Source organism: Pseudomonas sp. 313, assembly GCF_000316965.1.
GTDB lineage: Bacteria > Pseudomonadota > Gammaproteobacteria > Pseudomonadales > Pseudomonadaceae > Chryseomonas > Chryseomonas benzopyrenica.
The window spans coordinates 1-53,568 of sequence record NZ_ANBZ01000045.1 but is presented as its reverse complement, the minus strand read 5'-3'; the positions used below and the strand labels follow the sequence as shown (position 1 = coordinate 53,568).

Annotated in this window: 45 protein-coding genes and 2 pseudogenes; 26 read left to right on the top strand and 21 right to left on the bottom strand. The window is 65.8% G+C overall.

Annotation, left to right across the window (positions count from 1 at the left end; translation table 11 throughout):
* Positions 1-1,201: transglycosylase domain-containing protein (locus tag C722_RS0110130; protein WP_017640394.1), on the bottom strand; the 1,201-nt coding region annotated here is incomplete at its 3' end.
* 153 nt (positions 1,202-1,354) lie between these two features.
* Here C722_RS0110130 and C722_RS0110125 point away from each other — a divergent pair.
* The gene (locus C722_RS0110125; RefSeq protein WP_017640393.1) at positions 1,355-2,902 is read left to right on the top strand and encodes a bifunctional aminoglycoside phosphotransferase/ATP-binding protein; all 1,548 of its coding nucleotides are present in this window, start codon (positions 1,355-1,357) and stop codon (positions 2,900-2,902) included.
* A gap of 130 nt (positions 2,903-3,032) precedes the next feature.
* Positions 3,033-3,845: a cyclic nucleotide-binding domain-containing protein gene (locus C722_RS0110120; protein ID WP_017640392.1), complete on the top strand. Its 813-nt coding sequence runs from the start codon at positions 3,033-3,035 to the stop codon at positions 3,843-3,845.
* A 179-nt stretch (positions 3,846-4,024) separates the two neighbouring features.
* On the opposite strand, the gene deoA is transcribed toward C722_RS0110120, so the two are convergent.
* The 5 genes from deoA to C722_RS0110095 all read right to left on the bottom strand — a co-directional run bounded on the left by deoA (position 4,025) and on the right by C722_RS0110095 (position 9,078).
* Positions 4,025-5,335 (bottom strand): thymidine phosphorylase, encoded by a 1,311-nt coding sequence (gene deoA, locus C722_RS0110115; protein ID WP_017640391.1) that lies wholly within the window; start codon positions 5,333-5,335, stop codon positions 4,025-4,027.
* Between the two features lie 11 nt (positions 5,336-5,346).
* Entirely contained in the window at positions 5,347-5,760 is a 414-nt protein-coding gene (locus tag C722_RS0110110; protein ID WP_017640390.1) for a cytidine deaminase, read from the bottom strand.
* Positions 5,761-5,829: 69 nt separating this feature from the next.
* Entirely contained in the window at positions 5,830-7,092 is a 1,263-nt protein-coding gene (locus tag C722_RS0110105) for a NupC/NupG family nucleoside CNT transporter (protein WP_017640389.1), read from the bottom strand.
* A gap of 103 nt (positions 7,093-7,195) precedes the next feature.
* On the bottom strand, positions 7,196-7,906 hold the full coding sequence (gene sfsA / locus C722_RS0110100; protein WP_017640388.1) for a DNA/RNA nuclease SfsA: 711 nt from the start codon (positions 7,904-7,906) through the stop codon (positions 7,196-7,198).
* On the bottom strand, positions 7,903-9,078 hold the full coding sequence (locus C722_RS0110095) for a pyridoxal phosphate-dependent aminotransferase (protein WP_017640387.1): 1,176 nt from the start codon (positions 9,076-9,078) through the stop codon (positions 7,903-7,905). Before C722_RS0110095 ends, sfsA begins: the two co-directional genes overlap by 4 nt.
* Positions 9,079-9,369: 291 nt before the next feature.
* Between C722_RS0110095 and dksA the strand changes: the two genes are divergently transcribed.
* Both dksA and gluQRS read left to right on the top strand, forming a co-directional pair.
* Positions 9,370-9,813, top strand: a complete 444-nt coding sequence (dksA, locus tag C722_RS0110090; protein ID WP_017640386.1) for an RNA polymerase-binding protein DksA — start codon at positions 9,370-9,372, stop codon at positions 9,811-9,813.
* Between the two features lie 68 nt (positions 9,814-9,881).
* Complete coding sequence (gene gluQRS / locus C722_RS0110085; RefSeq protein ID WP_017640385.1) at positions 9,882-10,772, top strand: tRNA glutamyl-Q(34) synthetase GluQRS; 891 nt, start codon at positions 9,882-9,884, stop codon at positions 10,770-10,772.
* Here gluQRS and C722_RS0110080 read toward each other — a convergent pair.
* Positions 10,769-11,185, bottom strand: coding sequence for a VOC family protein (locus C722_RS0110080; RefSeq protein ID WP_017640384.1), 417 nt, complete (start codon positions 11,183-11,185; stop codon positions 10,769-10,771). The two genes, gluQRS and C722_RS0110080, sit on opposite strands and share 4 nt — an antisense overlap.
* Before the next feature lie 104 nt (positions 11,186-11,289).
* On the opposite strand from C722_RS0110080, the gene C722_RS26020 reads away from it, so the two are divergent.
* From C722_RS26020 to acs, 9 genes are all read left to right on the top strand, one after another.
* Positions 11,290-11,466 (top strand): hypothetical protein, encoded by a 177-nt coding sequence (locus tag C722_RS26020; protein ID WP_007159707.1) that lies wholly within the window; start codon positions 11,290-11,292, stop codon positions 11,464-11,466.
* Positions 11,450-14,398, top strand: coding sequence for a sensor histidine kinase (locus tag C722_RS0110070; protein WP_017640383.1), 2,949 nt, complete (start codon positions 11,450-11,452; stop codon positions 14,396-14,398). Before C722_RS26020 ends, C722_RS0110070 begins: the two co-directional genes overlap by 17 nt.
* A 115-nt stretch (positions 14,399-14,513) precedes the next feature.
* Positions 14,514-15,929: a sigma-54 dependent transcriptional regulator gene (locus C722_RS0110065; protein ID WP_017640382.1), complete on the top strand. Its 1,416-nt coding sequence runs from the start codon at positions 14,514-14,516 to the stop codon at positions 15,927-15,929.
* Positions 15,930-16,627: 698 nt separating this feature from the next.
* Positions 16,628-18,019 (top strand): polynucleotide adenylyltransferase PcnB, encoded by a 1,392-nt coding sequence (locus C722_RS0110060; protein ID WP_017640381.1) that lies wholly within the window; start codon positions 16,628-16,630, stop codon positions 18,017-18,019.
* Positions 18,016-18,519, top strand: a complete 504-nt coding sequence (folK, locus tag C722_RS0110055) for a 2-amino-4-hydroxy-6-hydroxymethyldihydropteridine diphosphokinase (protein WP_037063604.1) — start codon at positions 18,016-18,018, stop codon at positions 18,517-18,519. Before C722_RS0110060 ends, folK begins: the two co-directional genes overlap by 4 nt.
* A gap of 129 nt (positions 18,520-18,648) precedes the next feature.
* The gene (panB, locus tag C722_RS0110050; protein WP_017640379.1) at positions 18,649-19,449 is read left to right on the top strand and encodes a 3-methyl-2-oxobutanoate hydroxymethyltransferase; all 801 of its coding nucleotides are present in this window, start codon (positions 18,649-18,651) and stop codon (positions 19,447-19,449) included.
* On the top strand, positions 19,446-20,303 hold the full coding sequence (panC, locus tag C722_RS0110045) for a pantoate--beta-alanine ligase (RefSeq protein ID WP_017640378.1): 858 nt from the start codon (positions 19,446-19,448) through the stop codon (positions 20,301-20,303). Before panB ends, panC begins: the two co-directional genes overlap by 4 nt.
* A gap of 181 nt (positions 20,304-20,484) precedes the next feature.
* Positions 20,485-22,149, top strand: a complete 1,665-nt coding sequence (gene pgi / locus C722_RS0110040) for a glucose-6-phosphate isomerase (protein WP_017640377.1) — start codon at positions 20,485-20,487, stop codon at positions 22,147-22,149.
* A 125-nt stretch (positions 22,150-22,274) separates the two neighbouring features.
* Positions 22,275-24,218 carry an acetate--CoA ligase gene (gene acs / locus C722_RS0110035; RefSeq protein WP_017640376.1) on the top strand — a complete coding sequence of 648 codons (1,944 nt, stop codon included), beginning with the start codon at positions 22,275-22,277 and terminating at the stop codon, positions 24,216-24,218.
* 53 nt (positions 24,219-24,271) lie between these two features.
* Here acs and C722_RS0110030 read toward each other — a convergent pair whose 3' ends face one another.
* Together C722_RS0110030 and C722_RS0110025 are read right to left on the bottom strand one after the other, a co-directional pair.
* A complete protein-coding gene (locus C722_RS0110030) occupies positions 24,272-24,724 on the bottom strand; it encodes a PA2169 family four-helix-bundle protein (RefSeq protein ID WP_007159716.1) in 453 nt (150 codons plus the stop codon).
* 73 nt (positions 24,725-24,797) lie between these two features.
* Positions 24,798-25,157, bottom strand: a complete 360-nt coding sequence (locus C722_RS0110025; RefSeq protein WP_017640375.1) for a BON domain-containing protein — start codon at positions 25,155-25,157, stop codon at positions 24,798-24,800.
* A 366-nt stretch (positions 25,158-25,523) separates the two neighbouring features.
* On the opposite strand from C722_RS0110025, the gene C722_RS0110020 reads away from it, so the two are divergent.
* The 3 genes from C722_RS0110020 (at position 25,524) to C722_RS0110010 (ending at position 30,763) form a co-directional block, all read left to right on the top strand.
* Positions 25,524-29,030, top strand: coding sequence for an EAL domain-containing protein (locus C722_RS0110020; protein ID WP_017640374.1), 3,507 nt, complete (start codon positions 25,524-25,526; stop codon positions 29,028-29,030).
* Positions 29,031-29,118: 88 nt separating this feature from the next.
* On the top strand, positions 29,119-29,310 hold the full coding sequence (locus C722_RS0110015; RefSeq protein ID WP_017640373.1) for a hypothetical protein: 192 nt from the start codon (positions 29,119-29,121) through the stop codon (positions 29,308-29,310).
* 193 nt (positions 29,311-29,503) lie between these two features.
* Complete coding sequence (locus tag C722_RS0110010; protein ID WP_017640372.1) at positions 29,504-30,763, top strand: sodium:proton antiporter; 1,260 nt, start codon at positions 29,504-29,506, stop codon at positions 30,761-30,763.
* 55 nt (positions 30,764-30,818) lie between these two features.
* Here C722_RS0110010 and speD read toward each other — a convergent pair whose 3' ends face one another.
* Positions 30,819-31,613 (bottom strand): adenosylmethionine decarboxylase, encoded by a 795-nt coding sequence (gene speD / locus C722_RS0110005; RefSeq protein ID WP_026083764.1) that lies wholly within the window; start codon positions 31,611-31,613, stop codon positions 30,819-30,821.
* Between the two features lie 265 nt (positions 31,614-31,878).
* The gene (locus C722_RS0110000) at positions 31,879-32,301 is read right to left on the bottom strand and encodes an OsmC family protein (protein WP_017640370.1); all 423 of its coding nucleotides are present in this window, start codon (positions 32,299-32,301) and stop codon (positions 31,879-31,881) included.
* A 209-nt stretch (positions 32,302-32,510) separates the two neighbouring features.
* On the opposite strand from C722_RS0110000, the gene crp reads away from it, so the two are divergent.
* The gene (gene crp / locus C722_RS0109995) at positions 32,511-33,155 is read left to right on the top strand and encodes a cAMP-activated global transcriptional regulator CRP (RefSeq protein WP_017640369.1); all 645 of its coding nucleotides are present in this window, start codon (positions 32,511-32,513) and stop codon (positions 33,153-33,155) included.
* Positions 33,156-33,215: 60 nt separating this feature from the next.
* Here the strand turns inward: crp and C722_RS24810 are convergent, their stop codons facing one another.
* From C722_RS24810 to rpe, 7 genes and pseudogenes are all read right to left on the bottom strand, one after another.
* Positions 33,216-34,997 carry a BCCT family transporter gene (locus tag C722_RS24810; protein WP_017640368.1) on the bottom strand — a complete coding sequence of 594 codons (1,782 nt, stop codon included), beginning with the start codon at positions 34,995-34,997 and terminating at the stop codon, positions 33,216-33,218.
* A 271-nt stretch (positions 34,998-35,268) separates the two neighbouring features.
* Positions 35,269-36,096 carry an indole-3-glycerol phosphate synthase TrpC gene (trpC, locus tag C722_RS0109985; protein ID WP_017640367.1) on the bottom strand — a complete coding sequence of 276 codons (828 nt, stop codon included), beginning with the start codon at positions 36,094-36,096 and terminating at the stop codon, positions 35,269-35,271.
* Complete coding sequence (trpD, locus tag C722_RS0109980) at positions 36,093-37,142, bottom strand: anthranilate phosphoribosyltransferase (protein WP_017640366.1); 1,050 nt, start codon at positions 37,140-37,142, stop codon at positions 36,093-36,095. The genes trpC and trpD overlap by 4 nt, the downstream gene beginning before the upstream one ends.
* A complete protein-coding gene (locus C722_RS0109975) occupies positions 37,143-37,736 on the bottom strand; it encodes an aminodeoxychorismate/anthranilate synthase component II (RefSeq protein WP_017640365.1) in 594 nt (197 codons plus the stop codon).
* A 10-nt stretch (positions 37,737-37,746) separates the two neighbouring features.
* The gene (gene trpE, locus C722_RS0109970; protein WP_017640364.1) at positions 37,747-39,225 is read right to left on the bottom strand and encodes an anthranilate synthase component I; all 1,479 of its coding nucleotides are present in this window, start codon (positions 39,223-39,225) and stop codon (positions 37,747-37,749) included.
* A gap of 72 nt (positions 39,226-39,297) precedes the next feature.
* Positions 39,298-40,148: pseudogene (locus tag C722_RS0109965) on the bottom strand (phosphoglycolate phosphatase).
* Complete coding sequence (rpe, locus tag C722_RS0109960) at positions 40,145-40,822, bottom strand: ribulose-phosphate 3-epimerase (RefSeq protein WP_026083763.1); 678 nt, start codon at positions 40,820-40,822, stop codon at positions 40,145-40,147. Before rpe ends, C722_RS0109965 begins: the two are co-directional and overlap by 4 nt.
* A gap of 138 nt (positions 40,823-40,960) precedes the next feature.
* Between rpe and C722_RS0109955 the strand changes: the two genes are divergently transcribed.
* Entirely contained in the window at positions 40,961-41,971 is a 1,011-nt protein-coding gene (locus C722_RS0109955; protein WP_026083762.1) for a DUF3530 family protein, read from the top strand.
* Here the strand turns inward: C722_RS0109955 and C722_RS0109950 are convergent.
* Genes C722_RS0109950 through C722_RS0109940 form a run of 3 tightly spaced genes read right to left on the bottom strand, consistent with a single transcriptional unit; the run spans position 41,946 to position 44,391 of the window.
* Positions 41,946-42,710: a DnaJ domain-containing protein gene (locus C722_RS0109950; RefSeq protein WP_017640360.1), complete on the bottom strand. Its 765-nt coding sequence runs from the start codon at positions 42,708-42,710 to the stop codon at positions 41,946-41,948. The two genes, C722_RS0109955 and C722_RS0109950, sit on opposite strands and share 26 nt — an antisense overlap.
* A complete protein-coding gene (gene murU / locus C722_RS0109945; RefSeq protein WP_017640359.1) occupies positions 42,707-43,372 on the bottom strand; it encodes an N-acetylmuramate alpha-1-phosphate uridylyltransferase MurU in 666 nt (221 codons plus the stop codon). Before murU ends, C722_RS0109950 begins: the two co-directional genes overlap by 4 nt.
* Complete coding sequence (locus C722_RS0109940) at positions 43,369-44,391, bottom strand: aminoglycoside phosphotransferase family protein (RefSeq protein ID WP_017640358.1); 1,023 nt, start codon at positions 44,389-44,391, stop codon at positions 43,369-43,371. Before C722_RS0109940 ends, murU begins: the two co-directional genes overlap by 4 nt.
* Before the next feature lie 119 nt (positions 44,392-44,510).
* Here C722_RS0109940 and C722_RS0109935 point away from each other — a divergent pair, with 119 nt between their 5' ends.
* From C722_RS0109935 to C722_RS0109900, 8 genes and pseudogenes are all read left to right on the top strand, one after another.
* Entirely contained in the window at positions 44,511-47,315 is a 2,805-nt protein-coding gene (locus tag C722_RS0109935) for an LPS-assembly protein LptD (RefSeq protein WP_017640357.1), read from the top strand.
* Positions 47,296-48,591: a peptidylprolyl isomerase gene (locus C722_RS0109930; protein ID WP_017640356.1), complete on the top strand. Its 1,296-nt coding sequence runs from the start codon at positions 47,296-47,298 to the stop codon at positions 48,589-48,591. Before C722_RS0109935 ends, C722_RS0109930 begins: the two co-directional genes overlap by 20 nt.
* 50 nt (positions 48,592-48,641) lie before the next feature.
* Positions 48,642-49,637, top strand: a complete 996-nt coding sequence (gene pdxA / locus C722_RS0109925; protein WP_017640355.1) for a 4-hydroxythreonine-4-phosphate dehydrogenase PdxA — start codon at positions 48,642-48,644, stop codon at positions 49,635-49,637.
* 292 nt (positions 49,638-49,929) lie between these two features.
* Positions 49,930-50,721, top strand: a complete 792-nt coding sequence (gene rsmA, locus C722_RS0109920) for a 16S rRNA (adenine(1518)-N(6)/adenine(1519)-N(6))-dimethyltransferase RsmA (RefSeq protein ID WP_017640354.1) — start codon at positions 49,930-49,932, stop codon at positions 50,719-50,721.
* A gap of 34 nt (positions 50,722-50,755) precedes the next feature.
* Positions 50,756-51,142, top strand: coding sequence for a Co2+/Mg2+ efflux protein ApaG (gene apaG, locus C722_RS0109915; RefSeq protein WP_017640353.1), 387 nt, complete (start codon positions 50,756-50,758; stop codon positions 51,140-51,142).
* An 8-nt stretch (positions 51,143-51,150) separates the two neighbouring features.
* Positions 51,151-51,972, top strand: a complete 822-nt coding sequence (locus C722_RS0109910; RefSeq protein WP_017640352.1) for a symmetrical bis(5'-nucleosyl)-tetraphosphatase — start codon at positions 51,151-51,153, stop codon at positions 51,970-51,972.
* Complete coding sequence (gene glpE, locus C722_RS0109905) at positions 51,969-52,298, top strand: thiosulfate sulfurtransferase GlpE (protein WP_017640351.1); 330 nt, start codon at positions 51,969-51,971, stop codon at positions 52,296-52,298. Before C722_RS0109910 ends, glpE begins: the two co-directional genes overlap by 4 nt.
* 365 nt (positions 52,299-52,663) lie before the next feature.
* A pseudogene (locus C722_RS0109900) lies at positions 52,664-53,568 on the top strand (PrkA family serine protein kinase); the annotation flags it as partial.

Genomic DNA, 53,568 nt, shown 5'->3' with positions numbered 1-53,568 from the left:
GGATCGGATCGAAGCTGGTGAAGATGCGCAGCCCTTCCTCGGTGAGGTCTTCGTCGCGGTAGTCCTGCTTGAGCTGGCGCTTGACCAGGTCGACGAAGGCCGGGAAAGAGCTGTTGGTCAGGCTGCCGGCCTTGGTGATACCCAGCGGGCGGGCCTTGGCGGCCTCGGCCTCGGTGGCGCTGACGACGCCCTGCTCGGCCATGAGGTCGAGTACCAGGTTGCGGCGGGTCATGGCGCGCTCGGGGTAGCGGCGCGGGTTGTAGTAGGACGGGCCCTTCACCAGGCCGACCAGCAGGGCGACCTGATGCAGTTTCAGTTCGCTGAAGGGCTGACCGAAGAAGTACTGGGCCGCCAGGCCGAAACCGTGGATGGCCCGCGAGCCGTCCTGACCGAGGAACACCTCGTTGAGATAGGCCTCGAGGATCTCCTGCTTGCTGTAGTGCAGTTCCAGGAGCAGCGCCATCAGGGCTTCGGTGCCCTTGCGGGTGATGCTGCGCTCGTTGGTGAGGTAGAAGTTCTTGACCAGCTGCTGGGTCAGGGTACTGCCGCCCTGGCGCACCTGGCCGCTGGTGGCATTGACCCAGACCGCCCGGGCGATGGATTTGGGCGAGACGCCATGGTGATGCCAGAACTCGCGGTCCTCGACAGCCACCAGGCCATCGACCAGATGCGGTGGCGCCTGGTCGAGCTTGATGAGGATGCGATCCTCGTTGTGCGCCGGATAGATGCCACCGATCATCAGCGGTTCGAGACGAGCCACGGCGAGATTGCTGCCATCCAGGGCGCTGATGCCGGAGACGGTGCCGCCGGCGAAACGCACGCGGATCGCCCGGGCCGGCTCGACGCCTTCGTAGAACTGGAAGCCGCGGGTATTCAGCTCGACCGTGGAGGCACCCACGGAGACGCTGCCGGGGCCATCCACGGTCTTTTCGCGGCGATAGCCGAGGGCATCGAGTTCGGTGAGGAAGTCGTCACGGCTGAGCTTGACGCCGTTGAACAACTCCAGCGGCCGGGCATAGACCTTGGCCGGAATGGTCCAGCGCTTGCCGGAGAATTTTTCCTGGACCACGGCATCCAGATAGATGCATACGCCAGCCAGGGCTACCAGCGCGACCAGACCAAGCTTGACTGCCCAGCCGGACAGGCGGCGCCAGTCAAAGGTCTTGCGCTTGCGGGAACGAGAGGATCGGGGTCGCTTCATGGCGGCGCATTATACGCACTTGCCCGGTGGCCGACAGCGGCGCGCCAGCGCTTCGTCAGCTGGGGTTCAAGGACGCCCCTTCCCGGTGTCGCGGCTTGCGCAGGCAGCCCTGGCAGCGATAATGCCGCCATCCATTCCCTACAAGGACCGCCCGTGAGCCAGCTCCTGATTTCCGCCCTGCAGAACCCGGCGCTCTATCCCCATCCCACCTCGGCGTTCCGGGTCATCGAAACCCATATTTCCTGGGTCGTGCTGACCGGCGAGGTCGCCTACAAGATCAAGAAGCCGGTGAATTTCGGCTTCCTCGACTTCACTGACCTAGAGGCCCGCGGCCACTTCTGCCGCGAGGAGCTGCGACTCAATCAGCGTCTGACCCGCGACCTCTATCAGGACGTGGTGGCCATCACCGGCAGCGAAGGCGCCCCCGAACTGGGCGGCAGCGGTCCGGTCATCGAATACGCCCTGCGCATGCGCGAATTCCCGCAGAGCCAGTTGCTCAGCGAGGTGCAGCAGCGCGGCGAACTGACCCAGGCGCACATCGACGCCCTGGCCGCTCAGATCGCCCGCTTCCACCTGTCGGCGCCCCAGGTGGCGACCACGCATCCGCTGTGCACCCCGGACGCCGCCATGGCGCCGGTACGGCAGAATTTCGAGCAGATCCGCGCCATGCTCAACGAGGCGGCCGATCTCGACCAGCTCGACCAGCTCGAAGCCTGGGCCGAAGCCAGCTACGCGCGCCTGCTGCCGCTGTTCGAGGCCCGCTGCCGGGACGGCTTCATCCGCGAATGCCACGGCGACATCCACCTGGCCAACGCCACCCTGCTCGATGGCGAGGTGGTGCTGTTCGACTGCATCGAGTTCAACGAGCCCTTCCGCCTGACCGACACCATGGGCGATGCCGGCTTCCTGGCCATGGACCTGGAAGACCGCGGACTCAAGACGCTGAGCAACAGATTCGTCAACGCCTACTTCGAGGCGACCGGCGACTACAGCGGCCTCGCCCTGCTCGACTTCTATAAGGCCTACCGCGCCATGGTGCGCGCCAAGATCGCCCTCTTCCGCCTGGGCCAGGCCGAGGAGCCGGCACTGCGTGCCGAGATCCTGGCCAGCTATCGCAGCTACACCGCGCTGGCCGAGGGCTACACCCAGGTGCCCCAGCCCTTCGCGGCGGTGATGCACGGCGTCTCGGGCATCGGCAAGAGCACCGTGGCCCTGGCCCTGGTGGAGGCGCTTGGCGCCATTCGCCTGAGATCCGATGTCGAGCGCCAGCGTCTCTATGCCGACAGCGACAAGGCCACCCGCTACAGCGCGGCGGCCGGCGAAGCCACCTATGCGCGGCTGCACGAGATCGGCGCCCAGGTACTGGCGGCCGGCTATCCGCTGGTGCTCGACGCCACCTACCTCAAGCAGGGCCAGCGCGCCGCGGCCCAGGCACTCGCCGAGGCCCAGGCCGCGCCCCTGCTGATCATCGACTGCCAGGCGGACGATGAACTCATCGCCCGCTGGCTGCAGGAGCGCCAGGCCGAGGGGACCGATCCTTCCGAAGCCACCCTCGCGGTGGTGGCGGCCCAGCGCCAGGCCCAGGATCCGCTCGAACCAGCCGAGCAGGATCGCGCGCTGGTGGTGGAGCTGGGACGCGCCGGGCAACTGGAGGCCTTGCCGGCTCGCCTGCTGCGCCGACTGGGTCGCGCCCAGGCCTGACCACGACCTCCTGGGGGGCAGAACAAGCGTTCCGTCACAGCCCGTGGAGTTGTGGATTTACGGTCGCCGACGAGCGGCTTATCGTGCGACCCACGTCACAACCTCTGCGTAACAAGAAGGAATTGGCACCATGTACCTCATCGGCGATCAGCCTCCCTATGTCGATCAATTGCGTCAGGCGCTGCAGGCCATTCCGGCGCAATTGGTCAGTGGTGTGGCGCCGAGTCGGCAGCCGCTGCAGCTGACTCCCGCTGCCCTGCTGCAGGACTGGATGCGCAACGACGAGGTCTATCTGATCCAGCGTGGCCCGTTGCGGGTGGTCCTGGATCAGCGGGCGCTGTTCCAGCTCGGCGAAGGCGACCTGATCGGCCTCGGGCGCACCCTGGATCTGCCGATCCTCAATTACGAGAGCGAGGCCGACGTCCTGGTGCTGCCCTATGACCGCGAGACCTTTCTCACGGCGGCGACCGCCACCCCGGTTCAGCGCGATGCCCTGCTGAGGTACCTGCTGGGCCAGCAATCGCTGCTGGCCCAGGCGCTGATCCGCCTCAAGCCGCCGGTCACCCAGCCGGCCACTGGCTTCCGGCGCTATGCCGCCGGCGAGGTCATCATCCGCCAGGGCGATTCGGCCGAACATGTCTTCGTCATCACCGAAGGACATGCCGAGGCCTGGGTGGACGGCTGCAAGGTCGGCGAGGTCTGCCAGGACGAGATCGTCGGTGCCCTGGCGGTCTTCACCCATACGCCGCGCACCGCCAGCGTGATCGCCAAGACGGTCTGCACCGTGCTGGTGATTCCCCAGGATCAGTTCGTCTCGCTGATGGAGACCACCCCGCGCATTGCCCACAGCCTGATCGAGAACATGGCGCGCCATATCGACACGCTGAACAAAGAAGTGACCCGCCTGCGCAGCGTCTCGGAGCGACCAATCGCCAGTAATTAAGAAATATTCTCGAATACGCTTGACGATGGAATGAGAATTGTTATTATTCAACTCAGCCGGTCGCGAGATCGGTCGATAACAGAAAGTCCAGCAGTGGTCTTTCGGGTTATCTCCTCATCAGGCTAATCACGGTTTTGGACCCGGCTCTGCCGGGTCTTTTTTTTGCCTGAAATCTGGCGCTAGCGCCGATCCAGCAAGGCCGGCACCGGATCAGCCGGTCGCTCTTCCCCCAGGACATAGGCCGCCTGCAACTGCCGGGCAGCTCGCGCTGCACTGTCAGCGTCACGGGCATGAATCAGGCTCAGGGGCCGATTCTCGTCCACCCGCTCACCTGGCAGCGCCAGGCCGGCCAGGCCCACCGCGGGATCCACTTCATCTTCCGGACGTTGCCGCCCGCCACCCAGCTCGACGACCAGCAAGCCAAGGGCGCGGGTATCGACCTGCTGCACCCAGCCCGGGCGTGCCGGATGGACGGCGCGTACCTCTTGAGCCCGGGGCAGATGCTGCCAGGGCCGCTCGGTCAAGTCGGACGGGCCGCCCAGGGCCAGGTTCATCGCGGCGAAACGCGCCAGGGCGGCGCCGCTCTGCCAGGCCTCCAGCACCAGGCGCTCGGCGGTGGCGGCATCCCTTGCCAGTCCGGCCAGTTGCAGCGTCTCCTCGGCCAGCGCCTGAATCACCTGCCAGAGTCGTTCGCTGCGCACCTCGCCGGCCAGCAGGGCGATGGCCTCCTCCACTTCCAAGGCATTGCCGGCGCTGCGCGCCAGGGGCTGACTCATGTCAGTGATCAGGGAGCGGGTACGCACCCCCGCGGCCTCGGCGACCTCGACCAGGCTATCGGCCAGACGCAGGGCCGCTTCCCTCCCGGCCATGAAGGCGCCGCCGCCGGTCTTGACGTCCATGACCAGCACGTCCAGGCCGGCGGCCAGTTTCTTGGCCAGGATGGAGGCGGTGATCAGGTCCACCGATTCCACCGTGGCGGTGACGTCGCGGATGGCATAGAGGCGGCGATCGGCCGGGGCCAGATCGGCGTCCGGGCCGACGATGGCGCAACCCACCTCGGCCACCACCTGACGAAAGCGCGCGAGGCCAGGGCGGATGCGATAGCCGGGGATGCTCTCCAGCTTGTCCAGGGTGCCGCCGGTATGGCCCAGGCCGCGCCCGGAGATCATCGGCACATGGCAGCCACAGGCGGCGAGCAGCGGCGCTAGCACCAGGCTGGTGAGATCGCCCACGCCGCCGGTGGAATGCTTGTCCACCACCGGCCCCGGCAGGTCCCAGTGCAGCACCTGGCCGCTGTCGCGCATGGCCAGGGTCAGGGCGGTGCGCTCGGCAGCGGTCATGCCGCGCAACAGGGTAGCCATGGCGAAGGCGGCGATCTGGCCTTCGCTGAGGCTGTCATCGGCGATGCCGCCGACCAGACGCCGGATATCCGTAGCGGACAGCTCCAGGCCATCGCGCTTCTGGCGGATCACTTCCTGGGCGAGCCACATGGGCGGACTCCTTAGAAGTCGTCGAAGGCGCCGGGCAGCAGCTCGGCCAGGGTCCAGATCCGGGTGCGGCCGGGCTCACTGCCGCTGCAGACGATGGTCGCGTCGGGCGCCATCAATTCCAGCAGCACCTGGCGGCAGGCGCCGCAGGGGCTGATCAGGGGCACACCCGGTGCATGGATGGCCATGGCCGTGAAGCTGCGCGGCGGCAGGCCCTGGCTGACGGCAGCGAACAGGGCGCTGCGCTCGGCGCAGTTGGTCAGGCCATAGGAGATGTTTTCCACGTTGCAGCCATGGACGACCGCACCTTCGGCGGTCAGCAGGGCGGCGCCCACGGGGAAGTCGGAATGCGGGCAATAGGCGCGCTGGGAGGCGGTGACGGCTTCGGCCAGCAGGTGTTCGAGGGTTGCAGCAGGGACAGCGGACATCGGGAGTACCTCGGAAAACGAAAGGAGCGAGCTGAGTCTAGCCCGGTCGTGCGACCGGGCCAGCGGGGCTTAGAGACTGACGAAGAAGCCGGCCAGGGCCGCGCTCATCAGGTTGGCCAGGGTGCCACCGAGCATGGCGCGCAGGCCCAACTGGGCCAGTTCGTGACGCCGCTGGGGGGCGATGCCGCCCAGGCCGCCGAGCTGGATGGCGATGGAGGACAGGTTGGCGAAGCCACAGAGGGCGAAGGTGACGATGACCTGGGTGTGCGCCGACAGGGGTTGCACCCCCGCTGCCGCCGCCTTGAGCGGATCCAGGTAGGTCGAGAGGTCGGCATAGGCGACGAATTCGTTGAGCACCAGCTTCTGGCCGATGAAGCCGCCGGCCTGCACCGCCTCGCTCCAGGGCACGCCGATCAGGAAGGCGACCGGCGCCAGCAGATAGCCGAGTACCAGCTGCATGCTCAGCTGCGGCAGGCCGAACCAGGCGCCGCACCAGCCGAGGATGCCGTTGAGCAAGGCGATCAGGGCGATGAAGGCCAGCAGCATGGCACCGACCGCCAGGGCCACGCGCAAACCGACCTGAGCGCCTTCGGCGGCTGCATCTATGACATTGGCCGGGCGCTCCTCGCCCTCCCCCAGGGTCTTCATGGCCTGGTCGCGAGGCTGCTCGGTCTCCGGCTCCATCAGCTTGGCCATCAGCAGTCCACCCGGCGCGGCCATGAAGCTGGCGGCGATCAGGTACTTGAGCTCCACGCCCATGCCGGCGTAGCCCAGCAGCACCGAGCCGGCCACCGCGGCGAAACCGCCGACCATGATGGCGAACAGCTCCGAGCGGGTGAGCTCGGCGATGAAGGGCCGCACCACCAGCGGCATTTCCGACTGGCCGAGGAACAGGGTGGCGGTAACGGTGGTGGACTCCACCCGGCTGGTACCGAGCAGGGCATGCAGCGCTCCACCCACCAGGCGGATGATCCAGCCCATGATGCCCAGGTAGTAGAGCACCGCGATCAGGCTGCCGAAGAAGACGATCAGGGGCAGCACCCGCACGGCGAAGACGAAGCCGCCGTTACCGAAGTACTCGAACATCCTGGGTCCGGCGAGGCCGCCGAAGAGGAACTCGATGCCCTTGTCGGCATAGAGCTGCAGCGACGAGACGGCGCCGGAGACGCTGCCAAGCACCTGCTGGCCCCAGGGAATGTAGAGGACGAACAGGCCGAGCCCCGCCTGCAACAGAAAGGCCGCGAGCACGGTACGCACGCGAATGGCGCGCCGTTGGCGGGAGAAGAGGATGGCGATGGCCACCAGCAACAGCATGCCCAACACAGAGATCATCAAGAGACTCCTAACAGGATCGCCTGGTAGCGGCGATCGATGGGCGACAAGTGCAAGCAAGGCGCCTGCCAGAAGCTGTCCGACCGATCAGCTTTTGGCTGACCTAATGGTCAGCCAGGCGCAGGGGTCGGTCCAGTTGCAGACCCGCGGGCGAAAGCCGTGCTCCATAAGCCAGCACCTGCACGCCCTGCCGGCGTGCCTCGCCCAGGGCCAGGGCATAGGCGGCATCGATTTCAGCCGCCGGGCGTACCGCCTCGATGCCGTCGAGCAGCACGCAATAGAGCAGCACCGCCCGCTCGCCGGCCGCAGCCAGTGCCGCCAGCTCACGCAGATGGCGGGTACCGCGGGTGGTCACCGCATCGGGAAAGGCGGCGATAGCGGTATCGGCGAAGCCCAGGGTGACGCTCTTCACCTCCAGGTACAGCGGCCCCGCGGGATACTCCAGGCGGAAATCGGCGCGGCTGTTTTCCAGACCGTAGGCTACCTCCCGGCGCAGGGCGGTGAAGCCGGCCAGTTCGGGAATGCCGCCGGCCAGCAAGGCCTCCTCCACCAGGCGATTGGCCCGGGCAGTATTGATGCAGGCCAGTCGCCCATGATCCGTCTCGACCAGTTCCCAGGTGCCGGGCAGCTTGCGCTTGGGGCCGCTGGCGCGACTGAACCAGACGCGGGCGCCCGGCGGCTGGCAATGGAGCATGGAACCGGTATTGGGGCAATGCAGGGTCAATACCTCGCCGCTGGCGGTCTCGATGTCGGCGAGAAAGCGCTTGTAGCGGCGCAGCAGGCGACCCTCTTCCAGGGGCGGCTCGAATCTCACCGGGTACTCCAGCGCTGCAGGCCCTGGGCGATGCGGGCAACGGCCTCTTCCAGGCGCGGCAGCGATTGGGTGTAGGCGAAGCGCACATGGGTGTCGGCGCGATGGCGACCGAAGTCCAGGCCCGGGGTGATGGCCACGTGCTCGGTCTCCAGCAGGAACTGGCAGAAGGCATAGGCATCGCCGCCGAAGGCGGAGATGTCGGCATAGAGATAGAAGGCGCCCTGGGGCTCGACGGCGATCCTGAAGCCCAGGGCACGCAACGCCGGCAGCAGGTAGTCGCGGCGGCGGGCGAATTCGGCGCGACGCGCTTCGAAGATGGCCATGGCTTCAGGGGTGAAACAGGCCAGGGCGGCTTGCTGGGCCACGGTGGAGGCGCTGATGTAGAGATTCTGCGCCAGCTTTTCCAGCTCCGGCACCGCGGCGCGCGGCGCCACTAGCCAGCCGAGGCGCCAGCCGGTCATGCCGAAGTACTTGGAGAAGCTGTTGAGCACGAAGGCTGCGTCGTCCACTTCCAGCACGCTGGGCGCGTCCAGGCCGTAGGTCAGGCCGTGGTAGATCTCATCCACCACCAGATGGCCGCCACGCGCCTTGAGCGCGGCCGACAGCCCGGCGAGTTCGTCGCGATCGAGCAGGGTGCCGGTCGGATTGGCCGGCGAGGCCACCAGGGCGCCGACGCTGTCGGCTTGCCAGTGCCGCTCGACCAGCTCGGGGGTGAGCTGATAGCGGGTGTCGGCGCCGACCGGAATCAGCTGGGCCGCGCCTTCCACCAGGCGCAGGAAGTGACGATTGCAAGGATAGCCGGGATCGGCCAGCAGCCAGTGACGTCCGGGATCGACCAGCAGGGCGCTGGCCAGCAGCAGCGCGCCCGAGCCGCCAGGGGTGATCAGCACCCGCTCCGGATCCAGGTCGACGCCATAACGCTCGCCATAGAAGGCGGCGATGGCCTGGCGCAATTCCGGCAGGCCGCGGGCCGCGGTGTAGCGGGTCTGACCGGCCGCCAGGGCCGCCTGGCCCGCGGCGACCACCGGGGCGGCCGTGGTGAAATCGGGCTCGCCGATCTCCAGGTGGATGACGTCGTGTCCGGCGGCCTGGAGCTGGTTGGCGCGCTCCAGCAAGGCCATCACATGGAAGGGCTCGATGGCCTGGCTGCGCGCGCTGTAGGAATTGGACATGGAAGGGGTCCGAACTTGTGGCGAAGGCGGGATTCTAACCAAGGCTTCGCAGACCGGCATCCGCCGCGTCGGCAAGGAGCGGGAGGCCGGTAGTAGCGCCCCCTGGAAGCTTCTGGTAAGTTCGCCGGCTTGCATCCGCAGGGCGACTGGCCAGTCGAGAACATATTCAGCCTGGCGTCGGCATTGCGCGGGACGCCATCGGCAGCCACAGCCCCCAGGCGTTCCAACATGGAGAGGCCTGGAAACGCATCCAGCCTGTGGACAGGATCAGCGAAAGTGAGAGGGTCAATCATGCCCAGCGAAGCAAATCAGCAGAACAATCATCTGGCCCGTGGCTACGAACCCTACCAGCCCAGCAAGGGCGAGGAATACATGAGTGAGCGCATGCGCGCCCACTTCACCGGCATTCTGAACAAGTGGAAGCAGGAACTGCGCGAAGAAGTCGATCGCACCGTGCACCACATGAAGGAAGAAGCGGCCAACTTCGCCGACCCGGCCGATCGCGCCACCCAGGAAGAGGAATTCAGCCTGGAACTGCGTGCCCGCGACCGCGAGCGCAAGCTGATCAAGAAGATCGACGAGACGCTGCAGCTGATCGAAGACAACGAATACGGCTGGTGCGACTCCTGCGGCGTGGAAATCGGCATCCGTCGCCTGGAAGCCCGCCCGACCGCCAGTCTGTGCATCGACTGCAAGACGCTGGCCGAGATCCGCGAGAAGCAGACCGGGACCTGAGTCCCGCTGCCTCACCGACGAGGGCGCTACGGCGCCCTTTGTTCTTTCCGGCATTCACAGGATGAGCTATGTCCAGGCGCCCCTATGTCGGTCGTTTCGCCCCCACGCCCAGCGGCTATCTGCACTTCGGTTCGCTGGTCGCCGCCCTCGCCTCCTACCTGGATGCCCGCGCCGCGAGCGGACGCTGGCTGGTACGCATGGAAGACCTGGACCCGCCGCGCGAGGTCCCGGGTGCCCAGGCGGCGATTCTCACCACCCTGGAAGCCTACGGCTTCGAATGGGACGGTCCGGTGCTGCGCCAGAGCGAACGTCTGGACGCCTACCGGGCGGTCATCGCGCAGTGGCTGGCCAGCGGCCTGGCCTATGCCTGCGATTGTTCGCGCAAGCAGCTCGAAGGCAGTGGCGGCCTCTACCCCGGGCATTGCCGCAATCGCGGCCTGCCGGCGACGGACGCCGCTATCCGCATCCGTGTGCCTGAGCTGGACTACCGCTTCGTCGATCGCGTCCAGGGCGAATTCCGCCAGCACCTGGGTCGCGCGGTGGGCGACTTCGTCATCCAGCGCCGCGACGGCCTGATCGCCTATCAGCTGGCCGTGGTGATGGACGATGCCCTGCAGGGCATGACCGACGTGGTGCGCGGCGCCGACCTGCTGGACTCCACGCCGCGCCAGCTCTACCTGCAGGAATTGCTCGGCCATCCGGCACCGCGCTATCTGCACGTCCCGCTGCTGATCCAGCCCGATGGCCACAAGCTGGGCAAAAGTTACCGCTCGCCGCCGCTGCCGCCCGAGCAGGCCGGGGCCCTGCTGGTACGCGCCCTGCGCACCCTGGGCCAGCCGACCCGTGCGGAGCTGGCCGAGGAAGCCCCGGCCAAGGTGCTGGCCTGGGGCGTCGCCCACTGGGATGCCGCGCTGATTCCGCGGGTTCCGCACCTGGCCGAAGCCCAGCTGCCCGCCTAGTAGTTGGGCCAAAGTCCAGGCGTGGCCAGCTCCAGTAGATGTCCGTCCGGATCGCGGAAGTACAGGCTGATCGCGCCACGAGGCCACTGGGTGCGCGCTTCGATGGCTACCCCAGCCGCCGCCAGGTGCGCGATCCAGGGCTCCAGTTCGTCCGCTCCGATCGCCAGGGCCAGGTGCTGACAGCCCTGGGCGCCATGGGGCGGAATGCAGCCGCCCGGCAGCCGGACCGGTTGCTCGGTAGTGCCCCGCTGGAACAGCAACAGCACGCTGGCGCCCACCGCATAGGCGGCCAGGCGTTCATCGGCGAACATCGGGGCCAGTCCCAGCACCTCCTCGTAGAAGCGCCGGGCGCTGGGCAGATCGGCGGCATAGAGCGCGGTTTCCAGCACGGCGGCGAGGCGAGGCCTGGTCATCGTCGATCTCCAGTGGATAAAGAGGCCTTCACGGTAGAACCGTGGCGCTCCGGGGTATAGCGCTTTTGCTTTACCATGTCGCCATCGCCGTTCGGGAACCGCGCATGTACATCTACCGGTTGGTCCTGCTCCTCGTGGTAGGCATCTATCTGTTCTCCCCCGCCATCATGGATTGGTGGATCGCTCCCAGCGGCGCCTGGTATCGCCCCTACCTGCTGTGGCTCATCCTCATCGTGGTGACCTTCATCCTGCAGAGCCAGCGCGATGCCGACGAGCTTTAGTCTGTCCCAACTGGTCCTGATCAGCGCCGGCTACCTGCTGATCTTCTTCGGTGTCGCCTGGATGACCGAGAAGGGCTGGGTGCCGCGCCGGCTGGTGCGCCATCCGCTGATCTACACCCTGTCGCTGGGCGTCTATGCCAGCGCCTGGGCCTTCTACGGCACCGTGGGCCTGGCCTACGACTACGGCTACGGCTTTCTCGCCTACTACCTGGGGCTGTGCGGCGCCTTTCTGCTGGCGCCGGTATTGCTCTATCCCATCCTGCGGCTGACCCGCGCCTATCAGTTGGCGTCCCTGGCCGATCTCTTCGCCTTCCGCTTCCGCAGCACCTGGGCCGGCGCCCTGACCAGCCTGGGTATGCTGATCGCCGTGCTGCCGCTCCTGGCGCTGCAGATCCAGGCGGTGGCCACCAGCACCGGCATCCTGGTGCAGGCCCGCGCCCAGGACGCCCCGGCGCTGGGCTTCTGCCTGCTGATCACCCTGTTCGCCATGCTCTTCGGCGCACGCCAGATCAACTCCAAGGAGCGCCACGAAGGCCTGGTGGTGGCCATCGCCTTCGAATCCCTGGTCAAGCTCCTGGCCCTGGGCATCGTCGGTGGCGTCACCCTCTATACCGTGTTCGGTGGGCCCAACGGCCTGGAGACCTGGCTGCAGCAGAACCAGAGCGCCCTCTCCACCCTGCACACCCCGCTGCAGGAAGGCCCCTGGCGGATCCTGCTGCTGGTGTTCTTCGCCGCGGCCATCGTCACCCCGCACATGTACCACATGGCCTTCACCGAAAATCTCAGTCCCCAGGCGCTGGTCAGCGCCAGCTGGGGGCTGCCGCTGTTCCTGCTGCTGATCAGCCTGGCGGTGCCGCCGATTCTCTGGGGTGGCCTGGCGCTGGGTTCGCCGACGCCGCCGGAGTACTTCACCCTCGGCGTGGGTCTGGCGCTGGACAATCCGCTGCTGGCGCTGGTGGCCTTCGTCGGCGGGCTGTCGGCGGCCAGCGGCCTGATCATCGTGGTGACCATGGCGCTGTCGGGCATGCTGCTCAACCACATCGTGCTGCCGCTCTACCAGCCACCCACCGACGGCAACATCTATCGCTGGCTGCGCATGACCCGGCGCATGCTGATCGCCGCCATCATCCTTGGCAGCTATGGCTTTTATCGTCTGCTGCAGGGCCATGGCGACCTCTCCAGCCTGGGCATCGTCTCCTTTGTCGCCACCGTGCAGTTCCTGCCCGGCGCGCTCTCGGTACTCTACTGGCAGACGGCCAATCGCAAGGGCTTCATCGCCGGCCTGCTGTGCGGCCTGGGCCTGTGGTTCCTGAGCATGCTCATGCCGCTGGTGGCCGACATCAATCCGCTGCACATCGGCGTCTTCAGCTATCGCATCAGCGCCAGCAACTGGCACCTCGCCGCCGTGGCCTCGCTGACCGTCAACGTGCTGGTGTTCGCCCTGGTCTCGCTGTTCACCGAAGCCAGCGAAGAAGAGAAGAGCGCCGCCGAGGCCTGCGCGGTGGACAACGTCCGCCGCCCGCAACGCCGCGAACTGGCGGCCGGCTCGCCCCAGGACTTCGCCGCCCAGCTGGCCAAGCCGCTCGGTGCCAAGACCGCGCAGAAGGAAGTCGAGCGCGCCCTGGCCGATCTGCTGCTGCCCTACGACGAGCGCCGCCCCTATGCCCTGCGCCGCCTGCGCGATCGCATCGAGGCCAACCTGTCCGGCCTGATGGGCCCGCGGGTCGCCCAGGACATCGTCGAGACCTTTCTGCCGTTCAAGGCGGAAAGCGAGGCCTATGCCACCGAAGACATCCACTTCATCGAGAACCGCCTGGAAGACTACCAGTCGCGCCTGACCGGTCTCGCCGCCGAGCTGGACGCCCTGCGCCGCTATCACCGCCAGACCCTGCAGGAACTGCCCATGGGCGTCTGCTCCCTGGCCCGGGACCGCGAAATTCTCATGTGGAACCGCGCCATGGAAGACCTCACCGGCATCGACGGCGCCCGGGTGGTGGGCTCGCGCCTGAGCGCCCTGCCCGATCCCTGGCAGAACCTGTTCGAACGCTTTCTCGCCGAGCCGGCGCAGCAGCACCTCTACAAACAGCGACTGCCCCAGGAACACGAGCAGCGCTGGCTCAACCTGCACAAGGCGACCATCGACGAACCCCTGGCGGTGGGCAGCAACGGCACCGTGCTGGTGGTGGAAGACATCAGCGAGACCCAGTTGCTGGAAGACCGCCTGATCCACTCCGAGCGCCTGGCCTCCATCGGCCGCCTGGCCGCCGGCGTGGCCCACGAGATCGGCAACCCGGTCACCGGCATCGCCTGCCTGGCGCAGAATCTGCGCGAGGAACGCGAAGCGGACGAAGAGATCGACGAGATCAGCAGCCAGATCATCGAGCAGACCCGCCGCATCACCCGCATCGTCCAGTCGCTGATGAGCTTCGCCCATGCCGGTGGCCGCCAGCAGGCCCATGAACCGGTGTGTGTAGCCGAGGCGGCCCAGGAAGCCATCGCCCTGCTCTCGCTCAACCGCCAGAGCGTGGACGTCGACTTCTTCAACCTCTGCGACCCCGAGCACTATGTGCAAGGCGATCCCCAGCGCCTGGTGCAGGTCATGATCAACCTGCTATCCAACGCCCGGGATGCCTCTCCGGCCGGCGCGCCGATCCGGGTGCGCAGCGAGGCCCATGGCCAGACGGTGACCCTGAGCGTCGAGGACGAGGGCAGCGGCATCCCCAAGGCCATCGTCAGTCGCCTGTTCGAACCCTTCTTCACCACCAAGGATCCGGGAAAGGGGACGGGGCTTGGCTTGGCGCTGGTCTATTCCATCGTAGAAGAGCATTATGGTCAGATAATGATCGATAGTCCTACCGACCCCGTGACCGGCCAGGGCACCCGCATTCGGGTACTGCTGCCGCGCTATCTCGGGTTGCCGGAGGCGCCGTGACGGACCCATCCGCCTGCTGGATGGATCTGCTAAAGCATTCGGAAGTCCAGACGACCGCGACAAGACACGCTGCCTGGCGTGGGTCGTCTTGCCTTCCCGTAAGAGAGCGCACTTGATGGCCCATATCCTGATTGTCGAAGACGAGAAGATCATCCGTTCGGCGCTGCGCCGCCTGCTCGAGCGCAACCAGTTCCGCGTCAGCGAAGCCGGCTCCGTCCAGGAAGCCCAGGATCTCTACGACGTCCCCAGCTTCGATCTCGTCATCAGCGATCTGCGCCTGCCCGGCGCCCCCGGCACCGAGATGATCGATCTCGCCAAGGGCAAGCCGGTGCTGATCATGACCAGCTACGCCAGCCTGAGATCGGCGGTCGATTCCATGAAGCAGGGCGCGGTGGACTACATCGCCAAGCCCTTCGATCACGACGAGATGCTGCAGGCCGTGGCGCGCATCCTGGTGGAGCGCGAGCAGCGCCCGCCGGTAGCCGCCGAGGAAAGCGTCACACTGCCGCCAGCCACCGGCGAGATCGGCATCATCGGCAACTGCGCGCCGATGCAGGACCTCTTCGGCAAGATCCGCAAGGTCGCCCCCACCGACTCCACCGTGCTCATCCAGGGCGAATCGGGCACCGGCAAGGAACTGGTGGCGCGCGCGCTGCACAACCTGTCGCGCCGGGCCAAGGCGCCGCTGATCTCGGTCAACTGCGCGGCCATTCCCGAAACCCTGATCGAATCCGAACTCTTCGGCCACGAGAAGGGCGCCTTCACCGGCGCCAGCGCCAGCCGCACCGGCCTGGTGGAGGCTGCCGACGGCGGCACCCTGTTTCTCGACGAGATCGGTGAATTGCCGCTGGAAGCCCAGGCACGTCTCTTGCGCGTGCTGCAGGAAGGCGAGATCCGCCGGGTCGGTTCGGTGCAGTCGCAAAAGGTCGATGTGCGCCTGATCGCCGCGACCCACCGGGATCTCAAGGGCCTGGCCAAGATCGGCCAGTTCCGCGAAGACCTCTTCTATCGCCTCAACGTCATCTCCCTGCGCCTGCCCGCCCTGCGCGAGCGCGGCGGCGACGTCATGGAGATCGCCCGGGTGTTCCTCGCGCGGCAATCGGCGCGCATGAGTCGCCCGGGGCTCAAGTTCGGCGCCGAAGCCGAGGCGGCCATCCGCCATTACAGCTGGCCGGGCAACGTGCGTGAGCTGGAGAACGCCATCGAGCGCTCGGTGATCCTCAGCGAAGGCCAGGAGATCAATGCCGATCAGCTGGGCATCGACGTCGAGCTCGGCGAGCTGGAGCTGGCCGACAGCTACCTGGATCCGCTGCCCAGCACGGGCCTGGGTAACGGCAATGGCGCCCACGAGCCCACCGAGGACCTGTCGCTGGAGGACTACTTCCAGCACTTCGTGCTCGAACACCAGGACCACATGACCGAGACCGAGCTGGCCCGCAAGCTGGGCGTCAGCCGCAAGTGCCTGTGGGAACGTCGTCAGCGCCTGGGCATCCCGCGCCGCAAGGCCAGTGCCAGCAGCGACGCCAGCTGATCCGCGCCGGGACGTGACAGCCGATACGTCCCGCGGTAACACCCTCTCCCTCCGCCTCCTCATCCTTTGCAATGTGTTACCGCCGTAACAGGCGGCGGGTTCAGAGGTAACGAAAATTTGCCTGTAGCCTCCAAGCAAACAGGCTACATTTTTCGCAAGTCACTGATTTAAATGCATTTTTCAAAACTGGCACGGCATCTGCTTTATATTCTCGTACAAGAACAATAACAACGTACCCCCTCCATAATAAAAACAAGACGTAGCGACTCCAGCACAACAAGAACAAGCAGGCGGAGGCGTAGCTAACTGATCATTTTGGAGAAGAGTCGTCTAGCGGGATGGTCCGCGCGATGTCAGGCCAGAGAACAACAAAACTGCCCCGAGGCAGCACCCGTACCAGGCAGAGCAGGAATGATCCTGACGGCATCAGCTTCCAAAGTAATCCGTTTGCTCTTGGCTCTAGACTTCAGAGCCTTTCCGGCGGCCGGTATCCGCACGGGACAGACCACACAAGAAAAACAAGAGGTCTGGATAGACAATAAAAACAAAGCACGTACCACTTTGGGGGGGAGCTTCGGCTCCCCCAGTGCCTTTGACAGCCTCCCCTCCCTCGTTCAAGATCCCCTCCTTATCTATTGCGCAACGGTTCCTGCTATGGGCCAGATTGCGTATAGCCGTCTCTCCGAACAGAAACTCGCATGCTGAAGAAGCTGATCCAGACTCTGCGCTCGCCCCTGCGGCGTACTCCGCCCGCGCCTGCCTTGCCCATCGAACTGCCCCGCAGTCAGCATGCTCTGGAACGAGAGCGGATCAGTCGTTACGCCTTGAGCGTGGTCGACCGGCTGGAAAAGGCGGGTTATCAGGCCTACTTGGTGGGTGGTTGCGTCCGGGACCTGTTGCTGGGTTTCGAGCCCAAGGACTTCGATGTCGCCACCAGTGCCACGCCCGAGCAGGTGCGGGCCGAATTCCGCAATGCGCGGGTCATCGGCCGGCGCTTCAAGCTGGTCCATGTGCATTTCGGCCGTGAGATCATCGAGGTGGCGACCTTCCGCGCCAATCACCCCACCGGGGATGCCGAAGACGAAGCCCAGGGCTCGCGCCATGAAAGCGGCCGGATCCTGCGCGACAACATCTATGGCAACCAGGAACAGGATGCTCAGCGGCGCGACTTCACCATCAACGCGCTCTACTACGATGCCAGCGGCGAACGCATTCTCGACTACGCCAATGGCACCCAGGACATCCGCCTGCGGCAGATCCGTCTGATCGGCGATCCGGAGCAGCGCTACCTGGAAGATCCGGTGCGGATGCTGCGCGCCGTGCGTTTCGCCGCCAAGCTGGATTTCGAGATCGAGACCGCCACCGCCGAACCCATCAGCCGCCTGGCGCCGTTGCTGCGCGACATACCCGCGCCGCGGCTGTACGACGAGATCATCAAGCTGCTCCTGGGCGGCAAGGCGGAGCGCACCTTCGAGTTGCTCTGCCAGTACGGCCTGTTCGCCCCCTTGTTCCCGGCCAGTGGCGAGGCTCTGGAGCGCGACCCGGAGTACGCCGGCAGCCTGATCCGCCAGGCTCTGGCCAACACCGACACCCGTATCCGCGAAGGCAAGCCGGTCACCCCGGCCTTCCTGTTCGCCGCCCTGCTCTGGCCGGCTTTGCCCGAGCGCGTCCGCTATCACCAGGATCGCGGCCTGCCGCCCATTCCGGCCATGCAGGAAGCCGCCCACGACCTGACCCAGCAGCAGTGCCAGCGCACCGCCGTCCCCAAGCGTTTCACCATGCCCATGCGCGAGATCTGGGACATGCAGGAGCGCCTGCCGCGCCGTCAGGGCAAGCGCGCCGATCAACTGCTGGAAAATCCGCGCTTCCGCGCCGGCTACGACTTCCTGCTGCTGCGCGAGAGCGCCGGCGAGGAAACCGGTGGCCTGGGCGAGTGGTGGACGCGCTACCAGGAAGTCGGTGACAGCCAGCGACGCGAGATGATCAAGAACCTCAGCCGGGAAGACGGCGCGCCGGCCAAGCGGCGGCGCCGTGGCGGCAGCAATCGCAAGCGGCGCACCTCGGATGCGCCCACGTCCGGCGACGAATGATGGAAAGGGTCTATCTCGGCCTGGGCAGCAACCTGGCTGAGCCGCGGCGGCAGCTGGACGCCGCCCTGGATGCCCTGGCCCAGCTGCCTGACAGCCAGCTGGTGGCGGTCTCCGCCTTCTATGCCAGCGATCCCCTAGGGCCGCCCGACCAGCCCCGCTACGTCAATGCCGTCGCCGCGTTGGACACCGCCCTCGCCCCCCTGGCGCTGCTTGATGCCACCCAGGCCATCGAGCAGCAGCAGGGGCGCGTGCGCAAGGACGAGCGCTGGGGTCCGCGCACCCTGGACATCGATATCCTGCTGTTCGGTGAGCGGCTGATCGACGAGCCGCGCCTGCAGGTGCCGCACTACCACCTGCAGGCGCGCGCCTTCGTGCTCTACCCCCTGGCCGACCTGGCCCCCGAGCTGCACCTGCCCGATGGCCGCCGGCTGCCGGACCTGCTGTCCGCCTGTCCTTTCGAGGGCCTGGAACGACTGGTACCGTCGTCACCTGCGCGGTAACACAGCCGTAACACCGAACATTGACTTGTGCCGGATGCGCCGGGACTATAGCAGCCGTTTGCGCGCGGCCAACCCGCGCCCGCGGCGCCCAGACAATAACCATAGCGCCGTCCCACGAGGACCTCTTGCATGCCTGATATCAGCCTCACGACCCTTCAGGGGCTCAAGCAGCGTGGCGAAAAGATCGCCATGCTGACCGCCTACGATGCCACCTTCGCCCAGGCCGCCAGTCAGGCCGGCGTCGAGATGCTGCTCATCGGCGATTCCCTCGGCATGGTGCTGCAGGGTCACGACAGCACCCTGCCGGTGACGCTCGACGACATGGTCTACCACACCGCCTGCGTCAAACGCGGCCAGGCCGGTGCCTTCATCGTCGCCGACCTGTCGTTCATGACCTACGCCACCCTGGAGCAGACCCTGACCAGCGCCGGCCGCCTGATGCAGGCGGGCGCGCAGATGGTCAAGCTCGAGGGCGACGCCTGGTTGGCCGAACCGATTCGTCGGCTGGCCGCCAATGGCGTACCGGTCTGCGCCCACCTGGGCCTGACGCCGCAGTCGGTCAATGTCTTCGGCGGCTTCAAGGTGCAGGGGCGCGATCCAGTCCGGGCGCAGCAGCTGCGTGACGCGGCGCGCGAGCTGGAGGAAGCCGGCGCGGCCATGCTGCTGCTGGAATGCGTGCCCTCGGCGCTGGCCGAGGAAATCACCCGCGCCGCCCGGGTGCCGGTGATCGGCATCGGCGCCGGTGCCGCCACCGATGGCCAGGTGCTGGTGCTGCACGACATGCTCGGCCTGGCCCTGCGCGGGCGCACGCCGAAATTCGTGCGCAATTTCATGGCCGGCCAGGACAGCATCCAGGCTGCCCTGGCGGCCTACGTCGCCGCCGTCAAGGACGGCAGCTTTCCCGCTCCCGAACACGGATTTTCCGCATGAAGACGGTCCATAGCGTCCGCGAACTACGCGCCGCCGTTGCCGCCGCGCGCCGCCAGGGCCTGCGCATCGGCCTGGTGCCCACCATGGGCAATCTGCACGCCGGTCATATCGCCCTGGTGGAGACCGCGCGCCGCCACGCCGACTTCGTGGTGACGAGCATCTTCGTCAATCCGCTGCAATTCGGCCCCAGCGAGGATCTGGCGACCTATCCGCGCACCCTGGCGGAAGACAGCCGCCAGCTGAACGAGGCCCACTGCGATCTGCTGTTCGCACCGGCGGTGGCCGAGATGTATCCCAAGGGTATGGACGGCCTGACCCGGGTGAACGTCCCCGAGGTGTCCGAAGGTCTTTGCGGTGCCCGTCGGCCCGGCCATTTCGAAGGCGTGGCCACGGTGGTCACCAAGCTGTTCCACATGGCGCAACCGGACGTGGCGGTGTTTGGCGAAAAGGACTATCAGCAGCTGGCGGTGATCCGCAAGCTGGTCCAGGACCTGGACATGCCCATCGAGATCGTCGCCCAACCCACGGTGCGGGCCACCGACGGCCTGGCGCTGTCCTCGCGCAATGGCTATCTCGATGACGGCCAGCGCGCCAGCGCGCCCTGCCTGTACAGCCTGCTCAAGCGGCTGGCCGATCAGCTAGCCGCCGGCGCAGCGGTCGAGCCGACCCTGGCGTCCGGTGTCGCCGAATTGCAAGCTCAGGGGCTTAGAGTCGACTACCTGGAACTACGCGAGCAGTTGAGCCTGCAACCGGCCGGGCCGGCCACCACCGCGCTGGTGCTGCTGGTGGCGGCCTATCTGGGCCAGACCCGCCTGATCGACAACCTGAGCTTTCGCCGCAGGCCCGGAGTGTGATGCAACCGAAGGTTAGCTCACCCAAACCCGCCTGAATCCTGGAAGCCCGGAACATACCGGGCTTTTTCATGCTCGAAGCGCGACGCCACGTCAGGCGTCGCGCGGTCGCCGACTTTCCCTTGCAAGCCAGCGGCTTGTGGGGCACAACAGCAAACAAGAGCCACCAAGGAAAAGCCTAGCCATGGAGTACTATCAACACCCCCTCGACGTGACCCAGCTCGCCTCCTGGAAAGCCCTGCAGGAACACCGCAAGGCCATGCAGAATTTCCGCATGCGCGACGCCTTCGCCGCCGATCCGCAGCGCTTCTCGCAGTTCTCCCTGAGCAGCAGTGGTCTGTTCCTCGACTACTCCAAGAACCTCATCACCGAGCAGACCCGTGAGCTGCTGGTGAACCTGGCTCGCGAAGCGGGTCTGGAAGGCGCCATCCGCACCCTGTTCGACGGTGCCTACGTCAACTCGTCCGAGCACCGTCCCGCCCTGCATACCGCGCTGCGCCGCCCGGTGGGCGACAGTGTGCAGATCGATGGCCAGGACATCATGCCCGAGGTGCACCGGGTCCTGAACCAGATGACCGCGCTGGTCACCCGCATCCACAACGGCCTCTGGCGCGGCTACACCGAGAAGCCGATCACCGATGTGGTCAACATCGGCATCGGTGGTTCCTTCCTCGGTCCGCAGCTGGTGTCCGAGGCGCTGGTGCCCTTCACCCAGCGCGGCGTGCGTTGCCACTACCTGGCCAACATCGACGGCAGCGAATTCCGCGAGGTGACTTCCAAGCTCGCCGCCGACACCACCCTGTTCATCGTCTCCTCCAAGTCCTTCGGCACCCTGGAGACCCTGAAGAACGCCCAGGCCGCCCGCGCCTGGTGCCTGGCCCAGGGCTGCCCGGAGCCGGAGCTGCACAAGCACTTCATCGCCGTCTCCAGCAACGTCAAGATGGCGGTGGAATTCGGCATCGCCGAAGAGAACATCTTCCCCATGTGGGATTGGGTCGGCGGACGCTACTCGCTGTGGTCGGCCATCGGCCTGCCCATCGCCCTGGCCATCGGCATGTCCAACTTCAAGGACCTGCTGGCCGGTGCCTATGCCATGGACCAGCATTTCACCAGCGCCCCCTTCGAAGAGAACATGCCGGTGCTGCTGGGCCTGCTCGGGGTCTGGTACGGCAACTTCTGGGGCGCGACCAGTCACGCCATCCTGCCCTACGACCACCACCTGCGTAACTTCGTGAAGCACCTGCAGCAGCTGGACATGGAGTCCAACGGCAAGAGCGTGCGTCAGGACGGCTCGCCGGTGAGCATGGAAACCGGTCCGGTGATCTGGGGCGGCGTCGGCTGCAACGGTCAGCATGCCTACCACCAGCTCCTGCACCAGGGCACCCAGCTGATCCCCGGTGACTTCATCGTGCCGGTGGTGAGCCACAATCCGGTGGCCGATCACCAGCAATGGCTCTATGCCAACTGCCTGTCGCAGAGCCAGGCGCTGATGCTGGGCAAGACCCGCGAGGAAGCCGAGGCCGAGCTGCGCGAGAAGGGCCTGGGCGAGGCCGAGATCGCCAAGCTGGCGCCGCACAAGGTGATCCCGGGCAACCGTCCGAGCAACACCCTGGTGCTGGAACGCATCTCGCCCCGACGCCTGGGTGCGCTGGTGGCCCTGTACGAGCACAAGGTATTCGTGCAGAGCGTCATCTGGGGCATCAACTGCTTCGACCAGTGGGGCGTCGAGCTGGGCAAGGAGCTGGGCAAGGACGTCTATCAGCACATCATCGGCCGCAGCGAAGGCAAGGCCGACGATGGTTCGACTCAGGGCCTGATCGATTACTTCCGCGGTCGTCACCGCGGCTGATCGATCTCGGTCCGCTCCGAAAGGCGCCGCTCTGCGGCGCTTTTTCGTTTTATCGCCTCGCTGAACCCCGACAGGCCATCCGCGGCCTAAACTAGGAGCACAACAACACCAAGAAGGAGCCGGCCATGAGCCACCGCTATCCCGTGCCCGAGAGTCTGAGTGCCCGCACCCACCTCGACGAAGCCCGTTATCGCGAGCTCTACCAGCGCTCGGTGGAACAGCCGGAACGCTTTTGGAGCGAACAGGCCAGCGCTTTACTCGACTGGTCGCGCACCTGGGACGAAGTCCATAGCGGCGACATGCGCCAGGGCCAGACCCGCTGGTTCAGCGGCGGCCAGCTCAACGTCGCCTACAACTGCATCGATCGCCACCTCGGTGGCCGAGCCGAGCAGACCGCCATCCTCTGGGAAGGCGACGATCCCGCCGACAGCCAGGCCATCAGCTATCGCCAGTTGCACGAGCACGTCTGTCGCCTGGCCAATGTGCTCAAGGGGCGCGGGGTCAGGAAGGGCGACCGCGTCTGTCTCTATCTGCCGATGATTCCCGAGGCCGCCTATGCGATGCTGGCCTGCGCCCGCATCGGCGCGGTGCATTCGGTGGTGTTCGGCGGGTTCTCGCCCGAGGCGTTGCGCGACCGTATCCTCGATTCCGACTGCCGAGTGGTGATCACCGCCGACGAGGGCGTACGTGGTGGCAAGCGCGTGCCGCTCAAGGCCAATGTCGACAAGGCCCTGGCCAAATGCCCGGATGTCCACACCGTGGTCTTGGTCGAGCGGACCGGCGCCGCCGTGGCGCGCCAGGAGGGCCGTGATCTGCCTTATGCCCAGGCCGTGGCCGCGGCCGCGGCCGACTGCCCGGCAGAGCCCATGGATGCCGAGGACCCGCTGTTCATCCTCTACACCTCGGGCTCCACCGGCAAGCCCAAGGGCGTGCTGCACACCACCGGTGGCTATCTGCTAGGCGCCACCCTGAGCTTCAAGTACCTGTTCGACTACCACGAGGGACAGGTCTTCTGGTGCACCGCCGACGTCGGCTGGGTCACCGGCCACAGCTACATCGTCTATGGCCCCCTGGCCAATGGCGCCACCACCCTGATGTTCGAAGGCGTGCCCAGCTATCCCGACGCCAGTCGCCTGTGGCAGGTGGTGGACAAGCATCAGGTCAATATCTTCTATACCGCTCCCACCGCCTTGCGCGCCCTGATGCGTGAAGGCGACGAGCCGGTACAGCGCACCTCGCGGCAGAGCCTGCAATTGCTCGGCAGCGTAGGCGAGCCGATCAATCCCGAGGCCTGGGAGTGGTATCACCGGGTAGTGGGCGAGGGTCGCTGCCCCATCGTCGACACCTGGTGGCAGACCGAGACCGGCAGCATCCTCATCGCCCCGCCCCCCGGCGCCCTGGCGTTGAAGCCGGGCTCGGCCACCCTGCCCTTCTTTGGCGTCCAGCCGGTGCTGCTGGACGAGCAGGGCAAGGAAATCGACGGCCCCGGCAGCGGAGTGCTGGCCATCAAGGCCAGCTGGCCGAGCCAGATCCGCACCGTCTATGGCGACCACCAGCGACTGATCGACACCTACTTTAGTGCCTATCCGGGTTACTACTTCACCGGCGACGGCGCCCGCCGGGACGAAGACGGCTACTACTGGATCACCGGGCGGGTGGATGACGTGCTCAACGTCTCCGGCCACCGCATCGGTACCGCCGAAGTGGAAAGCGTGCTCACCGAACATGCGGACGTGGCCGAAGCCGCCGTAGTGGGTTGCCCGCACGAGGTCAAGGGCCAGGCGGTCTATGCCTTCGTCACCACCAAGGGCGGGGTGACCCCAAGCGACGAGCTCAAGGCCCGCCTGCGCCAACAGGTGGCCGAGGAGATCGGCAGCTTCGCCAAGCCGGAATTCCTGCAATGGGCACCCGCCCTGCCCAAGACCCGCTCCGGCAAGATCATGAGACGCATCCTGCGCAAGATCGCCTGCGACGAGCTGGACAGCCTGGGGGATACCTCGACCCTGGCCGATCCTTCGGTGGTCGACAGCCTGATCGATGCCCGGCTCAATCGCGCCCCGCAGGGCTAGCTGTAGCCCAAAGAAAAGCCCCGCCTAGGCGGGGCTTTTTTCTGCAGGCAACCTTAGTGGGCGGCTTGCATGCGGTGCTTCAGGTCACGCATGCGATCGTGGGTCGCACGGGCCTTTTCCAGCTGGCTGCGCAGGTTGGCCTGGGCATCCGGCGTGGCGTGTTCGTTGACGGCGCGCTCCAGTGCGTGCAGCAGGCGGTCTTCCTGCTCTTCCAGTTCGCTGACGTAGGTAACTTCTTCCTTTTCCTTGCTGGCAAAGGAGGTTTTGACGTCGGTGTAGTACTTGCGGAAGCTGCCGGCAAAGGTGCCTTGCTCGGCGGGCTTTTCACCAGCGGCCGATACCTGGCTGCTCAGAGCGCTGATGATCTCGGCCTTGCTCTGGGCGATCTCGGTGAACAGGGCCTTCAATTCGGGGTTCTTCACTTCGGTGAGGGCATGCTCGTAGAAATTCTTGCCGTCACGGGCGATCTCGATCAGATCGTTGAGGGTTTCGGTCGTGCTGGTCATGGCAGTTCTCCGGGGTGAAGGGCAAGGGTGATGGCAGCGGCGCTGCCATCGTGCCGGGTGTTACCAGGCGTTCTTACTGAGCGGCTTTCAGCGCATCAGCAGATACGGCCTTGACGCCCTTGATGGCCTTGGCTTCCTTGATCGCCAGGTCGCGCTGGGCTTCGGTCGCCACGGTGCCGGACAGGGACACGACGCCCTTGTTGGTCTCGACCTTGATCGAGGTGCCCTTGATGTGTTCGTCGGCCAGGAAGGAAGCTTTGACCTTGCTGGTGATCCAGGTGTCGGACGCGGCTTCTTCGGTCTTGTCCATGGTGTTGTTGGCGGCCAGGGTCATGTTCTGGCTGGTGGCAGCAAAGGCACCGCCGGCCAGCGGCAGGCTCAGTACGGAAGCGGTAACGGCAGCGAGGGCAAAAGTACCGAAAGTCTTTTTCATGAGATGACTCCTGTTTTCCTTGGTTGTACTGCGCCCAGGTCCTGGCAGCAGCGACTCCTATGTAGAGCGCAACGGCTGCGCCGAATTCCAAAGCCGATTAAAGACGTTGAAAATCAATGACTTAAGTCAATCCTCCAAAAATAACAGGCGGGCAAAATGCAAGTAATGCGTAAAAAGGTCTGGTAAATTGCACGAGGTCAGACGACTCTGGCACCGATGTCTGGGGCAGGAACCTCCCGTGCGCTCTGGGACGAGGGTGGACATCGAAAGGCGGACGTCGAGGTGGCCAAACCAGAACTGCCACACCTTTATCCGGTCAATGCTGAATTGAACCCGACACCTACGATCGGGCCTCGAGGATCCGGGATGCGGCCTCTCTCCCCTGCGCGCATTGCCCTGATTTATCTGTTGCTGAGCGCCCTCTGGGTGATCGGCACCGATGGGCTGTTGTATCTGCTGCTCAGCGATCAGGACAGTGTCCATCTGTGGCACACCCTGAAGGGCCTGGCCTTCATGAGCCTGCTATCGCTGGTGCTCTATGGCTTGCTGCGGCGCGAAGCCCGCAATCGCGAAGGCTTCATTGAAGAGCTGCAGAGCCAGCGCGCCACCCAGGATTTCGTCCAGCGGCTGACCAATACCGGTGACTGGCAGTTGCTGGACGATGGCCGCCTGCTGTGTTCCGAACGCACCCTGGTGATGCTGCGCCAGCCCAAGGGCAGCGATCCGCTGGATTTCGCCACCATTGCCGCCTGCGCCCGTGCCGATGACCGCGACCATGTGCACAGCATGCTGGAACGCCTGCAGCACATGCAGGGCCCGCTAAATTTCTCGGCGCATTTCGACGATGGCGAAGGCAGTTGGCGCTGGCTCAATTGGCAGAGCGATTTCGACGAAGCCGGCATCACCCGCGGTGCCCTGGTCGACATCACCAGCCACAAGCTAGCCGAACAGGCCCTGCACGACAGCCAGCGGCGCTATCGCGAACTGGTCCAGCACCTGCCGCTGGTGATCTTCGCCAGCGATCACCGCGGTCGCTGGCAATTTCTCAACCCCGCCTGGGAAGGCCTCACCGGCCAGCCCGCCGCCCAGCAACTCAACCATCCCCTGGATCAGGCCTTCCATCCCCAGGACGGCGCCCGCCTGCGCCAGCTGGTGGCGGATTTCGCGGCGGGCCAGCGCCTGCATTGGAATGGCGTGGTGCGGTTGCGGCTGTCGGTGGAGAGTCATCGCTGGATGCAGATGGAGCTGCGCGCCGGCCTCGATGGCGAGATCCAGGGCACCCTGACCGATATCCATCACGACTACCAGGCACAACTGCTGCAACAGGCCCGTAGCGACGTTCTCGACGACCTGCTCACCGGCCTGCCGCTGGCGGAGATCCAGCAGGGCATCGCCCTGCGGCTGGAGCAGATCTATCCGGAAATGCGCGTCGCCCTGTTGCTGGACGACCAGGGCGAGCATCTGCGGATCGCCGCGGCGCCCAGCCTGCCACCGGCCTTCCAGGCGGCGCTGGAAAGCATGCCTCGCAGCCGTCACGACCAGGGCTGCTGCAGCGCCGTCACGGGCAATGCGCCGGTGTTCACCATCGATGTCGCACTGGACCCGGCCTGGCAGCCGCTGTTGCCGGCGGCCCAGGCGGCGGGCATTCGCGGCGCCTGGGCCCTGCCGCTGCAGGACGAGCAGCAACGTGCCGTGGGCGCCCTGGGCATCTACTACGGTGAGGCGCGGCTGCCCGAAGCGGAAACCCAGGCGCTGATCACCGAATTCACCCGTCTGGCGGTGCTGGCCATCCGGCAGCAGCGTGTCGTCCAGGCGCAACGTGCCAGCGAGGCGCGCTATCGCGGCATCTTCGAACAGGCCTACACCGGCATCATGCTCAGTGACCTGGAAGGTCGCTGGTTGAGCGTCAATCACCACTTCTGCCAGATGCTCGGCTACTCGCAACCGGAGTTGCTGCAGAAGGACACCGCGTCGGTGACCCATCCGGACGAGCGCGCGCTGGGCGCCGCGCTGCGCAAGCAGCTGGTGGACACCGGCCAGGACCGCTACACCCTGGAAAAACGCTATCTGCATCGCAATGGCCAGCCGGTATGGACCAACGTCACCACGCGCCTGATCCGCGACGATCAGGGCGTGCCGCAATACTTCATCAGCACCGCCCAGGACATCACCCTGCGCAAACAGCAGGAAGAGAGCCTGCGCCAGGCCGCGGCGATGTTCCAGAACAGTCGCGACGGCCTGTTGCTGCTCGACGAGCGCCGCTGGATCCTGGCGGTGAACCCGGCCTTCGCCCGGCTGCTGGGCGCCCAGGAAGGCACCCTGCTCGGCCAGCGCCTGGGACTTCCCGGCGGTGGGCGCCAGGACCAGCGCTTCTACCGCGAACTCTGGCGCACGGTGCGCCGCGAGGGCCGCTGGGAAGGCGAGCTGCTCTGGCCACGACTCGACGGCAGTACCTTTCCGGCCTGGACCGCCATCGACACCCTCTACCCCCGGGAGACCCGGCAGTACACGGTTACCGTCAGCGATACCACCCGCCTGCGAGAGAGCGAGGCGCGCCTGAGTCATCTGGCGCACCACGATCCCCTGACCGACCTGCCCAACCGCCTGCTGGCGCGCACCCATCTAGAACACGCCCTGGCCCTGGCCGAACCCCAGGAATACCTGGTCGCCGTACTGATCCTCGACTTCGATCATTTCCGCACGGTCAACGAAAGCCATGGCCATGCCCTGGGTGACGAACTGCTGGTGGAATTCGCCGCCCGCCTGCGCGCCCTGCTCAGCGAGGACATCACCCTGGCGCGCATCGGTGGCGATGAGTATCTGGTCATCATCGAGCGGATAGACCGGCCCGAATTCGCCGCCCAGATCGCCCAGGCCATGCTCGGCAAGCTGGAGCAGCCCTTCCACCTCGGCGAGCACGACATCTATCTCAATGCCAGCATCGGCATCAGCCTCTTTCCCGACGATGGCGGGACCGCCGATGACCTCATCCGCAATGCCGACACGGCCATGCACCAGGCCAAGGACCAGGGCCGCGACACCTTCCGCTTCTATACCCAGGCCCTCACCGAGCAGTCGCGGCGGCGGTTGAATCTGGAATCGCGGCTGCGCACCGCGCTCAAGCGCGGTGACTTCGTTCTGCACTACCAACCGCTGATGAGCGTCAACACCGCCCAGACCATTGGCGTGGAAGCCCTGGTGCGTTGGCAGGACCCGGAGCTGGGCCTCATCCCGCCCACCGAGTTCATTCCGCTGGCCGAGGAAACCGGGCTCATCGTGCCCCTGGGCGACTGGATCATCGAGACCGCCTGCCAGCAGATGCACAGCTGGCTCGCCCAGGGACTCGAACTGGAGACCCTGGCGATCAACATCTCGCCCCGGCAATTCGCCAAGCGCGATCTGGCCAGCACCATTTCCCGCGCCCTGGCGCGCAGTCGCCTGCCGGCCGAGCACCTGGAGCTGGAGATCACCGAAGGCACCCTGATGAACAATGTCGAGGAGGCGCTGCTGTCCCTGGCTACCCTCAAGACGCTGGGCGTACGCATCGCCGTGGACGACTTCGGCACCGGCTATTCCTCCCTGGCCTATCTGCGCCGCTTCCCCCTCGACAAGCTCAAGATCGACCAGAGCTTCATGCACGAATTGCGCAGCGACAGCGGCACCCACAGCAGCCAGGCCATCGCCGCGGCCATCGTGGCCCTGGGGCAGGGCCTGGATCTGGACGTCCTGGCCGAGGGCGTGGAGACCACCGAGCAATGGGATATCCTGCGCAAGCTGGGTTGCCAGCAATGCCAGGGCTTCCTGTTCAGCCCACCGTTGCCGCCGGAAGAGTTCGAAGGCTGGTATGCCGAACGGCAGCGGGCGCGCGCCTAGCGCGCTTACCGACGAATGTCACCATTCTGCAATCAAAAGCGCTCTAGAATCGGGTTTCCACTTTTCGTCTGTCCCCGAGGGTACCAGTATGAAGATCGTGGTTCGCCCCCTGCGCAAGTCCACCACCAGTGCCTGGCAGGTCTGTCTCGACAAACAGGCCATCACCTTTCTCAATGAAGCCGACGCCCGCAGCTACGTGGCAACGCTGGAGGCGCGTATCGCTGCGCCCCATCCGTTGCCGCTGCGTGAAACGACCCCGGCAATGGCCGCGCCGCTCTAGCCGTCAGCGCGCCTGACCGTTCGTCTCAGAGGTCGCCCTGGCACCGGCACTGGAGGTGCGGGCCAGGGCGACTGCTGATCTTGTTGCGCCAGACACTTGGCTATCGAAAATGTAACTTTTGCGGCCTCCACCCCATCCTACCCCTAGCCCCTGCCTCCGCCGGGACTCGCTGTCTGATGGATCTGGAACGCCCATGCTCGAACTCGCTGCTGCCTTCATCTGCTTCACCTCGCTGCTCACCTACCTCAACTACCGCTTCGTCGGCCTGCCGCCCACCATCGGCGTCATGGTCATCGCGCTGATCTTCTCGGTCGGCCTGCAGAGCCTGTCCTGGCTGGGCTTTCCCGGCCTCGAGCACCGCATCGGCGAACTGCTCGGGCAGATCGACTTCAACGACCTGCTGATGAACTGGATGCTCGGCTTCCTGCTGTTCGCCGGCGCCCTGCACGTCAATCTCAAAGACCTGCGCGACTACAAATGGGCCATCGGCGGCCTGGCCACCCTCGGCGTGATCATCTCCACGGTGTTGATCGGCTATCTCAGCCACCTGATCTTCGGCTGGCTGGGCTGGCACGTCGACCTGCTCTACTGCCTGATCTTCGGTGCCCTGATCTCTCCGACCGATCCCATCGCCGTGCTTGGCATCCTGCGCTCGGCCGGCGCGCCCAAGTCGCTGGAGACCACCATCGTCGGCGAGGCGCTGTTCAACGATGGCGTGGCCGTGGTGGTCTATTCGGTGCTGCTGGGGGTGATCCAGCTGGGCGAGACGCCCACGGTCAACGCCGCGCTCTGGCTGTTTCTCGAAGAGGCCGGCGGCGGCATCCTCTTCGGCCTGTTGATCGGCTTCATCTGCTACTGGCTGATGCTGAGCATCGAGCAGCATCAGATCGAGGTGATGCTGTCCCTGGCCCTGGTGATCGGCGGCTCGACGCTGGCCAGCCACCTGCACGTCTCGGGCCCCATCGCCATGGTGGTCGCAGGTCTGATCATCGGCAACCTGGGCCGTACCAAGGCGATGAACGACTTCACCCGGCGCTACCTGGACGGGTTCTGGGAGTTGATCGATGAGATCCTCAACGCCCTGCTGTTCGCCCTGATCGGCATGGAGCTGCTGGTGCTGCCCTTCAGCTGGGCCCACCTGGGCGCGGCACTGCTGGTGACCCTGGCGATCCTCTTCGCCCGCTGGATCAGCGTGGCACCGGTGGTGCTGCTCAGCCCGCACTGGCGCAACATGACCCGTGGCACGGCGCGCATCCTCACCTGGGGCGCCCTGCGTGGCGGCGTCTCCGTAGCCCTGGCGCTGAGTTTGCCCGCCGGGCCGGAGCGGGATCTGATCCTGGCTCTGACCTACATCGTGGTGCTGGTCTCCATCCTCGGCCAGGGCCTGACCATCGGCCGGGTGGTCAAGAGCGTCACCGGTGGCGCACCGGTCGTGCGCGACGAGCATCACTGAACCGGGAAACGAAGAACCCCGCCGTGGCGGGGTTCCTTGAGCAACAGCCGAGCGATCAGCGCGGCAAGTTGCGGCCGGAGAAGATCTCGCGCATCTCGTGCTTGAGACGCTGAGTGATCTGCTGGCGCTGTTCCGTCGAGAGGCTGCGGGAAGCATCACCGAACAGGTAGTTGTCCAGTTCGAATTCCTTGAGCAGCATCTTGGTGTGGAACAGGTTGTCCTGGTACACGTTCACGTCGGTCATCTGGTAGGCCGCGCGAGTGTCCTCGGACAGGTAGTTCTGGATCGAGTTGATCTCGTGGTCGATGAAGTGCTTGCGCCCTTCGATGTCGCGGGTGAAGCCGCGCACCCGGTAGTCCACGGTGACGATATCCGAGTCGAACTGGTGGATCAGGTAGTTCAGGGCCTTGAGCGGGGAGATCACGCCACAGGTGGAGACGTCGATGTCGACGCGGAAGGTGGCGATACCGTCGTCCGGATGGATCTCCGGATAGGTGTGCACCGTGATGTGGCTCTTGTCCAGGTGGCCGAGAATGGTCTCGCGCAGCGGACCGGGCGATTCCTCGATCTGGCTCTCGGTCGGCTCGACCGGTTGCTCGGAGATCAGGATGGTCACGCTGGCACCCTGGGGATCGTAATCCTGGCGGGCGATGTTGAGGATGTTGGCCCCGATGATATCGACCACGTCGGTCAGAATCTGGGTCAGACGCTCGGCGTCGTACTCTTCATCGATGTACTGGACATAGGCCTGTTGATCTTCCGACGTCTCGGCGTAGCAGATGTCGTAGATGTTGAAGCTCAAGGTCTTGGTCAGGTTGTTGAAACCATGAAGCCTGAGTTTGCTTTTCACGGTGGTAAAGCTCCCGTCGTGCGGTCTCTGACCGCGGTCCTGAGTGCCCGTCAGTTGCGGATTGCGCAAGCTGCGTAGGGCGGCGAACACCTCTTCGCGATGGCGATTGGCTGTACTTGTCGGGGGCTTGCCCCTTAAGAGCGGCGCATTATGCAGATCGGCAGCGGCTGGGGCCAGAGTCTGCCGGGCTCAGGTGATGAATTGATGTCGACGGGAAGGGATGACGCGGAGGGCGACGCCTGCACGGGCGTCGCCTGCAAGAGCATCAGGCGAGTTCGACGAGTTCGTAGCTGTGGGTGATCTCGACGCCGGCCCGACCGAGCATGATGGAGGCCGAGCAGTACTTCTCCGCCGACAGCTCGATGGCGCGCTTGACCTGGGCTTCCTTGAGACCGCGGCCCTTGACCACGAACTTCAGGTGAATGCGGGTGAACACCTTGGGCTCGGTCTCGGCACGATCCGCTTCGAGGAAAGCCTCGCAGCTCTCCACCGGCTGCCGCGCCTTGCGCAGGATGCTGACCACGTCGTAGCTGGCGCAGCCGCCCAGGCCGATCAGCACGGTTTCCATCGGCCGTACGCCGAGGTTGCGACCACCGCTTTCCGGCGGGCCGTCCATGACCACCACGTGACCGCTGCCGGATTCACCGAGGAACATGGCCTCGCCTGCCCACTGGATGCGCGCTTTCATCGCTTTCGTCCTACTTATATATGCAAATGGTGATCAGCTTAACATGCTGGATGGCGTAAACTGATGACCAGTGAAGGGCTATTCAGCTCGCATTTAAGCTGCGCATGTTCTTATCCGGTCTTTGAATTGGAACCGGCGCAGCCTATGCATGCACCGGTTCGGACATCGGTGCCCCCGACTCAGGTTAGCTTTCAACCTCAGGAATCAGCATGGCCGCTATCATCCCACCCGCGAAGTTACAGCACATCGACAAGCTGCTAGCGCACTGCTCGCGTCGCCGCTACACGGCAAAAACCACCATCATCTACGCTGGCGACAACAGCGAAAGCCTGTTCTTCATCCTCAAGGGTTCGGTGACCATCCTTATCGAAGACGATGAGGGCCGCGAAATGATCATCGCCTATCTCAATGCCGGGGACTTCTTCGGCGAGATGGGTCTGTTCTCCAAGGAAGGCAGCGAGCCCGAGCGCAGCGCCTGGGTCCGTGCCCGTACCGAGTGCGAAGTCGCCGAGATCAGTTACGGCCAGTTCCGCGAACTGAGCCAGCATGATCCGGACATGCTGTTCTCCCTCGGCCGCCAGATGGCCGAGCGCCTGCGCCAGACCACCCGCAAGGTCGGCGACCTGGCCTTCCTCGACGTCACCGGTCGCGTGGCGCGCACCCTGCTCGACCTGTGCAAGCAGCCGGACGCCATGACCCACCCGGATGGCATGCAGATCAAGATCACCCGTCAGGAGATCGGCCGCATCGTCGGTTGCTCCCGCGAGATGGTCGGCCGCGTGCTCAAGTCCCTGGAAGAACAGGGACTGGTCCACGTCAAGGGCAAGACCATGGTGGTGTTCGGCACCCGCTGAGCCCCGCCCGGTGCGCTCCTGCCAGCAGGCGGGGGCCACTGCCCCCGCCCTTCCAGCGCGTCAGATCTCGACCTTCCGCTGTACCTTCTCCACCCGCACCGTGGCTTTCTCCTCGACGGTCTTCTCGCCGTTCCCCTTGGCCTTGGGCTCACCCACGACGAAGTGGAATTCTTCGCCGTGCTTGACCGCGCCATAGAGCACCGCCTTCTCGATCAACTCGGTGCCGCGCAGATGCCGCAGCATCAGCGGATCGCAGCGCAGATCACGATAGAGCGCCAGGCACAGCAGCGCCATGACCACCACGAAAGGCAGCGAGACCACGATGGTCAGATTCTGCAGACCATTGAGGGCGGCGCCTGGATTGCCCGGGTCGCCGATGGCCAGCATGATCGCCGCCACCGCGCCGGTGAGGGCGCCCCAGAAGATCACCGTGCGTCGCGAGGGCTCGGTGGTACCGCGCTCGGACAGGGTACCCATCACCAGGGACGCGGCGTCGGCGCCGGACACGAAGAAGATCGCCACCAACACCATGACCAGTACCGAGGTCACCGAGACCCAGGGATAGCTGGCCAGCAGATCGTAGAGGGCGAAGTTGCTGTTCACCGCGCCATCGACCAGGGTGAAGGCGCCCAGGCGCATGGCGTCGATCGCCGCGCCACCGAAGATGACGAACCAGACCACGCTGACCAGACTCGGCACCAGCAATACCCCGGTGACGAACTGGCGGATGGTACGGCCGCGACTGATGCGGGCGATGAACATGCCGACGAAGGGTGTCCAGGAAATCCACCAGGCCCAGTAGAACACCGTCCAGCTCGACAGCCAGTTGCCCATGGCCTCGCCGCCGCTGGCGCTGGTGCGCGCCATCATCTCCGGCAGGAGGTCGATGTAGTCACCGATGGCGGTGGGCAACAGATTGAGCATCAGCAGGGTCGGGCCGACGACGAAGACGAACAGGGCCAGGGCCACCGCCAGCACCATGTTGGTGTTGGACAGCCACTGGATGCCCTTTTCCACGCCGGACACGGCAGAGATGACGAAGGCCACCGTCAGCACGGTGATGATGCCGATATACAGCATTTTTCCGGGTTGCTCGATCCAGCCGTTGTGTTCGAGTCCGCCAGCGATCTGCAGGGCGCCCAGGCCGAGGGAGGCGGCCGAGCCGAACAGGGTGGCGAAGATCGCCATCATGTCGATGACGCGGCCAAGGGGGCCGTTGGCGTGCTCGCCGATCAGCGGGCGAAAGGCCACCGAGATGAGCTGGCAGCGCCCGCGACGGTAGGTGCCATAGGCGATGGCCAAGCCGACCACGGCGTAGATGGCCCAGGGATGCAGCGTCCAGTGGAACAGCGTGGTAGCCATGGCCACCTGCAGGGCGGCACTGCTCTGTCCCGCGGCGCCGCCGGGCGGCGGGTTGAGATAGTGCGACAGCGGTTCGGCGACGCCAAAGAACATCAGGCCGATGCCCATGCCGGCGCTGAACATCATCGCCACCCAGGAAAGGGTGCGGAATTCCGGTTGTTCGTCGTCGCGCCCCAGGGGGATCCGCCCATAGCGACTGGCCGCCAGCCAGATGACGAAGACCACGAAGCCGGTGGAGGTGAGTACGAACAACCAACCGAAATGGGTGATCACCCAACCCTGGGCGGTCGAGGCGCTGCTGGCCAGACCGGCCTGGTTGACGAAGCCCCAGATCACGAAAGCCAAGGCGGCGATGCTGGTGACGCCGAAGACCACCCAGTCGGTGGTACCGGCGAGTCGGCGATCGCGCCGCGACTCCTCGGTCCGGGAGGGATCGGTGACGCTGATATCAAGTGTTTCGCTTTTTTCTTCCGTTGCCATGGTTCTTGCTTGCCCTGGTTATGGATGGCCTGGTGCGGCGGAGCCCCGGCGCACCTTGCGATGGCCGATCGACTCCTCGACCCACCACGGTTCAGCGGGTCGGAGGTCATTAACCGGGTTTAGGGGTCAGGAAACAAAGCCCCGCGTCGGCAGCGGGTACACGGAGGTCGTTCCCGCCGATTGGGGCGGGCGTGAGTCGACCTGGGTCACCTTGCAGATAAAAAAAGGCCTCGGTGGTCGCCACCGAGGCCTTGTTCAGGCGCCTGAACGGTTAGGCATCCATGAGCGGGAAGCGCCGGTCAGGAAAGAACAGCCGCTGCAGCTCCTGGCCCGGCTCGTCGGCACGCATGAAGGCTTCGCCCACCAGGAAGGCACGCACCTCGTTAATCTCCATCAGCTCCACGTCGGCGCGATTGAGAATGCCGCTCTCGGTGATCACCAGGCGATCCTGTGGGATGCGCGGCAATAGGTCCAGGGTCGTCTCGAGGCTGACCTCGAAGGTATGCAGGTTGCGATTGTTGACGCCTACCAGCGGGGTATCCAGCACCTTGAGCGCGCGCTCAAGCTCGGCGCCGTCATGGACCTCGACCAGCACGTCCAGGCCGACATCCTTGGCCGTGGCGGCCAGTTCGCCCATCAGGCCGTCGTCCAGCGCGGCGACGATCAAGAGGATGCAATCGGCGCCGATGGCCCGGGCTTCCACCACCTGGATGGGATCGATGAGGAAGTCCTTGCGGATCACCGGCAACTGGCAGGCGGCGCGCGCTTGCTGCAGATAGGCGTTGCCGCCCTGGAAGAAGTCCACGTCGGTGAGCACGCTCAGGCAGGTGGCTCCGCCCAGGGCGTAGCTGTGGGCGATCTCCGCCGGCACGAAGTGCTCGCGGATCACCCCCTTGCTCGGCGAAGCCTTCTTCACCTCGGCGATGATCGCCGCCTCCTTGCGCGCCACCTGGGCCTGCAGGGCGCGGGCGAAGCCGCGCGGGGCGTCGGCGGCACGGGTCTGGGCCTCGAGTTCGGCCAGGCTGGTACGCGCCTTGAGCTCGGCGATCTCCTCGGCCTTGCGGGCCAGGATCTTCTGCAACACGGTTGGCACACTCACGGGCGACCCTCCTCGCGATAGACGGATGTGAAATGGGCGAGCTCGTCCAGCTTTTCCCGGGCCAGGCCGCTGTAGAGCGCGTCGTGGGCCAAGAGTACCCCTTCGTGCAGGCTGTGGGCGAGATCCGCGGCGTAGAGCGCCGCGCCGGCGTTGAGCACGATCATGTCGGCGGCCTTTTGCCCGGCTTCGGTCTTGCGCCGGCCGAGGGCGTCGCGGATCAGCGCCAGGGAGGCCTCGGGACCGTCCACGGTCAGGCCGACCAGGGTCTGGCTCTTGATCCCCAGATCCTCCGGCAGCACCTGGTATTCGCTGATGCTGCCGTCCTTGAGTTCGGCCACCTGGGTCGCCGCGGCCAGGCTGAATTCGTCCAGGCCGTCGCGGGAATGCACCACCAGCACATGGTGACTGCCCAGGCGCTGCAGCACCTCGGCCAGGGGTCGGCAGAGGGCGGCGCTGAACACCCCGACCACCTGGTGACGGACACCGGCCGGATTGGTCAGCGGCCCGAGCATATTGAACAGGGTACGCAGCCCCAGGGAACGGCGCGGCCCGGCGGCATGGCGCATGGCGCTGTGGTGCGACTGGGCGAACATGAAGCCGACGCCTACCTGTTCGACGCAGCGGGCGATCTGCGCCGGAGTCAGCTCCAGGTAGATACCGGCGGCCTCCAGCAGATCGGCGCTGCCGCTCTTGCCGGACACCGCGCGATTGCCGTGCTTGGCGACCTTGCCGCCCGCCGCCGCTACCACGAACACCGAGGCCGAGGAGACATTGAAGATGTTGGCGCCGTCGCCGCCGGTGCCCACCACGTCGACCACGTGGTCGAGGCTCGGCAGCACCACCGGGGTCGCCAGTTCGCGCATCACGCTGACCGCGCCACAGATCTCGTCGATGGTCTCGCTCTTGATGCGCATGCCCATGAGGAAGGCACCGATCTGCGCCTCGTCGGCGCCACCGGTCATGATCTGGCGCATCACCGCCTGCATCTCGGCCACATTGAGGTCGAGTTGGCCACTGATGCGATTCAAGGCCTGCTTGATGTCCATCTAGCGGCGTCCTCCCTGCTGCTGGAGAAAGTTGGCCAAGAGGTCATGGCCATGTTCGGTGAGGATGGACTCGGGATGGAATTGCACCCCTTCGATCATGAATTCGCGGTGCCGCAGCCCCATGATCTCGTCCAGGCTGCCGTCTGGATGCTGGGTCCAGGCGGTGATCTCCAGACAGTCGGGCAGGGTCTCGCGCTTGACCACCAGCGAGTGGTAGCGGGTCACGGTGAAGGGATTGGGCAGGCCGGCGAAGACGCCTTCGCCGTTGTGGTAGACCGGGCTGGTCTTGCCGTGCATCGGCTCGCGCGCCCGCACCACCTCGCCGCCAAAGGCCTGGCCCAGGCTCTGGTGACCCAGGCAGACGCCCAGCACCGGCAGCTTGCCGGCGAAGCGCTCCAGGGTGGCCAGGGAGATGCCCGCCTCGTTGGGCGTGCAGGGACCGGGGGAGACGACGATGCGCTCCGGCGCCAGGTCTTCGAGCGCCTCGACCGGGAGCTCGTCGTTGCGCACCACCTTGACCTCGGCGCCCAGCTCGCCCAGGTACTGCACCAGGTTGTAGGTGAAGGAATCGTAGTTATCCAGCATCAGCAACATGGCAGGCTCCTCAGACGGACTGTTCGGCAAGGGTGACGGCGCGGAACATGGCGCGACGCTTGTTGAGGGTCTCTTCCCACTCCAGCGCCGGCACCGAGTCGGCGACGATTCCCGCCCCGGCCTGCACGTGCAACTCGCCGTCCTTGATCACCGCGGTGCGGATGGCGATGGCGGTGTCCATGTTGCCGTTCCAGGCCAGGTAGCCCACGGCGCCGCCGTAGATGCCGCGCTTGACCGGCTCCAGTTCGTCGATGATCTCCATGGCGCGGATCTTCGGCGCACCGGACAGGGTGCCGGCCGGCAGGATGGCGCGCAGGGCGTCCATGGCGCTCAGTTGGGGCTTGAGCCGGCCGGTGACGTTGCTGACGATGTGCATCACGTTGGAATAGCGCTCGATGACCATCTTTTCGGTCAGGGTCACGCTGCCGGTGGTGGAGACCCGGCCCACGTCGTTGCGCCCCAGGTCGATCAGCATCAGGTGCTCGGCCAGCTCCTTGGCGTCGGCCAGCAGATCACGCTCCAAAGCCAGATCGGCTTCCTCAGTGGCGCCGCGCGGACGGGTCCCGGCGATGGGCCTCACGGTGATCTCGCCGTCCTCCACCCGCACCAGTACCTCGGGCGAACTGCCCACCACGTGGAAGTCACCGAAGTTGAAGAAATACATGTAGGGCGTGGGGTTGAAGCAGCGCAGCGCTCGATAGAGATCGATGGGCGCCGCCTGGAAGGCGATGGACATGCGCTGCGAAGGCACCACCTGCATGCAGTCGCCGGCCAGGATGTAGTCCTTGATGCGCTGCACCGCGCCTTCGAAATCCTCGCGACTGAAGCTGGAACGAAAGCTCGGCTCTGGTCCGGTCGGGGCGGCGAGATCCAGGCCACGACGCGGCACGATGGGCTGGCGCAGGCGGTCGAGGATGTCGGCCAGGCGCGCCTGGGCGGCGTCGAAGGCCTCGGCTTCGTCTGGATCGGCCAGCACGATAGCGTGGATCTTGCCGGCCAGGTTGTCGAACACCACCACGGCATCGGACACCATCAGCAGGATGTCGGGCGTACCCAGCGGATCGGGATTGGGGCAGGCCGCCAGGCGGCGTTCTACGTAGCGCACGCTGTCGTAGCCGAAGTAGCCCACCAGCCCACCATTGAAGCGGGGCAGACCATCCAGGGTCGGCACGCGATAGCGCGCCTTGAAGGCTTCGACGAAGGCCAGGGGATCGTCGCAGTGCTCGATCACCTCGACCTGGCGACCAGCATCGCTGACCACCACGCGATGACCATGAACGCGCAGTACACGGCTGCACGGCAGGCCGATGATGGAGTAACGCCCCCATTTCTCGCCGCCCTGCACCGATTCCAGCAGATAGGAATTGGGGCCGTCGGCCAGCTTCAGGTAGATGGACAGGGGGGTGTCGAAGTCGGCCAGGGTTTCGAAGGCCAGGGGAATGCGGTTATAGCCTTGAGCGGCCAGGCGCAGAAAGTCGTCGCGGGTCATGATCAGCCTCGTGGCGAGGAAAACGAAAGGTCGGGTGCACAGCGCGCCGGTCAGATACCGGCCAGGACGAAATCAGGCGCGCCAGCGCCAACGGGCCAGGGCCTTGATGACTTTCATCCATGCTCGCGAGGAGCCTGTGCGGGTGACCACCACGATGCGATCTCTTGCTCTTGAGGCGGGGGTTGAAGGGCCACGTTAGCCTAGCCGGCGCGGCATGGCAACCGGCCGGCCACCTCGGCGTGCTAGATGAACAGCTCGCGCAGATCGTCGACCACCAGATCCGGCTGCTCGCTGGCGATGGGCTCGCCATGGTTGTAGCCATAGCTCAGGGCCACGCAACGCACCCCGGCGGCACGGGCGGCACGGATGTCATTGCGCGAATCACCGATGAACAGGGCCTGACCGGCCACCACGCCTGCCTGCCGCATGACCCACAGCAAGCCCGCCGGATCGGGCTTCTGCTGCGGTAGGGTATCGCCGCCGACGATCCAGTCGAAGTCGCCCAGGCCCATGTCGGCCAGCAGCGGCGCGACGAATCGCTCCGGCTTGTTGGTGATCACCGCCAGGCGCACGCCCAGGGTGCGCAGCAGCGCCAGGCTGTCCAGCACGCCGGGATAGACGCGGGTCAGGGCGTGGCTGCCGCCATAGAGCGCCATGAACAGGGCCAGCGCGCTATCGGCAGCGGCATCGTCCACGGCGTCGTGCTGCATGTCATCGGCCAGGGCGCGACGCACCAGCACCCGGGCGCCATTGCCGATCCACAGCCGCACCTTGTCCAGCCCCGCCGGCGCGCGGCCCAGGCGTTCGAGCATGGCGTCCACCGCGGCGGCCAGGTCCGGCGCCGAGTCCAGCAGGGTGCCGTCGAGGTCGAACATCACCAGGGCGGGCGGATGCCCGCCACCGAGCCGCACCAGGGCGCTCATACCGAACGGGCCTTGGCCAGCTCGGCGCGCATCGCCTGGATCACCGCACCGTAGTCAGGCTGGCCGAAGATGGCCGAGCCGGCAACAAAGGTGTCGGCCCCGGCGCGAGCGATCTCGCCGATGTTCTTGACGTTGACCCCACCATCGATCTCCAGGCGGATCGGCCGGCCGGAGGCGTCGATCAGGGCGCGGGCCTCGCGCAGCTTGTCGAGGGTGCCGGGAATGAATTTCTGGCCGCCGAAGCCGGGGTTGACGCTCATCAGCAGCACCATGTCGATCTTGTCCATGACGTACTTGAGCACGTCCAGCGAGGTAGCCGGGTTGAACACCAGGCCGGCGCGGCAACCGCCATCCTTGATCAGCTGCAGCGAGCGATCGATGTGCTCGGAGGCCTCGGGATGGAAGGTGATGTCGGTGGCGCCGGCCTCGATGAAGTCGCCGATGATGCGATCCACCGGTTTGACCATCAGGTGCACGTCGATGGGCGCGGTCACCCCGTAGTTGCGCAGCGCCTTGCAGACCATGGGACCGATAGTGAGATTGGGCACATAGTGGTTGTCCATCACGTCGAAATGGACCATGTCGGCACCGGCGGCGAGGACCTTGTCGACTTCCTCGCCCAGTCGGGCGAAATCGGCGGACAGGATCGAGGGGGCGATGGCGAAGGGTTGCATGGGATAGCCTCGGCGAAGGTTGAGGGGCGGCATTGTAACGGAGATCCGTCTGCGGCTCGGGCGTTCCCGCTGCCCCGACGGGGCGAACGGCGGTAGGCTCGCCAGGGTCAACCATCCCCTTGTTGAGGATTCCCGTCGATGTCGTCACCTGCCCTGCTGCCACTTTGCCTCCTCCTGCTCGGCCTTGCCGCCCCGGTGCTTGCCGAAGAGGCTCCCAGCCCGGCGCCGGAACCGCCTGCGGCTCCTACAGCCCCGGCGCCAGCGCTGACGCGCAGCCAGGAGCAGCAGCAGGCGCTCATGCGGCAGCTGCCCGCCGAGCAGCAGAAGACCCTGCAGGCCGGCGACGAGTCCTTTCTCGCCCTGCTGTTGCCCGCTACCCGCGCCAAGGCCGCCGGCACGGTGGTGCTGGTGCCGGGCGACGGCGAATCGGCCGACTGGCCCAACGTGATAGCCCCCGTGCGCCAGGAACTACCCACCTACGGCTGGCAGACCATAAGCCTCAGCCTGCCCGATCCCTATGACCCCGTGGTGGCGATCGAGCGGGATACCGCACCGGCGGATACCGATGCCCAGGCCAACAGCGAGCAGGCGGCACCGCCGGTCACCGGCGGCAGCGGCACGGCGCCCGCCGCCCCGACCCAGGCCGAAGCCGGCAGCGGCGAACCAGCCCAGGCGGCGGTCGCGCCGGTCGATCCCGAAGCCGCGGCCAATGCCCAGGCCACCCGGGTGCTGGCGCGCATCGCCGCTGGCATCGACCTGGCGCTGCAACAGGGCGCCAATCCCATCGTGCTGGTCGGCCACGGCACCGGCGCCTACTGGGCGGCGCGCTATCTCGCCGAAAAGGAGCCAGCCGAGATCAAGCAACTGGTGCTCATCGATGGTCGCGAGCCCGAGGGGCTGCCGCCGCGGCTGGACGCCACTATGGGCAAGACCGACCTGCAGATCGCCGATTTGGTGCACGCACCCGGACCGGCCGCCCAGCGGCGCAAGACGCGCGCAGCGCAAAAGGCTAACAAGGGCTATCGGCAGATCGAATTGCCGGTCATCCCGGGCGACCGGGCCGCGGAGCAGGAACAGACCGTCCGCCGCCTGCGCGCCTGGCTGGATCGACTACCGCCAGCCGCTAGCGAAAGCCCCGCCGCTTCTTGATCACCTGGTAGGCAGCGTGCAACTCGGCGGTACGCTGGGCAGCGGCATAGACCGCCGACTGGCCCGCTCCGGCACCGGCCTTCTTGTCGGGATGGTGACGCGAGAGCAATCGGCGATAGGCCTGCTTGACCGTGGCCGCGTCGGCATCGTCGGTGACGCCGAGCAATTGCAGGGCCTTGCGGTATTTCTCTTCGTTGCTGGGCTGCCGCGGCGCCGCCTGTACGGGCGGCTGCAGGGCCAGCACCTGGGCTTCGGCCAGCCCCATTGCCTGCCCCCAGCCCAGGATTTCATCGCGATCACCGGGGCGTACGCTGCCGCTGATCCAGACCATGCGCCAGCAGGCGCGCAGAATCAGCTCACTGCGCTCGCTGAGTCGTTGCAGGTCTGCCGCTGACGGCAGGGTGCCACCCTTGCCCTGCTCGAAGGCGGCGATGGCTTTCTTGCGGTCGTCCGCCCCCAGCCCCAGCCGTTCGATCTCGCCTTCGGCCTGGCGGATATGGGCGGTGAGTACCCGGCCACCACGCTTGGCCAGCCGACCGAGCATCTGGAATTGCGCCTGGTGCTCGAAGCGGCCAGGGCGTCCCTGCCAGCGTGCCTTCCAGCCCGCCAGGGAGGTCAGCCCCAGCTGGCGCTCGCCGGCATGGGCGAGCAACGCCACCAGCAGGGCGCCGGGAATACTGGCCACCGCCCAACCGGCCAGGAAACCCAGCAGCGTCAGCGGCCAGAACCAGAGCTTCAAGAATCCATCCCGAACAGTTGCTCCGCCTCGGCCAAGCGTTCCAGGGTGCCTACGTCCACCCAGCGTCCCGCCAACCGCTGGCCCGAGACCTGCCCGGCGACAATGGCCGGTCGCAGCACATCGACCAGCTTGAAGGCTCCTGCCGTGCATTCGGAGAAGAGCTGCGGGTGCAGCACGGCGATGCCGCTGTAGGTGAGCTTTTCCGAGGCCTCCAGGGTGATCTGCCCATCCACCAGGCCGAAATCGCCGCTGGGGTGATGAACGGGATTGTCGACCAGCACCAGGTGCGCCAGGCAGCCGGCGGGCAGTGCCAGGGCCGCGAAATCGACATCGGTGCGGATGTCGCCATTGATCAGCATGAAGGGTTCACTACCCAGCAGTGGCAGCGCCCGAAAGATACCGCCCCCGGTCTCCAGCGGCTCACCTTCGGCGGAAAAGCGAATGGAGACACCCAAGCGACTGCCGTCGCCCAGGACGGCTTCCAACTGGTCGCCCAGCCAGGCGTGGTTGATCACCAAGTCGGTGATACCGGCGGCGGCCAGCGCCTGGATATGGTGCTCGATGAGCGGGCGACCGTTCACTTCGATCAGCGGCTTGGGGCGCGTCAGTGTCAACGGTCGCATCCGCTCGCCCTTGCCCGCCGCCAGGATCATGGCCTTCACGGATGGGCTCGCTCGGCGTGCAACTCGTCCAGCAAGGCGCCCAGGTCCGCCAACTCGGGTCGCCGTGCGACCACGGTCCGGATGTAGGCGAGAAAGCGCGGGCTATCGGCGACGTAGCGCGGCTTGCCATCGCGATGCCAGATGCGGGCGAAGATGCCCAGCACCTTGAGATGACGCTGCACGCCCATCAGGTCCGAGGCCCGCTGGAAGTCGGCAAACTCGGCCTGCACCGGTATGCCGGCGGCGCGCGCCTGTTCCCAGTAGCCCAGCAGCCAGCGCTGTACCAGCGGCTCCGGCCAGCTGAGGAAGGCATCCTTGAACAGGCTGGTGATGTCATAGGTGACCGGCCCGATGACCGCGTCCTGGAAGTCCAGCACGCCAGGGTTGGGCGTGCTGAGCATCAGGTTGCGTGGCATGAAGTCCCGGTGGACCAGCACCTGGGGCTGCGCCAGGGCACTGTCGATCAGCAGCCGGCAGACGGCCTGCCAGCGTTCGAGCTGGCTGGCACTGAAGGCCGTGTCCAGTTCACGCCCGACATACCACTCCGGAAACAGCCCCAGTTCGCGGGCGAGCAGAGCCTCATCGTAGAGCGGTAGGCTGCCGTTCGTCGGCTGCTTGCCCTGGAAAGCCAGCAGGGCATCGATGGCCGCCTGGAAATAATCGTCGGCATTGGCCGCGTTGATCACCTCCAGGTAGGTCAGGGTGCCGAGGTCGCTCAGCAACAGGAATCCCCGCTCCAGATCCTGGGCCAGGATGCGTGGCACATGGACCCCGGCTTCCGCCAGCAGCCCGGCCACCCGGACGAACGGACGGCAGTCCTCCTGCGGCGGCGGCGCATCCATCACGATCAGGCTGCGGCCCTCGCCCGCCCAGCGGAAATAACGGCGAAAGCTGGCATCGCTGCTGGCCGCGGTCAGGCTGCCCGTGGGCACCTCGCCCCAGGCCTGCTCCCGGAAAATTTCCGGTAGAACGGTGGTCAGCCAGTCTTCTATCTGGTTTAAGCGAACATCTTCAGTCATTTGCAGCGGATCCCTCGGCCCTAGCCGATGCGCAGGTCATGTTTTATTATCCGCTATCTTTTTGAGCCCATCGAGAGGCCGCGGCCCCTTAATGGCCGGCGTGCAGGACGACTTTAAGGATGGCCGTGAAAACCCCCGCGTTTCGCAGAAAATTTCCCCTCTTGGTAACCGGCAGCCTGCTCGCCATGCAGCCCGTCACCGCCCTTGTCGCCGCCCCCGCCGAGCAGTTCAGCTGTAGCGCCGGAGCCGGCGGTGGCTGGTCGTGCAACACCCAGGCACCCGCCGCCGCCATCCCGCCCCGGCCCAGCAAGGGCGAAACCCAGGGCATCGCCGCCGAGCCGGCCGCGCGCCAGGGCGACGCCGCCGTGCTGGTCACCGAGAGCAAGGGTCGTGCCCTCAAGTCCCGCAGCGCCGACTACAGCCACCTGGACTGGGTCCCGCGCGAGCAACTGACCCCGGCCCAGTTGGCCGAGACCGGTCCCTACTGCAGCGGCGCCTATGTCGAGCCGCAGCGCCCGGGCATGTACGACGACACCCCGACCGCCAAGGCCCCGACCTACGTTTCCGCCAAGGCCTCGCGCTACGAGCAGGAGCAGCAGGTCGCCACCCTGGCCGGTGACGTGGTGCTGCGCCAGGGCGGCATGCAGGTGGAATCCCAGGAAGCCAACCTGCACCAGCTGGAAAATCGCGGCGAGCTCAAGGGCAACGTCAAATTCCGCGACAACGGCCTGTTGATGGTCGGCGACAAGGCCGATCTGCAGCTGGACAACGGCCAGGTCCAGGTCGACAACGCCGAATTCGTTATGCACCAGAGCCGTGCCCGCGGCAGCGCGCTCTATGCCAAACGCGGCGACGACGCCATCATCCGCCTCAAGGATGGCACCTACACCACCTGCGAACCGGGCAGCAACGCCTGGCAGGTCAAGGGCAACACCGTCACCCTGAACCCAGCCACCGGCCTGGGTTACGCGACCAACGCCACGCTGCGGGTCAAGGACATTCCGGTCCTCTATACGCCCTTCATCTACTTCCCGATCGACGACCGTCGCCAGTCCGGTTTCCTGGCGCCTTCGATCAGCACCTCCAGCGACACCGGCTTCGCGATCACCACGCCCTACTACTTCAACTTGGCGCCCAACTACGACGCCACCCTCTATCCGCGCTACATGGCCAAGCACGGCCTGCAGACCGAGGGCGACTTCCGCTACCTGACCCGCAGCAGCGAAGGCGAGGTCTACGGCTCCTACCTCAAGGACACCGATCCGGAGCACGAAGGCGAACCGGAAGCCACCGACAGCCGCTGGCTGTACGGCTGGAAGAACCGCAGCGGCCTGGATTCGCGCCTGATGGCCGAGGTGGACTACACCCGCATCAGCGATCCCTATTACTTCCAGGACCTGGACACCGACCTCGGCATCAACAAGCCGACCTACGTCAACCAGCAGGGTCGCCTGACCTACCGTGGCGACACCTTCGTCGCCGGCCTCAACGCCCAGGCCTACCAGCTGGCTACCGTCTCCGACGTGACGCCCTACAACCGCCTGCCGCAGCTGACCCTGAGCGGTGCCCTGCCCTACAACCCGGGCGGTCTGGACTTCACCTACGACACCGAGGCGGTGCGCTTCACCCGCAGCTTCGACGACAACACCTACTTCGACCTGGACGACAACGGCAATCGCACCAACGTGCGCAACCGTCCCGACGTCAACCTCTTCGGCCTGACCCGCGCCGAAGGCAATCGCTACCACGTCGAGCCGGGCATCGCCCGCCCGATGACCGCGTCCTGGGGCTTCCTGACGCCGTCACTGCGCTATGCCTATACCCGCTACGACCTGGACCTGGACAGCACCGGCCAGAACGACCTGAACTCGCCGCTGGTCGGCGGTAGTCGTCGCGCCTCGGCGGGTTCCAGCGTGACCAGCTTCAACGACAGCCCGACCCGCTCGGTGCCGATCTTCAGCCTCGACAGCGGCCTCTATTTTGACCGCACCTCGAATCTGTTCGGCGAAGGTGGCAAGCAGACCTTCGAACCCCGCGCCAAGTACCTCTACGTACCCAATCGCGACCAGGACGATCTGCCGGTGTTCGATACCGGCGAATACACCTTCAGCTACAGCTCGCTGTGGCGCGACAACCGCTTCACCGGTCGCGACCGCATCGGCGATGCCAACCAGCTGGCCCTGGGTGCCACCAGCCGCTTCATCGAGCCCAATGGCTTCGAGCGCGCCAACGTGAGCTTCGGTCAGCTGTTCTACTTCCGTGATCGTGAAGTGCAGCTGCCCGGCCTGACCAAGGACGACCTGGCCTACGCCCGCAGCCTGGGGCAGAACATCGACAATCCCCAGGCCACCACCTCGCGCTCGCCCTATGCCCTGGCCGGCATGTATCGCTTCAACCGCGACTGGCGCGTGAACGGCGAATTCAACTGGGATCCGACCCTGCACCAGACCGACTCCGGCAGCGTCATGTTCCACTATCAGCCGGAAGCCGAGCCGGGCAAGATCCTCAACGTCGGCTACCGCTATCGTGACAACGTCCGGGTGTTCGATCCAAACTTCGGCCGCTTCACCTACAACAGCGACGACTACAAGGTCGACCAGCACGACATCTCCTTCATCTGGCCGATCGTGCCCCAGTGGTCCGCCATCGCCCGCTGGCAGTTCGACTACAACAAGAGCCGTACCCTGGAAGCCTTCGGTGGCTTCGAGTACGACAACTGCTGCTGGAAGCTGCGCCTGATCAGCCGCTACTGGCTCAAGAGCGAAGACGACGTCTTCTACACCGCCCAGAGCTCCGAAGCCGATCGCGGGATCTTCCTGCAGATCGTGCTCAAGGGACTCGGCAACGTCTTCGGCGGCAAGACCGAAGGCTTCCTGGACAGAGGCATTCAAGGCTATCGTGAACGTGAAGACCAAGCTATGTAACGCCCTGCGCCCGCTCGCCCTGGGCGCGGCGCTCGCTCTCTCCCCTCTGGCTCAGGCTGCCGTGGTTCCGCTGGACAAGGTCGTGGCCATCGTCGACAACGACGTGGTCATGCAGAGCCAGCTCGATCAACGTCTCAATGAGGTCAAGCAGAACATCACCCGCCGGGGCGCCTCGGCGCCGCCGGAAAGCGAACTGCGTCAGCAGGTGCTCGAACGGCTGATCCTGGAAGACATCCAGATGCAGCTGGCTGGCCGCATGGGCGTGAAGATCTCCGACGAGGAGCTCAACCAGGCCGTCGCCACCATCGCCCAGCGCAATGGCCTGAGCGTGGCCGAATTCCGCCAGGCCCTGGCCCGCGACGGCCTCTCCTACGATGCCGCTCGGGAGCAGGTCCGGCGCGAGATGATGATCAGCCGGGTGCGCCAGCGTCAGGTCGGCCAACGCGTGCAGGTCACCCAGCAGGAGGTGCAGAATTTCCTCGCCTCGGACCTGGGCAAGCTGCAGCTGTCCGAAGAGTATCGGCTGGCCAACATCCTGATCCCGGTGGCGGACAATGCCGGCACCGCCGGTCTCGACGCCGCCGCACGCCAGGCCCAGGACACCTACAACCAGCTGCGTCAGGGCGCCGACTTCAACCAGTTGGCCATCGCCCGCTCGGCCGGCGACAACGCCCTCGACGGTGGCGAGATCGGCTGGCGCAAGGCCGCCCAGCTGCCCCCGCCCTTCGACCGCCTGATCGGCAGCGTCGGCGTCGGCGGCATCACCCAGCCCGTGCGCGTGCCCGGCGGCTTCGTGATCCTCAAGGTGGAAGAGAAGCGTGGTGGCGAGGCCAGCATCGTCGACGAGGTGCATGTCCGGCACATCCTGCTCAAGCCCAATGCCGTACGCAGCGACGCCGAGACCCAGCGGCTGGCCGCGCGCCTGCGCGAGCGCATCCAGAATGGCGAGAGCTTCGCCACCCTGGCCAAGAGCTTCTCGGAAGATCCGGGCTCAGCGCTCAATGGCGGCGACCTGGGCTGGATCAATCCGGAATCCCTGGTGCCGGAATTCCGCGAAGTGATGAACAGCTCGCCGGTCAACCAGCTGTCGCAGCCGTTCCATACGCCGTTCGGCTGGCACATCCTGGAAGTCCTGGGGCGTCGGGCCACCGACAACACCCAGCAGGCGCGCGAGCAGCAGGCCTTGAATCTCCTGCGCAATCGCAAGTACGACCAGGAGCTGCAGACCTGGTTGCGCCAGATCCGCGACGAAGCCTACGTCGAGATCAAGCAGTAACCCCAAGGCCGCAGGCATCCCCTGCGGCCTTCTTGTTTCCGGAGCCCGCCATGGCCCTGCGCTTCGCCCTCACCCCCGGTGAACCCGCCGGCATCGGTCCCGACCTCTGCCTGCTGCTGGCGCGCGCCGCCCAGCCCCACGCCCTGATCGCCATCGCCAGCCGCGACCTGCTGGCCGCCCGCGCGGTGGAACTGGGGCTCGCCATCGACCTCATCGCGGTAGACCCCACGGCCTGGCCCGACCGCCCGGCGCCGGCTGGTGCCCTCTATGTCTGGGACACTCCGCTGGGCGCGCCGGTGGTGACCGGGCAGCTGGATACCGCCAATGCCGCCTACGTCCTGGAGACCCTGACCCGCGCCGGCCAGGGCTGTCTCGACGGCATCTTCGCCGGGATGATCACCGCGCCGGTGCACAAGGGCGTGATCAATGACGGCGGCGTGGCCTTTTCCGGCCACACCGAATTCCTCGCCGAGCTGACCGACACCCCCCAGGTGGTGATGCTGCTGGCGACCGCCGGCCTGAGGGTGGCCCTGGTCACCACCCACCTGCCGCTGCGCGAGGTGGCAGATGCCATCGATCGCCAGACGCTGCTGGACGTGACCCGCATCCTGCATGGCGATCTGCAGCGCTATTTCGGCGTCGCCCGGCCACGGATCCTGGTCTGTGGCCTCAATCCCCATGCCGGCGAGGGCGGTCATCTGGGCCGCGAAGAGCTCGAGATCATCGAGCCGGCGCTAGACAGCCTGCGCGCCGAAGGCCTCGACCTGGTCGGGCCGCTGCCCGCCGACACCCTCTTCACCCCCAAGCACCTCCAGCACTGCGACGCGGTCCTGGCCATGTACCACGACCAGGGCCTGCCGGTGCTCAAGCACAAGGGCTTCGGCGCCGCGGTCAACGTGACTCTGGGTCTGCCGATCATCCGTACCTCGGTCGACCACGGCACCGCCCTCGACCTGGCCGGCAGCGGTCACATCGACACCGGCAGTCTGAAGGTGGCTCTCGACACCGCCTACAGCATGGCGGCCCATCGCCGCTCGGTGACTTAAGAGGCTATTCATAACCTCGCGAGCTAGAGACATACAAGGCCTGGGCGGCCCCGCAAAAAGCCCTGAGGAAGCGGATCGGGCTCGCGGGCGAGTTTACGAATGGTAAATGAGCATTTCCGACGGGGCCGCCTAGGTGGCGCTGGCCTTCCAGGGTCTTTTCAACGCAGTTTGGCCGACGCGTAGCAGGTTATGAACAGCCTCTGAGCGCTCCGGTGACGGTCAAGGGTCTGCTAAACTGGCGGGTCTTTGCCGTCTTGAAATCGCAGGCCCGCTGCCTGCGCCGGAGCACCTGATGACCGAGCTCTACCAACACCGCGCCCGCAAGAGGTTCGGCCAGAACTTCCTGCACGACGCCGGGGTGATCCATCGCATCCTTCGCGCCATCCACGGGCGACCCGGCGAGCGACTGCTGGAGATCGGCCCGGGCCAGGGTGCCCTCACCGAAGGGCTGCTCGGCAGCGGCGCCCGGCTCGATGTCATCGAGCTGGACCAGGACCTGATTCCCCTGCTCAGACTCAAGTTCGGCCTCAATCCGCTGTTCACCCTGCACCAGGGTGACGCCATGAAGTACGACCTCTCCAGCATCGCCGCGGGTGATCGTCTGCGGGTGGTGGGCAATCTGCCCTACAACATCTCCACGCCGCTGATCTTCCACCTGCTCAGCTTCGCCGACATCATCGCCGACATGCACTTCATGCTGCAGAAGGAAGTGGTGGAACGTCTGGCCGCGGTGCCCGGCAATGGCGACTGGGGCCGGCTGTCGATCATGGTGCAGTATCACTGCCGCGTGGAGCACCTGTTCAACGTCGGTCCGGGCGCCTTCAATCCGCCACCCAAGGTGGATTCGGCCATCGTCCGCCTGGTGCCCCATACCGAGCGCCCCCACGTGGCCCGTGACCCGGTCCTGCTCGAACGCGTCGTCCGCGAGGCCTTCGGCCAGCGCCGCAAGACCCTCAGGAACACCCTCAAGGGCACCCTGGACAGCGCCGCCATCGAAGCCGCCGACGTCGATCCCGGGCTACGTCCCGAGCAGCTGGACCTGGCCGCCTATGTGCGCCTGGCCAACCAGTTGGCGTCCAGCTGAAGCCTTTCCACCCGTATCCGCAGAGAATCCTTTCGTGACCGAGCCCGATCCGCGCTACCTCATCACCGTGCAGGTCACCACCCGCTACCTGCCCGAACAATCCAGCGCCAGCCAGGAGCGCTACGCCTTCGCCTACGACGTACGTATCCGCAACGATGGCAGCCTGCCGGCGCAACTGCTCAGCCGGCACTGGATCATCACCGACGGCAACGGCGAGGTGCAGGAAGTGCGCGGACCGGGCGTGGTGGGTGAGCAGCCGCTGATCGCGCCGGGTGAGACCCACAGCTACTCCAGCGGCACCCTGATGCCCACCCAGGTGGGCAGCATGAGGGGCAGTTACCAGATGGTCGCCAGCGATGGCCACCTCTTCGACGCTGCCATCCCTACCTTCCGCCTGGCCGTACCGGGCTCGCTACACTAGGACTGCCGATGACGCTGTACGCCGTTGGTGACCTGCAAGGTTGCCTCGACCCGCTCAAATGCCTCCTCGACGAGGTCCGCTTCGATCCCGCGCAGGACCGCCTCTGGCTGGTAGGTGATCTGGTCAACCGCGGACCTCAGTCGTTGGAAACCCTGAGATACCTGTACGCGATACGCGATTCGGTGGTCAGCGTCTTGGGCAACCACGACCTGCACCTGCTGGCGGTGGCCCTTGGCGGCGCCAGGCTGAAAAAGCAGGACACCCTGAGCGACATCCTCGCCGCTCCCGATCGCGACGAACTGCTGAGCTGGCTGCGCCACCTGCCGCTGATCCAGCACGATGCCGAACGCAACTGCGTGCTGGTCCACGCCGGCCTGCCACCGCAATGGACGCTGACCCAGGCCAAGAGCCTGGCCGGCGAAGTGGAGGCCGTGCTGCGCGATGATGAGGCCCATGTGCCCTTTCTCGAGCAGATGTATGGCAATGAGCCGGCGCTCTGGCAAGATGATCTCCAGGGCCAGGAGCGCCTGCGCCTGATCACCAACTACCTGACGCGCATGAGATTCTGCAGTCCGGAAGGTCGGCTGGAATTCAAGAGCAAGGAAGGCCTGGACAGTGCGCCGGCCGGCTTCGCCCCCTGGTTCAGCCACGAGCATCGGCTGACCCGCGACGTGCGCATCCTGTTCGGCCACTGGGCCGCGCTCAAGGGTCGCTGCGCAGCGCCCAATGTCGAGGCCCTCGACAGCGGCTGCGTCTGGGGCGGCGACATGACCCTGCTCGACGTCGACGGCAACCGCCGTCATCTCTGCAGTTGCAAGGAGAAGAAATGAGCGAATTCACCTGTATCTCCCCCGAACGGGCCCTGGAACTGCGCAGTGAGGGCGCCCGGATCGTCGACATCCGCGATCCGCACAGCTACGCCACCCTGCACGTCGCCGGCGCCCAGCGGATCGACAACCAGAACATCCATGACTTCATCGCCGCCGCCGATCTCGACGCGCCGCTGCTGGTGTTCTGCTACCACGGCCATTCCAGCCAAAGCGCGGCGGCCTTCCTGGCCGGCCAGGGCTTCAGCCAGGTCTACAGCGTCGACGGCGGCTTCGAAAACTGGCGCACCCTCTATCCCGAGCAGACCGAAAGCGGCGCGGGCGTTTAACACAGCGGCTTGACGCTGTGGTTACAAGAATAAACCGAATTGGCTCTTCCACATCTCGCAGATAGGACTATTCTGGAATCAGGCCCTCCGGAAACGGCGGGCTCGATAACCGGCTTTGGACCATCGGTGTAACCACTGGAGATTCGGGGGAATTCCAGGGGGACCGTTTCCATCGGTCTCCTTCGTGCGTCTCTCGAAACCCAACCCTTCTCTGCAAGCGTGTAAGGATCGATTAGGCAAGACGACCGCGAAGGTATTAGAGACGTTATCTTTCGTCGCCCGGCATGACCGCTCCCCATCGGCAGCAAGGCAAGGCTCCAGGCATCGATTCCAAGCTGGTCCAGGGTATCCAGCGAGGAGACGTCATGAGCATTTTCAGTCACTTCCAGGGGCGTTTTGAAGCGACTCGCCAGGAAGAGTATTCCCTTCAGGAATACCTTGAGATCTGCAAGAAGGATCGTACCGCCTTTGCCAGTGCCGCCGAGCGCATGCTCATGGCCATCGGCGAACCCGAACTGGTGGACACCACCAGCGACTCACGCCTGTCCCGCATCTTTTCCAACAAGGTCATCCGCCGCTATCCGGCCTTTGCCGACTTCCACGGCATGGAAGACTGCATCGAGCAGATCGTGTCCTACTTCCGCCATGCGGCGCAGGGCCTGGAAGAGAAGAAGCAGATCCTCTATCTGCTCGGCCCGGTAGGTGGCGGCAAATCCTCCCTCGCGGAGAAACTCAAGCACCTGATCGAGAAGGTCCCTTTCTACGCCATCAAGGGCTCGCCGGTGTTCGAATCGCCGCTGGGGCTGTTCAATCCCGACGAAGATGGTCAGATTCTCGAAGAGGACTACGGCATCCCTCGCCATTACCTACGCAGCATCATGTCGCCCTGGGCGGCCAAGCGCCTGCAGGAATTCGGTGGCGACATCAGCAAGTTCAAGGTGGTCAAGCTCTACCCGTCCATCCTCAACCAGATCGCCATCGCCAAGACCGAACCGGGCGACGAGAACAACCAGGACATCTCCGCCCTGGTGGGCAAGGTGGACATCCGCAAGCTGGAGGAATACCCGCAGAACGATGCGGACGCCTACAGCTATTCCGGCGCCCTGTGCCGCGCCAACCAGGGCCTGATGGAATTCGTGGAGATGTTCAAGGCCCCGATCAAGGTCCTGCACCCCTTGCTGACCGCGACCCAGGAAGGCAACTACAACAGCACCGAAGGCCTCGGCGCCCTGCCCTACAGCGGCATCATCCTGGCCCACTCCAACGAATC

What these genes read in the sequence shown, in the direction of transcription:
- C722_RS0110120 (WP_017640392.1), top strand. Translation starts at nt 3,033, where the DNA reads ATGTACCTCATCGGCGATCAGCCTCCCTATGTCGATCAATTGCGTCAG.
- deoA (WP_017640391.1), bottom strand. Translation starts at nt 5,335, where the DNA reads ATGTGGCTCGCCCAGGAAGTGATCCGCCAGAAGCGCGATGGCCTGGAG.
- C722_RS0110110 (WP_017640390.1), bottom strand. Translation starts at nt 5,760, where the DNA reads ATGTCCGCTGTCCCTGCTGCAACCCTCGAACACCTGCTGGCCGAAGCC.
- C722_RS0110105 (WP_017640389.1), bottom strand. Translation starts at nt 7,092, where the DNA reads ATGATCTCTGTGTTGGGCATGCTGTTGCTGGTGGCCATCGCCATCCTC.
- C722_RS0110095 (WP_017640387.1), bottom strand. Translation starts at nt 9,078, where the DNA reads ATGTCCAATTCCTACAGCGCGCGCAGCCAGGCCATCGAGCCCTTCCAT.
- dksA (WP_017640386.1), top strand. Translation starts at nt 9,370, where the DNA reads ATGCCCAGCGAAGCAAATCAGCAGAACAATCATCTGGCCCGTGGCTAC.
- gluQRS (WP_017640385.1), top strand. Translation starts at nt 9,882, where the DNA reads ATGTCCAGGCGCCCCTATGTCGGTCGTTTCGCCCCCACGCCCAGCGGC.
- C722_RS0110080 (WP_017640384.1), bottom strand. Translation starts at nt 11,185, where the DNA reads ATGACCAGGCCTCGCCTCGCCGCCGTGCTGGAAACCGCGCTCTATGCC.
- C722_RS26020 (WP_007159707.1), top strand. Translation starts at nt 11,290, where the DNA reads ATGTACATCTACCGGTTGGTCCTGCTCCTCGTGGTAGGCATCTATCTG.
- C722_RS0110070 (WP_017640383.1), top strand. Translation starts at nt 11,450, where the DNA reads ATGCCGACGAGCTTTAGTCTGTCCCAACTGGTCCTGATCAGCGCCGGC.
- C722_RS0110065 (WP_017640382.1), top strand. Translation starts at nt 14,514, where the DNA reads ATGGCCCATATCCTGATTGTCGAAGACGAGAAGATCATCCGTTCGGCG.
- C722_RS0110060 (WP_017640381.1), top strand. Translation starts at nt 16,628, where the DNA reads ATGCTGAAGAAGCTGATCCAGACTCTGCGCTCGCCCCTGCGGCGTACT.
- folK (WP_037063604.1), top strand. Translation starts at nt 18,016, where the DNA reads ATGATGGAAAGGGTCTATCTCGGCCTGGGCAGCAACCTGGCTGAGCCG.
- panB (WP_017640379.1), top strand. Translation starts at nt 18,649, where the DNA reads ATGCCTGATATCAGCCTCACGACCCTTCAGGGGCTCAAGCAGCGTGGC.
- panC (WP_017640378.1), top strand. Translation starts at nt 19,446, where the DNA reads ATGAAGACGGTCCATAGCGTCCGCGAACTACGCGCCGCCGTTGCCGCC.
- pgi (WP_017640377.1), top strand. Translation starts at nt 20,485, where the DNA reads ATGGAGTACTATCAACACCCCCTCGACGTGACCCAGCTCGCCTCCTGG.
- acs (WP_017640376.1), top strand. Translation starts at nt 22,275, where the DNA reads ATGAGCCACCGCTATCCCGTGCCCGAGAGTCTGAGTGCCCGCACCCAC.
- C722_RS0110030 (WP_007159716.1), bottom strand. Translation starts at nt 24,724, where the DNA reads ATGACCAGCACGACCGAAACCCTCAACGATCTGATCGAGATCGCCCGT.
- C722_RS0110025 (WP_017640375.1), bottom strand. Translation starts at nt 25,157, where the DNA reads ATGAAAAAGACTTTCGGTACTTTTGCCCTCGCTGCCGTTACCGCTTCC.
- C722_RS0110020 (WP_017640374.1), top strand. Translation starts at nt 25,524, where the DNA reads ATGCGGCCTCTCTCCCCTGCGCGCATTGCCCTGATTTATCTGTTGCTG.
- C722_RS0110015 (WP_017640373.1), top strand. Translation starts at nt 29,119, where the DNA reads ATGAAGATCGTGGTTCGCCCCCTGCGCAAGTCCACCACCAGTGCCTGG.
- C722_RS0110010 (WP_017640372.1), top strand. Translation starts at nt 29,504, where the DNA reads ATGCTCGAACTCGCTGCTGCCTTCATCTGCTTCACCTCGCTGCTCACC.
- C722_RS0110000 (WP_017640370.1), bottom strand. Translation starts at nt 32,301, where the DNA reads ATGAAAGCGCGCATCCAGTGGGCAGGCGAGGCCATGTTCCTCGGTGAA.
- crp (WP_017640369.1), top strand. Translation starts at nt 32,511, where the DNA reads ATGGCCGCTATCATCCCACCCGCGAAGTTACAGCACATCGACAAGCTG.
- C722_RS24810 (WP_017640368.1), bottom strand. Translation starts at nt 34,997, where the DNA reads ATGGCAACGGAAGAAAAAAGCGAAACACTTGATATCAGCGTCACCGAT.
- trpD (WP_017640366.1), bottom strand. Translation starts at nt 37,142, where the DNA reads ATGGACATCAAGCAGGCCTTGAATCGCATCAGTGGCCAACTCGACCTC.
- C722_RS0109975 (WP_017640365.1), bottom strand. Translation starts at nt 37,736, where the DNA reads ATGTTGCTGATGCTGGATAACTACGATTCCTTCACCTACAACCTGGTG.
- trpE (WP_017640364.1), bottom strand. Translation starts at nt 39,225, where the DNA reads ATGACCCGCGACGACTTTCTGCGCCTGGCCGCTCAAGGCTATAACCGC.
- rpe (WP_026083763.1), bottom strand. Translation starts at nt 40,822, where the DNA reads ATGCAACCCTTCGCCATCGCCCCCTCGATCCTGTCCGCCGATTTCGCC.
- C722_RS0109955 (WP_026083762.1), top strand. Translation starts at nt 40,961, where the DNA reads ATGTCGTCACCTGCCCTGCTGCCACTTTGCCTCCTCCTGCTCGGCCTT.
- C722_RS0109940 (WP_017640358.1), bottom strand. Translation starts at nt 44,391, where the DNA reads ATGACTGAAGATGTTCGCTTAAACCAGATAGAAGACTGGCTGACCACC.
- C722_RS0109935 (WP_017640357.1), top strand. Translation starts at nt 44,511, where the DNA reads ATGGCCGTGAAAACCCCCGCGTTTCGCAGAAAATTTCCCCTCTTGGTA.
- pdxA (WP_017640355.1), top strand. Translation starts at nt 48,642, where the DNA reads ATGGCCCTGCGCTTCGCCCTCACCCCCGGTGAACCCGCCGGCATCGGT.
- rsmA (WP_017640354.1), top strand. Translation starts at nt 49,930, where the DNA reads ATGACCGAGCTCTACCAACACCGCGCCCGCAAGAGGTTCGGCCAGAAC.
- C722_RS0109910 (WP_017640352.1), top strand. Translation starts at nt 51,151, where the DNA reads ATGACGCTGTACGCCGTTGGTGACCTGCAAGGTTGCCTCGACCCGCTC.
- glpE (WP_017640351.1), top strand. Translation starts at nt 51,969, where the DNA reads ATGAGCGAATTCACCTGTATCTCCCCCGAACGGGCCCTGGAACTGCGC.